Raw genomic sequence first — 56,180 nt, 5'->3', positions numbered from 1 at the left:
GATATAAACAAAACAGTGAAAGACTTTACTAGGAAGTGAACGAGGAACAATTTAATTTCAATTAATACACTTTAAATTAAGTGAGGATTTTATGAAAAAGCCTATTGTAGGTTTGCTCCTTAGTATTGTCTTTTTTTCAGCAAATACTTCTGCTTTCACTCAAACGGAAAATAAAACCGATGTACAAAATGATATTGCCAATATATTAACCCAACAATATAATAATACCGTTAAAGATTGTGGTGATGCTCAATCACCCGCTTTTCTTTGCTCTGGAGTTTTGATGAGAGGGACTCGTCCTGGATTTAAATTTTGGAAGTTAAATCCATCTTCTATAAAAAATAATGGAGTTTCTTTTTCATATTTAAGAAAAGATGCTAAATTTGGCAATACATTTGCTAGCGTTAATGGTTTTATTCTTTTTCCTGAACAGATGGCCCCTGAAGATGAGGTTAAAGTTCCTGTATTATGCTCCTATGTCCTTGATGCAAATACTTGGGCGCGTCAGGGAAATTATTGTGGTGCACCGCCTAAACCTTCAGATGGGAAATCATGCCAAGATTTTGGTGTTTTCACGGCTCATCAATTAAATAAAGCTATTGTAAGAAAATCCGCATGGGGAATCTGTGCATTTGATGTTAGACCGACGGCTAAAAATCCAGCAGATGCTTTTTATCAAACATTACTTGCAATGCCTTATCATGGTAATGGTTTAAATTATAATGAGATAGTCGTTCAACCTTGGGATGAGAATAAGCCACAAACATTACCTATTGAAGCCCTTTTTTATTCAGCAAATTCAGGTTTAGTTAATGCACAAAAAGATCAACGTGATTATAAAGATGCAACAGGTAAATTTTTACCTATTGTTAACATCGAATTACCTAAAGGTATAAATGTAAAACAGGCAACAGATGCTGTATTTACATTTAACCCTAAAGATCAAGTTGTGAGTCAGTAATATAACATTTTAGTTATATACCCTATGGATTTCAAATGCATCGCGACGGCAATTTATTTTACGGCATTAATGAGTGGAAAATAGAAAGAGCGCCATGGATGGCGCAATAATTATTCGAATCTAGCAAGTATTTTTATTTAAATATTTGTATTATGTAATAACATTGATTTTATTTATTGATAGTGACATTTACCTAAGTATTTTTAGTTTATGTCAGAGGCCAATTCAAGAACACCACGCTATCATTGTAATGACTATTGTTACCATTTTCAGCACCGATAATAGCGGTTCCCGGTTTTCCGTCAAATATATTATCGAAATAACGAAGCTTACATGGTTTGCCATCTCCTGCAATCTCAATACAGACTTTTCCTGTACCTGATGTGTAGGCTTTAGTCGCCATGAGATTATTTTGACCTTTACCGGTTAATGTATCTACCAGAAGATCGCCAATATATACTTTTACAGTTTGCGGAATATTTGTATTAGCGTAGGCTGTCAGGGCGAATATAATATTTTGAGGTAACTGGAAACAATGTTTACCCGTGTCATTAGTACCACATGTTCCATTACAGACTTTACTATTGCCTCCATTATTGCCACGGTGACTGCCTAACAAATCGGTATCGACCGATACTGCCGCTTGAACATTTTTGAAGGCTAATCCTCTCCAACCATTATTATCGTTGGAGATGATGATTGGCCCGGCATCAAGTGCATTCAAATTTGGGTCGAACCGAATAAAAGAATCACCTTTGAAAAAATAAATAAAATTTCCATCTATATCTGGCCATGAAATAATAGCACCCAGATTGCTACTAAATGCTGCATATTTCCCGGTCATTCCCCACCGATCTGAAATAGTGTTGGTCTTAATTGTGTGTAAATCGATGGTGTAATCTACACAATGTTCACCTTTAAAGAAACAGACGGTGTTTGTAGTCAATTCTATGGCTGCATCTATTCCATTTTCAAGTTCTGTTCCTTTTAATCCAGGCCACCCATCTATAATGAAGTTCGGTCCATCAACGACCTGTGCTTTCGCGATATCGAATTTAAGATATAGTGAACCTTTAAAAAAATATAAAAAACCATTTAAATTAATAATATCGTCAATATATCTTTGGAACCCGGCAGGCAGATTAGGCCAATCTTTACTGATGGGTTGGGGGTAACCAATGTATGTATTTAAACATTGATTATTGAACTTAATGTTTTCTTCATTCAGGAAGAAGTAACTAGATATATTCATTGTTATATATCCTTTGTAGTTAGAAAGTGATAGATAATTTAAATCTTTTTGGTGCAATGGAATTAAAGTTTCATAATAAAAGCTAATAAATAATAAGGCGGAATTATATCAACACTATGATTATGTGAAGGAGACGATGCTGTTGCTGGGTGATTATGTCCTTGTCCTCCACCTGTGTTTGATGTGTAGGCATAAGCATTACTTCCGGCTGAAGGTTTCATCCATATTGAACTATTATCTATATTATTTATCTGGTAGGCGGTTTGGCTATCATTGATGACACTATATTTCATTCCAGTGCCATTATAATAAGGCATACCCCCAACATGTTTATGACTAGGTATTTGTGACTCTGTTAATATTGTATTTTCCACAGTAACATTTACCGAAACCGCAGTTGATGTTGTATTCTTGGAAAAGTTTTTTCCAGCGCCATTCCCACTAGCTTTACTACTGCTTTGCCCTGTCTCAGAAATAGTTTCACCGCACATGACAAAACGACTTCTTAAATCTGGCGTTCCATTATTACCATCACAAAAAGCCCAGCCTGTAGGAGCATCCATACCGGAGAACATCATAATCATTCCTTTTGGCAGTACATTATTGGGATCAATACTGATGCCGCTACTGTCTACTTTAATACCATTACCCGCTTTTACATTTAGTCCATCTTTATCTGCTTTTAAGCCGCCGTCAGGGTTAATTTTTATTGCTTGTGTATAGTCATCACCTGGTTTTCGTGCTGAATGTGGGTTATCAGTTTGACAGGGCGTTTTACCAACTGTATGGCTATCCATAGTATTGGTATTCTCTGTATTGGATTCTGAAGTGGACCGGTTATATTTTTTTTCCATTTTTATCACCTTGTATATGATATTGATTTGTTTTGTTCAACAATGAAATTGATGATTTTTTCCTTTATTTACTATTTACATTTAAAATATAAAAAACGTTTATTGCTTTGTTTTCATTAGTTTTGATTCAAGGGTATAGCTACCGCAATAACATGATTTATAGATGTTATTGTTTATATTTAAAAATTTATCCAATAGTTATTTAAATAATTCTCTGTGAAACAAAATAATTATGAGAGATGAATTTTTAGACGCAACATCAATTAATAATAGTGACTGTTAAATATTTAGTGGGTTGTTTATATTAATAAATAAAACTGTTATAGTTTGGAGAATAAATCTAGATTATTTTTTTGCAATATTTGAATGGAATATCTATGGAGATAGAAATAGAGGGCAATAGAATTTATTATTTATTTGCTACATTCACCAGCTAATGCTAAATATTTACTTAAATCATTAGAGCAGGTAAGTGACGGAAATTTTCAGGAAAGGTAATTAAATAAATAAGCGTTTTGTGGGTAAATTCTGGCAAGATTACCTTTTCTGACAACAGAATGATAAGAAGCCCGTTAAGCAGATTAACGCGCTCCTTAAAAATATAGAAAGTGAATCATCTATTTAAATTACAGGCTTATACTGGTGATTCTTTTGTCTTATAATTCTCAGATATTGTTGATGAAAAATGACTTCCCGCACTTTCTACCTTACCAGTAACAACATTGACTGGTGCCGATAATATTCCGGAGCAATTATGGCAAGCAGCAAAATCACTTCCAGCTTGTCTTGTTGTCAGTCGTTGAGTAAAAATAGATGATTCCAGCATATCCCGCATATATTCGCCTATTTTTCGACTTCCAATAGCTTTCCCTTCCCGTTCATCATTTAAAGTTAATAAATGGTTAAGGGCTTGTACCTCTGCATGCAAACCAGCAATACCAGCCATCGTGGGTAATACACCTGCATTATTAATCATGTGCTGTTTAATTAAGGATTCAATTATTGGATGTAAAGAATTTCCTGCTTTCTCATACATATCCTTTATCCCTGAAATAAAGGATGTAGAGTCAGTGATTATATATGCTATAGATTCATCTGTTGGTTGAATTTCCGTTTGTCCTTGTCCATTTTTCTTTATTAATTCTTTATGGTGTTTAACTAATTTAATACCAGGAAATAGTTTTCTTTCAGCTAAATTTCTATCATTATCCTTAAGATTGACAAATTCATCATCATAATCATCATTGTGTACATATCCTGCATGGGCAGCGAAATTATCTAAAGATTTTTTTGAATAAATAAAACTTCCACCAGGAGCACCATTCGCTTTTAAACCAGATACAGAAAAATTACGTTGCTTTGTTGCAGATTTTTGCTGACCAAATTGTCTTGAAGAGTCGAGGATTAATTGTGTCTTTGCACTAAAATCAGATAATTTAGGTGTTTTTTTCTTATAAGCAGACATGATTGCTCTAGAATCAGGAATATCCAGATGTAATGCATCTAATAACGTTGCATCTGAAGTTTTTTTTTCGCAAGATTTGCGTATTTCTTTACAAATATCATTTTTGTACATTATAATTCCCCAGCCGTTGTAATAAACTTCAATATTGGCATGTCTGTCTTGGGCGTCTTTGGTTTCACTGCGTTTGCCGAGAAATATCTAGCCCGGAAACGCGGTTAAAGGGGATTCGCTCCCTTGCCGTCGCGATGCATCTTGAAATCTATAGGGTATAAAAGTGGTGATTATATATCTACCCATTTATTTTTCCGCTTTTTAGATGATAGGAAGTGTGGGGGCCTTATCTCGGGTAAATATAATCTGGTGTTTAAAGTTAAATCTTTCCCTCATTTTATTTAAATGTTCCTGCATAGGATTAATACTGAGGTGAGCATCCCCTATGGAGACAACAAATGTATGATTTTCATTTTCAGCGGCATGTTTTGCAATTTTCTCTGCTAACGTTGGATTGATATATTCATCACGCCATCTACCCGAAGTAAAACGCATCATTTCTAGAGCGATTTTATCTAATTCCTTGTTACTTCCAGCTTTCGCCATAATTTCAAGAAATTCATTACTTAATTGCTTAAAATTGGGTAAAAAATGCTGAATAGCAGTCGTATGTAATTCATAAAAGGAGGAAATATCTTTTTCTGTTAATTTCTCTGGTTCACTTATTGATTTTGCCGACAGCTCAAACATCTCTTTCATGGCATTGGATAGCTCTGAATCCTCCCATCCAACAATTCCAGCTCGCCTATTTTTATTCATAAACCAGCTTGGTTTTGCCATAAATTCTTTTGGTGTATACTCCGATCTATTTTTGTTTATCTGTTCATCTGTTGCCTCAATATAAAGTTGAAGTGTGCCAGCATCAAAACTACTATTAACATCAGGTATATTTTTTGCGTATTGAAAGGGGGGTTTATTATGACCATCACCAGCAATAATAATTTTAGGCTGTTTATTTGAGAATATTTCTTTCATTCTTTCTGTAGTCAGTTCCACCTCTTTATCACCTTCATAAGTAAACCATTTTTTATGATGATCGGCAGGTGTGACGGAGTTAGCGTTTTTCCCCAGTTCTAATTCCAATGGATTGCTATCATGATGAGTTGCGTTATTTGACTGTAATTGGCGTCTTTTTTGCTTTTGCTGTGCTTTTTCGCTATATTCGTTTTCCATATTATCACCTGTTAGATTGATATAATAAATATATTGAAGATGGTAGATTTATATAATAATCTTTAGGCAGTTGATTATAAGCTAAAAGTCGCTGTGAATTATCTTTTAGCCAAGATTGATCAGTTTTTTCTTGGTCTTTATATGTAGGCATAATCGCTCCTTAATATATTAATGGAAGTCAAATCCCAAGTTTAGCTTTTAAGTTTTCAATATTTTCAAAGAAATTGTTTTTATCATATTCTCTTAAATAAATATTAACTTCTTGATCTCTTTTAAATCTATCTAACTTTACGTTGGATATGTTTTTATTTATTTCAAGTAATTCTGCAATGAGTTCCTTTTGCTCACTTTCAGATAATATATTGAATTCATTACTTAATAGTTTTTTTAGCTTATGAGCATTAATTGGCTCTTTTCCTCTGGAACTTAACCAGTCTACTATTTTAAGTGCAGGTAATATTCCATTGCCTAAATCTGACTGATAAATATATCCTACAATTCCTTGGCTGGTTGATGTAATATCAATCAGAAACATATGTCCAAATCGGTGATCATTAACTAATGCAACATAGCTCCTCGAATCGTTGAATTGATCAAGTTTTTCGGAAAACTCATTGCCGTTTATTTTTTCTTTTTTAAATTGTTCTACAGGATTAACCGCCTGTTCTGCTTCGGTCATTAATTTAAATATATTTTGTGCAGACAAGCCACAAACCGGTTCAATGGGATCATAAGGGTTTTCTCCAACAATATCTTTATAAGCTTCAAGTCCTCCGAATTGAGAAACATTTTCATCAATTGCTTTAAGTATAGCATCAGAATTTCTATCGATGATTTTATCCTCCCAATTATCATACCAAAGTAATTTGTTTCCCTTGGGATCATTATGGAGTTTTATAATATCATCTATTAATTCTGTAGAATTTTCGTTATCGTCTTGGGGGGATAATCTCCCCCTCAGTTTAGATGGTTTGGTGTGACAACCCACTTCCAGGTGCAAGTCTGTTACTGTATTTTCACTATATTCGTTTTGCATTATTTTACCATTTTATCTATAGAGTGAATTCGAGGAATGGAATGAATAGCATATTTATAACATGGAAAGCTGAAATAAATATATTAAAAATAATTAGTTTTAATAAGTAATTATTTATTAGGTGAGTGATTGTTTGTTATTTTAATATAAAAATAATTTTAAATTCCAGTTAATCTATCAGAGTTTTCTTTAGAAATAACAACACCAACACCATTTATCTTAACAATAGCCGCTTGGCTGTTTTTCCATTTTTCAAGTGTATCTTTTATTTGTGGTAAATATGTTGCACTAGTCATACCGGAAACTTCAACAATAACGCTTTCATCTTCTTGATTTTGATTATTTTCTGTATCAGGCTCGGTTGTCAGATTCACTTTAGTAAGGGCAAGACGTACATCTTGTGTGCCGCCTAATTCCATGCATAATTTATCTATTAAAGCCTGGTTTATTTGTGAATTATCCAGACTGGGTTTTTGGTTCACAGAAGCGGATATTTTACTTATTGGGGTTACACTGTCTTCAATATTTTGCAATTTCATCGGTACAGTAATGGAATATAATAGAGAGAGGCGAGGGCGATTACCGAGAGCCTGCCAAAAGTTACCTAAGCTGTTTAAATTTTCCTGTTGTGGGATTACGCGGGTATATGCGCCGGGAATGCCGGTTAATTGGCGATTATTGATTAATGCATTTAAAATCCGTGTCATCACTTGTGCAGCTTGATTATTGGGTTGGCTGTCCGGGCTGGAGCTGTCACTAGAGGGTTTGCTAGCATCCCAGTAGGTAATTAAATAGTTACAATTGATATTGACCCATCCCGGTAATAATGTGTTAGTTGCCGGGTTATAACGTCTTGATTCGGCGGATCGTAATTGTAGATCTTCATGGATTTCATAAAGAAATATACTGACCGTCGGTTCTGATTGAATGGAATTAATTTCGGGTAGATCAAAACGAATATCAATTTTTTGACCGGGAATGTCTAAATATTGAGATAAAATAGTATTTAATGCTTGATTAATCTCGATAATCGCATTGTCAGATGCAATGATGGTTGTCATGTTTGTTCCTATTCTATTGAATATTTAAAAAGCTAATCGGCCAGTTTTATTTAATTCAAGTATCACGGCTCGATCTATATGTCTATTTTCGATTTGTTCACAGTTATCATCTACTGCTAATATTGATGACAATAAAGCAATATTTCTGATATTAGCACCAGTTAAATCAGCCCGTTTAGCCAGATGGGCAAAATCAATTTCATTAGATAGTGTCAGTTGTTCCGGCCAAATGACTTGCCACATTTTTTTACGTAACTCTTCATCGGGGTAAGTAAAGCGGGTAATAAAGGTAAAACGGCGGTTAAACGCGCTATCTAAATGACTACGATTATTGGTGGCTAAAATCACTAATCCCGGATAATTTTCCAGTCGTTGTAATAAGTAAGATACTTCAATATTCGCATGTCTGTCTTGAGCATCTTTGGTCTCGCTGCGTTTGCCAAATAGGGCATCGGCTTCATCGAAAAACAGTACCCCAGAATCTGCTTCGGCCAGATCGAAAATACGGGAGATATTTTTTTCCGTTTCACCGATGTATTTATTTACCACGGTAGAGAGATCAACTTTAATCAGATCAACACCAAGATAACCGGCAATTACCTCAGCAGCCATTGTTTTGCCGGTACCCGATTCTCCGTAAAATAGGGCGCTAATTCCGGTGCCGTAACTGATTTTTTCCTGAAAGCCGGCACCCAGAATTTGGTCACGGTAATTAATCGCTGAGATAATTTCTTTTAATTGTTGTGCTAATGTGTCTGAAACCACTAAATCGTCAAAACTGCGCTTTGGAGTAATTCGTTGAGCCAGTTTGCCGAAATTCTGTTGGGCGCGAAAACTTAATGCTTGACGCAGATCAGTTTCTTCCAGTTGGCCTTCTGGTTGCCGGATTATTTGATATTGATAAGCTTCTTCAAGAATGAGCGGTAATGTTTCCGCAGTAAAAGAGAAGCGCTGACATAGCCGAGTAATATTAATTTTTTGAGCAATATTCTCCGATAAGCTTGTTTTCAGTAAGGTTTCTTTATCGGTCAATGTTGCACCGGGCATATTAATTTGCACCATTGGTAGATGCTTAATCCAGACGAATGTATCTTCCGGCTCTACTAAGCAAACTACGCGTAATTTTGGCTGATGCAGCAAAATAGATAAATCGTGGTGTAATATTTTCTTTGCCTCTGTAAGTAAAGAAAAATTGCGAATTAATAAACAAGCGTTATGTAGCCGGGTTTCTCGTATTGCGTCTGCCAGCAGGCCGGATATTAGGGTTGTGTTCTCTTCATCGGGCAGGAGGGCTAAATCAAGCGTTAAGGTATTAATGCCATGAGATGCCATAATATTGCTGACCGCTAATTCTCTGGCGCTGTCCTGTTTTCCTCTGAGTATGACTAATGGGCGTATTTCATCGGTGTCATTCAATAATATCTTTTCAAGAGAAGAATAAAGAGTTTTCGGATACCAATTATGTGAGGCTGGAATACGCCAGTTAGCACAAGTTATTAGGGGTGGTAAAAGTGTTCGTTGTCTCGATAAAAAATGCCAGATTGCGTTGTGGGTTAAAAATTGCGTTTGTAACCAGATAGATTCTTCGTGATTATTGAGCCGTAATAATTGGTTACTGATTAACGGTGTTTGCGGAAAAAAGCTGTTTTGCAGTAATTGCCGATCACTTTGACGTTGGCTAAATAATTCAATGGCTAAAGCGAAGCTGGGCCACTGTTTTTTACTGCTACCGTTTAGAGTAGCAAATAATGCATGATAACGGCCATCGAAATGGGGTAATAGACCTAATAATAAAACGTCACGTTCAAATTCAGTCAGTTCAAAACGTTCGACTAATAATGATAATGCATCAAGAGCAGGGCTTGCTTCGATTTCTGGATGGAGAATAGGATTATTCGTTTTAGCCAGCCAGTGAGGTATACCTTGCGGTGATATTAAACACTGTTCTATTTCCTCTTCGGTTAGTAAAAAACTTTCTGGTAATGCATCGTACTGATCTCCCTTTTGATAATAGTATTGCTGTAATAGCAGATCGATACGTTCCAAATGGGGATAAATCCAGCGTAATTCAGCCACGTTACAGGGGTTATTTGTTAGTAGGTAGTCCATATAAACCTTCTAAATATTTTTCCAGTCAATCTTTAAAGGATGAGCTAACCAAGGAAGCTTGGCGATATTTAATGGCCAAGGCCAATCGGCTAATAGCACATCAAACGGCTGATGCTCTGGCGTGATTTTTATTTCCTGTTCATTTATCAACAATTCACCTGGTCGTTGTAAAAACAGTTGGCGAGCGTCATTACGGGTTAATTTTTTCCAGCCGGGAAGTTGGCTGATAACGGCGTCTAGCCATTGATTTATTATCAATTGTTTTTCTGGTTCAACAGGCGCTAATTCAATAGGTTCGTTAACCATTAATCCGCACAGAACGTTATTCAATATATTTAGTTCTGTCTGTATTTCTTCGTTTCCCCAAATCAGATAGTTAAGGAAATTAACCGCGCTAAATTGTGCTTGACGATGAATAAATATTTTATCATCAAGTAGGCCAAATTGATTAAATAATGCAGGCAGCATCGGCCATAAAACTAATATTCCAGCATTATTTATCTGATATAGAAGAGTTTGTTTAGGCAATAAAGCGTATTCAGAATGTGTTTTATTGATATTATGTAATTGGTTAGAATTATTTCCTGTAATATGCGAGTTATTCGATGTTGATAATATTTTCTGGTTTTCTGATATTACCTCCTGACTTGTTGAATATTTGTATCTATGAACATTTTTAATATCAACATGAGTTACGGATAATTTCTTGCTGGATTTATCTTTATCTGCATGGTCTGAAATAAAATGTTCAGGTAAATACTGCTCTTCCTGAATATTGATGCTGTCATGATTAGTAGCAATTAATTTTTTATCGAGTATATCTTTATCCGTATGATCTGAAAAATAATACTCAGGTAAATATTTATTTTCCTGAATGTTAAAGTTGTCATGATTAGTGACAATTAATTTTTCACTGAGTATATCTTTATTCATATGATTTGAAATGAAACGTTCTGATAAATATTGATATTCTTTATCAGATAGATGTTTTTTACTTAATCTTGCAACAGCAATAGTTTGCCAGATCTGTTTTAACCAACTATTTAATGGAATATTGTGAATGATAATTTGGCGAAATAACGTAATAATAGATGCTGCATTAAGTGTACCATTATCTAATTCAGTGGTGAGATGTGATAGCACTTTCACATCCAGTTTAGGTATCTCCTGTGTATGATTTAGCTGTATATATTGCAACGCATTGAGTATCAATTGTCCGGGGGAGACAGGCTCCCTCAAATATTGCGATATGTTTATCTTTTCGGATAGTCTGTAGTTAATCGCGCTTAATAAAGTGGGTTGCTTGGGCGCTAATAACCGTTGTAGACTTGGTTCAGATAAACAGCTTTTTGCTAAAAATAAAGTTAATTTATCTTCTATTCCCGCTAATTGATTAACTAATTGCCGGATATTGATGTCAATATTTTGATGATGAGTTTTAATCTCTATTGAACTCAATGCGGAATTCTTTTGATTTAAATAATGAATGAAATCTTCAACATTAATTGAATTGTTGACATATAATAAAGAAGGTTTGTTGGTTGTTTTTTGCAATTTTGATTCTGTTAAGGATGTTTTTTTCTCCTGATGATTAATTTGATATTGGCTTAATGCTTTATTTAGCGCAGTATTAAGCGTTACAGGGAATAGTGAATTGAAATTATGTAGATTTATTTCACCAAGATCCAGAGTTAATGTTTCTAAATAGATATCCTGATTAATGGGATGTTGAGTAAAGAATGCGTTAAATAACTTATTGATATCAGCTTGATTAAGCAGGGAGCCATGTAATACTTTTTTAGCCACCTGTTGATTATTAGCCTCAATAGTAATGATAATCCGGTTGAACAGATTTGGCTCCCAAGGCATATTAGTATCTCATGTTTAATTGATAAATGTAGTTAATATAAAGGGTTTTATATATGGAGTATATTATACTGATTAACGAGTCTATTTTTTCATTATAAATCTAGCATGAGCTGCATGTATTCTTGGATGATCTCCGGTACTTAAATATGTAAAACTTTCACTTATTTGGTTCCAACCTGAAACTAAGTTGAGATTAGATGATGTATTGTTTAGATCAGGTGTTCCATTATTCCCATCACACCATACCCATCCATTAGGTAAACCACCATCACTATAAAATGGCACAATTGTTCCTGGTGGGATAATTAGGTCTGAGAGTGCTGATACAATTGATTGTATATCAATGCTTACGCCATCACTGTCTACTTTAATCCCACTACCAGCCTTAGCTTTTACAGAGACGCCATTACTATCAACGTTAATACCATTACTGGCCTTAACATCCAATCCTCCCCCAACTTTTACCCCCCAACCAAGATTCACAGATATTCCCGTAGGATCAACGCTAATTGTGTTATCTTTGGATTTTACAGAGACACCATTCCAATCAGCGGTAATACCATTGCCGGCCTTAACATCTAATCCATCACCTATTTTTATTCCCCAACCAAGTCTTACGGATATCCCTGTAGGATCAACGTTAATTGTGTTGTCTTTGGCTTTTACAGAAACCCCATTCCCATCAACATTAATACCATTACTCGCTTTAATTTTTACACCGTTTTTACTTAAACTCAAACCACTGGTGCCACTTGATCCATGTGTATCACCTCCTTCTAGTTTTAAATAAATACCCGTATTGTCAGTGACTTGAATACCACCGTTATCCCAACATTTAACATCTACACCCTCGTTATCAACGGCAATAGCGCCATTAGCCTTAGCTTTTACAGAGACGCCACTACTATCAACATTAATGCCATTATTCGCCTTAATTTTTACACCGTCTGACCCCAGGCTCAATCCACTGACACCATTCCAACCATTACCGGAATTACCTCCTGCTAATTTTAAATAAAGACCAGAACCGTCAGTGACTGTAATACCACCTTTATCCCAACATGCAACAGCTATGCCGTTTGGATTAACGGAAATACCGCCGGTAGGATTAGTTTTTACCAATAGCCCAGAGTTATTATCCAGTTCTAGTCCTGAATTTGGATTATTAGTTTGATCCGGTGCTTTTCCCATTGCCCGGCGACCGATATCAGCAATATCAATTAGATCAGAATAGTCAGTTTGTAGGGGAATACTTCCCGCTTTAAAACGATTCTTTAATTCATCTGATGAAGGCCCTATTGATTCAGGATGGGTATTTTCTGTATTAGATTGCGCAGTAGACAGGTTATGTTCTTTTTCCATTTTAGTGACCTTATATATAATATTGAATTATTCTGTTTTAAATATCCTGTAAATATTGCTTGATCATAGGAGAGTAATCGGAGGATATTTTATTTAGATTGAATATTAGCTTGAATTTTTGGTACATATAATAACTGATTATCTTCTATTGCCTTTTCGTTCCATTCGGTTCCTGATCCCCCAATGACTTCTATTCGTTGCTGTTCGGTGGCGATTCTCATATTACCTGTACCGGTTGCTGCTGAAGGTAAACGCCCTAGCGTTAGCGTTTCTAAAATATTATAGGCTTCATCACCCAGAGGCGCGCCATTATTTTGCCAACGCTTATAAGTATTAGCAAAATTCTTGAATTGTTCCGGTGATAGCCAGTGGAAAATCATGGAAAGATGAGCTGGGAATTCAGCTAAGATCTCCGTTTTTACCCACGCCTCCAGTTTATAAGGATCGACCTTGTCATTCTCAATAAGCTGACGATTAATCACTACACTGACCATAAATGAAAATCGGTCAGCTAGGGCATATTTGTCATTGGAAAAGTACCAGTGGTAGCGCCACGCATCTTCTGGTTTTGGAAAATTATATTGTTGGCCTGATATTTTTTTAAGTAATATTCGGCCTTTAATGCGATCAAATTCCACGACTTGTGCTTTGAGTTCATAATAGGTTGGAGAATCACTATTAGCTAATATTGTTGTCGGTGGTCCATCGGGGGTAATAATATATTTCAGGGTGACTTCATCCTTTACTTCGATCATAGTAGGGAAGGGACTTTGGGGGCTGGAGGTGATCCAACGTTCATCTTCTGTTCCCGTTTGATATGTCTCACTGGCGTAAACCAGTTGATAATCCATATCTTCCATCCATACCGGGCTATTACACCAGCGTAAATTACCTTGTTCAAACGCGGTTTTCACGCGATCTAAATTACGCTCTAGATCAGTGCTATTACGGGTGTCGAGTGAGAAGGCGTCTCCTGTAATATCGGTGATCATTTGGCCCCGTAATGTGAATTTTCTGTCGCCCTCAATAATAATCAGATTAATTACTTGCCCGTGCAATAATTGGTCCGCTGCTCCTTTCTGGGTAATGATTAATTGATGATTTTTAGCATTGGGCTCACTTTTTATTTCTAGATTATCGGGCTTTTGCTCACTATCGAATTTTTTGTCAGGCTTTACCGGTAATAGCTGACGATGTTCAATCAGATAGAAAGGCAAATTAGCCAAGTTGGGGTTGTCTTTGAAACACTCGCCACCTAAGCCAATACGGGCGGCAATCCGTTTTTGCAGCGCTGACACTTTATCAATACGAATATTATTACGCTGGTAGGTCAATTCAGGTTGTTGAGCCAAATAACCGCGCTGAGTAGAGAGAAAATCCAATGAATCCAGAGTGAGTGGTCTGGCCGCGCGATGCGTGCCAAAATATTCCAATAAGTCATTCAGGATTGATAATTCTTTTGCATAATTTTGCGGATGGATACCGTCATCATTATTAATTTGGGAATCATTATTTAATTTTTCCATCAAATCAGATTTTATATTTTGATGGACTTGCTGATTAACTGTATTGGCTTTAAAAGGCCATTGGGTGCCATATACTGCATTTCCCCGTTGTTTAAAGGCTAACAGTTTCGGCAAAATAGCGAGTTCGGCGCAGCCATTAGCCAGCATCTGTTCAAAAGGCAACATAAATTGGTGCAAGTGTATTTGTTGTTGGGTCTCGGCGCAGGTTTGTAATCCATAGCAAGCGGGTAATTTATTGCTGATCGGATAATAGTCCAGGACTTTACGATGTTTGCCCCAGTTTAATAATTCAGGCTGTGTCTGAATTAATGGTGCAATAGTCATTTTGTTCTCTATGTCTTGTTTAGATACGGCAACTTTTACTCCACCTTTGGCGGTAATAATGAGCGGGCTTGCTGGCGAGGAAATTAAGCTTAAGGGATCACTGCCCCATAGCCTGGGATAATATCTTTGAGCGATGGTCCAGGACCAATTATCGTCTGCCAGCGGAGAAATGTTTTCATCGTGTTTGCCTAATGCCAATCGGGTAATACTTTGTACTCCGGGAATAGCCAATAAACGATTAGCCAGATGGCTGAGCTTTAATTCTGTCGCCGTGGTGTAATCTTTGGCCGCAGGTAGTTCAGGTATCCAGCCGTGATGTAAATAAGGTCCCGCGAATATTTCTTCATTGCTGTAGCCTAATTCTTTCATGGCTTGAGTGGTATAACGTAATGGTGTTGTCAGTACCGTCTGTGCGGTTGTTATATAGACTTTGGCGAAGATGTCAGCAATATCTCTCACATCATCATCCAGCTCAATATTAAGCTGTAAGAGGAAATCCGTGGGTTGTAGCCAGATAATTTTACTGACGGATTCCCCCAGATTACGGTTGTTTTTTAAGAAAGTCGCCAGACTTTGCTGCGCCAGTACCTTATCGGCCTCAGTTTCCCGGCTAGGGAGTAGATAAAGCCAGTAATTGCCTCTTAGTGTTAACTGTTGGCTATCTGGAGTTTTAATGAAACTGTATTCACGTTTTTCTTTGTTATACCAGTATTCATAGCGTTCGCTTGCAGGTTCACGAACTAGCTGTACATCGTTAAAGAAAAAATAACCTGTGCTTTTGTCGTTAATGTTATCGCTGCTATGCAAATCCAGTAAGGCGCGGCGATAATCTTCCGCAGTAATTGGGCCACAGGTCAGCATTTGTTGTGGACCGAATTCTTGTGGAAAAATGCCATCGTCCGGTGTCTGTTCTTGTTTTTCGGGGGTAAGCAGATCACGTAGGGGTAGCGAATGGCGATAGGCTAGATCAGATGCGCCGTAACAACCGGCTTCTAATAAAGTGATACCGGGATCATTTTCTGCTGTATTGCTCCAGAGTTGCCCAGACTGTTGTTCAATGACCGTCTTGGCTTGAGTGAGTAGGGCCTCAAAGGCGATGTCGTCTTTAACGATGGGAAACAGGGCATCTTGATTATCCATTGTCTGCTCCTTTATTAGCGGAACTCTTTTCTGACCAAACCAAAATCAGTACTTCATTATCAGCGGCTTCTACACTGTCACCGACGGCTCCTGCGGTTTGGGGCGATTTTTTCAATGTTAAGTTGGTGACCCGTTCCACTAGAGGTGACTGCTGAATGGTGGCTAATAACGGGTAGTAATCAATGCGGTTGCCGGTTGTGACGCCGATAGCGCTATCTTCTGCCCACGGCATATATTTTCGGCTGAGTTCCTGCTGTAACTGATGGCGGCCATAGTCGGGATTAACCCCCGTAGCAAACACCAGTTGATAGCTGATCAGCACGTTAACGTAGGTGGGGTTGTCGATTTTGAGGGTGGTCCAGGGGCTGCTGAGTTGGCTTATCCAGTCGGCCATTTCCGCCAGTCGGGCCGGATTCAGGATTGGGCGTAGCGCATCGTCGTTATCTTTGTAACGGCTGTTGGGGATCACAATCAGTTGTTGCGTTTCCGGAGCCGGGATTTTGGTTAATTCATTGGAGGAAGGGTATTTGACATCAAATATGCTGATAAAATTCTCTTTCAGTAGCGTAACAATATTATCCCAACTTAAAGCACGGTTACGATGGGACAACCGGGGCGGAATTCGCGTAAGAAAAGCGGATTCTGTTTCTTTCGGACGACCGTTCCAGGATGCCCAGGGTTGCTTCACACGGCTAATGGCGACGGACGCGCTGACGGTTTGCTTGATGCTATCGGCGGCTAATCCATCGATAAAGTGATCATTTTCAACAGTTTCTGGGTTGATTAATGTAGCGGTGGTGGCGTTATACAGTATGCCTTGCATTTTGGGGTAATTCTCAGGGGCGGTTTGTTGAGAGATCTCTGTTTTCAACCAGTATCGTCCTGACGGCATTAAGGTTGCCTGATTTGACGCGTCTTGTGGCAATAACGTACTCCATATCCCCCGGTCAAACAGGTTGTGAGTTTGATCGTGAACCAGTTGATTTAATGGCTGCCAGGTGTTTTGTTGATTCAGATAAGACCAAAATAGCGTAAGTTCTTGAACACCGACTAATTGCCAGTATAGGGATAAGGTTTGTCCCGGTGACACGTTAGTGAAGCCCAAATAGAGTGCGTCATTGGCGAATGAAGGCGTTTCAGCGTTCGCGTTTCCCCAACCAAAAGGAGTGAGAGGATAAACGGTATATTGCTCAGTTTTTACTTTAGCGCTGAATGCGATTTGCAACGCACTGATTTGTGGGGTGTAGGGTAAATTCTTACCGGTCGGATCTTGCCAGTATTGGGTGTGCATAAAATCTTGGTCAACCAATTCTATGCGCACTGATGCAGGCCAGTCATTAGGTGATGGACTATCAGACACAGAGTAGTCCATTGTCGGTAAGGTAAAACTCAGGCTTTGTCCTTGTGGTACATCGGTTCCGCCAAATAATGATGGGGTTCCAGTGAGCTTCTTTCTTTCCTGAGGCGTGACTAAATAGCCCTGGACTTTAAACGCGCTATTATCCGGTTCAGGGGTGTACCCTTTATACCACGCTTTAAAACTCTTTGTGGGCAAGCCAACCCATTGCGGAATCAGGGTAAGCGTCGCGTTTTCAGAACCATACCATTCAGGGGCAACCAGATTAAAACCGGAACCCAACAGTGGATATTGACCAAAAGGGAAACTGGTTTTATCTGTTTGTTCAGTTCCGCCATCAGAGGCATAGTGCACACTGCGGTTGCCGTTGATATTGATTTCAATACCGGTAATTTTGGGCAGTATGGGTTGCTGAGCAGTGCCTAATTTTAATACCGGTACGTCGAATGTCATGCCATCAAGGTTATCTGGCGGGTTGATAGGATCAGCCGTAGATGATAATCCAAGTTCAATGTTCTTTTTGTCGATAAGTTTTACCGACAACGATAACCAGTGATCTTCTGCACTTATTTTGGCGGTGAGATGTTCAGCTTGACCTTCCCAATCGTTTTCCAGCGTCAAGGTGATATGGCGTTCTCCGGCGGACATAGCAAATAAAGATGAGGTAATCAGATATCCGGATAGAACCGACACATCATTAGCTGTTGGGCTAAAAAGTCGGATACCATTTTCAGGTAATGCAATGTTATCCGAAAGATTAAAAGGTATTGCCGATTGCCGGCCATTGTTGCCATCTTTCCGATACCAACGCAGGTCGGTCAGCGCCCCTTGATTCGCCAATAAATCCGCGTCTGACGCATACTGTAACGAATTGCCGGCGCTATCTTGCCCGGCATCAAACAGGGTGCCTTGTGCTACCAGAAATTCCGCGTTATCTGTATTCAGGGTAACGCTGATAGCAACGCTATCAGCCTGGGCATTTCTGGGGTTCAGTCCCAGTAATTCTCGATAATAAAGATCACGGTGTCGTGCCGGGAAGGTGTTTAATAAGCGTTTGGTTGTTTCTAATAGTTTTAAAAAAGCCAATATAAAAGCTTGATGTGGCGGTAAAAGGCCATTGGCTTGATTAACTTGTTGGTAAATACTAGCTAATTGCTGAGGACTATTTTTCTGAATAAAGTAAAAACTGTCCCAGAACTGTTTTTTATCTTGATCGAAAGGGATGATTGCGGCGTATTTTTTAAGCCAGTTTAACATATCCAGCGTGCTTCTTTCATCAAGTTTAAAAGCAGTATTTGGCACGATAGCGGAGAGTTTACTATCTAACTCGGCCTGTCCCATATTTACACCACCTATTATTTGAATATATCCCTGATCAATTCTCAGGAGATCATAGTTATTTAGAAATAAGGTTGAAGGGGGGATTTATCCGGCACTGACGATATATTGGCTGGCAATAAAGCGACCTTTTCCCATATTCGGCGTTGTCACATCCGGGCCACTCGATGGATTATTCGCCGGTTGTGTCGGGGTGAAACGGGCGGTAAATTGCTGCCCGACCACGATCACCGTGGCGGTGCTGCGACAAAAGTTTGCCTGCTGGCTGGTATCCAATTGAGCAATGGTGATCATCCCCATGCCGGGTATCGGGTGGCTAGGGGTAATATATTGCGCCTGAAACTGGACCTTTTTTTCGTCACCCACAATGGCGATCTTTTTGCCTTGGATCTGGGCGTGCCCGCTGCCTCTAATGGTTGCCGGTCCCAGCAGGGTGACTTGCCGGTTGCCGAATAGCGGTTCAAATAGCAGATTGTCACCATCCACCACGAGTTGTTTACTCATAGGTTCACCCACACCTGGCCTTCGCTGACTTCAAGGATGCCATCAATTTGTTGGTTGATTTCGCTGCCTCTCAGGGAGTAAGTCACTTGAACATGGAGGGTATTTGGCAAGTCCGTTCTCTGATTGACCTGAATCACCGTGATTTCCGCGCGCGGTTCATAACGCAGTACGCGTTCTTCAATTCGAGTTTGGATTTCTGCTATCAGTGCATCATTGATATTGGCAAACAGATAATCATTCAGGCCACAACCGTAATCTTCACGCATAATTCTTTCGCCGGGTTCAGTGAGAAAGAGAATTTTCATGCTTTGGCGAACATTTTCCGCACCGGCTGCCATTTGGACACCGGTGGGTATTTCTGACTGTATATTCTCTTGGATAAAAAACTGTGGCGGAAAAGCCCAACCCCGGCCATAAATATCGGCTAATATGTTGTCTGTCATTTTGCTGTCCTATTATTGTGTTAAGTTAATTTTCGCACCTTTAATATCGACGCCGGACTTTCCAGTGGCTGACAAGGATTTTTCCGCCTGTAGGTTAATTTCCTGGGCTTTGGTGATCAGATTTTTCGCTGAATCTAGCGTGATATCTTTATCCTGTTGCAGTGATAATGAATGTTTTCCGCTATTAAGGGCGGCAATTTTATCTTGATGATTGAACACTAATGCTTGTTGATTATCCCCTTGTTTAATGACTAGGGTTTTTATTGGATTTTTTTCACTGGGTGCTATTGGTGCTTTATTTTTCGGGTTGTGCATAGCGCCTAATATCACCGGGAAGCGGGGATCGCATTCAAAGAAGCCGATAATCACCTCATCCCCCGGTTCCGGGTAGAAACAGAACCCGCTTTCATGACTGGCATAAGGTTTACCCAGTCGGGCAAAAAGTACGCTGTTGGTTAAGTTTAACGCCGGTATTCTGACCGGAATTCGGTCCAGTGACTGCTTGTCCTGTTGGTATTTTTCCACAATCCCTACATGCAGCTCTTTAACTTGCGGGATCGCCGGTTCTGCCTCCGGCAACAGGCCCAGAGTTAGCCGGGTGCGCCAGCCTTGCCGCTGATTGATGGTCTGACTGACGCCGGTGATAACACCTTTACCATCCATTCCTTGGCCAAAGCCGCTTAACGCCAGAACATCCCCCGGTTGATAGCGGCTATTCCCTGCGACTTCAACATTGCCGGAGACGTTATCACTTCGCAGGTTATTCAGGATGCCTTGCGCAAGGTATTTGGCTTGTTCATTATCTTGCGGATAGCTAAAAACCCATTGCCATGTCTGATCGGATAAGGTTGCCAAACTGTCTGGCGCGAGTTGACCACTGCCAAACCCGCTGTTTTTTGCCTGAGTGGCCTGAGACAGTTTTTGTTGTGCGATATCCCAGGATTGTACGCTCACCGTTTTGGGGCTGTGCCGGTTATCCCATTGCAGATCTGCCTCAAACAGCACAATGTCTTGATCACCGGCACGTTGTTTAATTGTGTGCACGGTCGATTGATTCAGTGATTCTGGCGTCACCAGCGTGACCGTCTCGTTACCGGGTAATAACCAGATATTGGTGGCGATCAGCCGGTTTTTTAAGAATTTCCAGTCATGGCAGCGAAACTGGACCATTTGCTCATGTTCAGTTTTAAGCTGAGGCGCCTGTTTTATCGTGACAGGTATACCTGCTTGACTGAATAGTTTTCTGATAATGGCTTCATCACTTTGTTGACTGAATAACTGTGAATGGAAATTGTCAGTGAGTTTTTGCAGTGGATGTTTCGCCGTTAGGGTAACCAGACTGTCCTGACCTTTGAACTTAAGCGCTTGCCGAACAATGATCCCTTTAAACAACACGGTTTTTTGCAGTCTCACGATCAGTTCTTGATTGGGCCGACAGCTTGTGAGTTCAGCTTGAGCTTTAGCGGCAAAAATCGCGTTGGCGTCACCGGCTACGCTAAGCGTGATATTGGCTGTGGGGATACCGTTGATTGGGTGGTTTACGGTCAGACTCATCACAGAAAACTGGCTGAGGGTTTTCCCCGCTATTTTAACGTCTATCGCCGGTATCTTCATGCATCCCCCTGTGCCTGTAGCGTTTGCCCCGGGGTGAAATCATCAAGATTATCCAGATTGTTTTGCCAAGCGAGGGTGAGGTAATCAATGCCGCCTGCCAGAGAAGCCCCGGCGCCTAAGGCGATTAACGGCAGAGAGAGCATATCGGTCACGCTGACTGCGGTGATCGGCGGTGATTTTAACTGCTGTTCAGTGGCTTGAATAACAAAGCTTTCGTCCGCAATCAGCGATAACGTGGCGCTGGCTCGCAGTGGCGTAGCGTCCCGGTCAAATAGGGTGTAATTGAGGGTGAGATCACTAGCCCGGCAGGCGAAATAACCTTTGTTTTCCCAACGCATTTTGCCCCATTTGATTTTGAGGAAGTGGGGCACGTTGGTGCTGGCATCCACCGTACACAAAGCTTTCAAGGTTGCTAGTTGGGTTTCTACCGGGATGTTGTTGCCCGGCATGGTCGCGTCAAATAGCAGAACTAACGTCAAACCGGCGGGTTGTGATAGCACATATCGGCTGCTTTGGCTGGCATTGTTAACGCTTTCATCCTGTTGGTAGTGGGTTTGATAATCGAGCTGGATCCCATCAGGGTTATACATTGCCTGTAAGCTGCCTACGGAGATTTTCCCTTCCCGGTCTTTAAAGGCGGTCAGGGTGAGTTTGGACAGGCTGCGTTCAATTAAGCTCATAATAGCCTCCTGTTTCACGCAACGCCTCTAACACTTCCCGTTTGATAATCTCGATCAGACGGGCGTTATCTAGCGTCTCTTGGGCTAATGTCTGTGATGTGATGGGATTACTCTCGGAATCAGTCACTTTAGCTCGAATAATCAGCTCCTTAATTTCGACGGTCATACTTTTACTCCTAACCAGCGCATATCTTGATAACGCAACTCCAGTGAATTCACCAAAACGGTATTGCTATTGGCGTCAAAGTCGCCGGTGGACCAGCGTACCGGTAGTGCGTTGCTTAATGTCCAACTTGCCACGGGTAACGAATTTTCATTCAGTAACATAATCACGACATCGGCATAGACCGCTTTTTCGCCACGCAGGACACGATCAAACACCAGCGTGAGGGGTGTCACCGTCATCACGCCACGCTCCAACATCAGACTGCCATGTTGGATTTTTTCGGCCAGCCAGGTATTTCTGGCGTTTTCCCCGCCTTGGCTGTGTTGGCTAGTTTGTAACTCACGGCTCAGGCCCGATATCCGTTGAAAGGCGATATCCAGTGGACTGGGAATGTTGTTAAAAAGAAAACTGGCGATAAAACGGTGTGACACTGCCGGGGTGTAGAGGTTGTTCATATGTTGCCTCTGTTTCACTTAGCGGGTGGTACCGGTACGGGTATCGAATGTCAGGCTTAACTCAATAAATTCGGCTGGAATTAAGACCGCGAGGCTGATTTTTATGATCATTTTTCCGGCCCGTATATCGGCTTCATTCATTGATTCACCAACACCGAGCAACACCTTGAAAGCTTGATCTTCTTGGGTTCCTCGTAGCCCGCCGTTTAACCATAACTGGCGTAACCAGTTATAGGTTTGCCCTTTAAACTTCATCCAGGTGATGGCGTTATTGGGTTCAAAGACGAAGGCCCGGCCTAGTTGAGTCATATGGGCTTCGATATAAGAAATCAGACGACGGATCTGGATATAACGCCAGAGGGAACCGGGGGTATTGTCCAAGGTTCGGCATCCCCAGATCCTAATGCCTTTGCCGGGAAAGCTGCGGACCAGATTCAGCGAGGTGCCATCTGGGTTAAAGAGTGCATTCGCTTCAATATAAGAGTGTACCGGGCTAATGACTTTGGCTAAGGCAATGTTGGCCGGAGCGGTCCATACGCCTTGTTGGTTATCGTTACGCTGGATGACGGCAGCTACTGCGGCGGTCGGTGAAAGTACGATAGGGTTTTGCGTATTATCCTGATAGGCGCTTTTTAGCCGCGGCCAGTATACGGCGCCCCATTGTTGATCAGCGGAAGAAAACCGTTTTAAACACTCAGCAGCTAATGTGGGATTGTCTGGGGCATCCAATAATCCCATGATACCGCGTCGGCTCTTGCAAAGATTGAGCACCGATTGCCAAAATTGTAACCAAAGATCTCTTTGAATATAGGAAATATCTGTCTGATTAAAGCGGATAACATCTGGGGTGATAATCAGGGTAATGTCGTTCTCTGCGGCAATCGTTTGAGTCAGCCACTCTTGTTGTAGTGCAGTGATCAATGACGGAAAATCGCTTAATTGTTTATCAGTACCCAGTGACAGCACATAAGCTTGTTGACCGCCGTTTTCAAAGAAATGGCGCACGGCATAGTACATTAACCCTGTTTTTTTAAACGACAGGGTAAAATCGGCTAAGCTATTTAGTTTGATGGTGGTTTTATCACTGACATGGCTATTTTCAGCAGGTTGGGTATAACCAATAAAAACCGGTATACCGATAAACGAGTCATCCTGTTTTGGGGATATCAGATTTTCTGTGACGGTGACGCTCGGCCGTGTTATCTCCATTATCGTCTCCTTAACGACTGAATAGACGCGGTGTTTAACCGCGTCTCAGTACGATTACTGTGCTACATTTTGTGAAAACTGAAGGATAATAAATTCAGCCGGACGTACCGCAGCCATGCCCACTTTGACAATCATTTTCCCTTGTTTAATGTCGTCGTCAGACATGGTGATGCCTTTACCAATCTGAACAAAATAGGCTTCTTGGGGTTTATTGCCTGCTAATGCCCCTTGTTGCCATAAGGAATAGAGATAGTTGTCAATGGCTGACTTCACTCGTTCCCAGGTGGGTTGGCTGTTGGATTCAAAGACGACGGATTGCATAGCTTGTTTGATATCTCGCTCTGCGCTATTAAAGAGACGCCGTACCGGAATGTAACGCCAGTTGTCATCATTTTGCAGAGTACGTGCGCCCCACACCACAAATCCCCGATGGTTGAAGTAGCGGATGGCATTGATGCCCTGTTGATTCATGGTGCCTTGTTCATCGTCATTGAGTCGTTCAGTGACATCACCAATTCCGCTTAGCACGACATTCGCCGGGGCTTTCCAGACACCACGGCTGGCGTCCGTGGCGCAGTAGACTCCCGCCATCACTGCACTGGCAGGAATAGTGTTGCCGTTGGCGGTTATTTTGTCTTGTATTGCTTTAACAACTTGTTGGTAGACAGCGAGGTTTTTCTGTTTGAGTTGCGCCAGATTTGTGATTGCATCGGGTTTTGTTTCTGCATCTTCATAACCTGAAACTGCGATCAGGCTATCTTCCACTGGAATAAGTTGTGAGACTTTCACCGCCGGATAGTAAGTTGCGGTTTGCGATTGCACATTAACGCCAGGTATGCTGGTTTTAGTTTGACTGTCAGCGATCAGGAAATACCCGGCATTCAATAATGCGGGTGTTAAGCTGCCGTATATTGCACTCTGGTAAGAAGAATCCTGTTCAGGGCAGACGATTAAGGTAATCTCCAGAGCTTGCTCAATTAACTCGGGGATTAATGCCAAAGTGGCAGTCTCTTGGGGATTAGCAACCGGCAGGATATAACAAGGTCCACCGCCATTTTGAAAATAAAGTTTTACCGCATCACTACTTGTTGTGTAAGTACCGACAGTGACAGCGTAAGTGTAACTGGAGCCTGTATCACCCGCGTTAACAGCGATATTGGTAGTGGCAACAACCGCTGTATCGTTTTCAACGTTCCCGGAAGGAGGAGAGGGAGGCGGTGGTGTTGGTTTTGTCGATGTGATGGCGATTGACGTAATACAACCGACATTAAATAGATTCATAAAATCCAGCCAGCTACTCACACGTATCGCTTTTAGGGTTGCACGGGTTTCTTTAGGCTGGAAGCGGCCAATAAAAACAGGTATTGCGGTGTTCCCGTGGCTGATAGAGAGCGATAATGACGCATCTTCTTCAATATAGACGCCGGGATAGGTCGGTGTTGTTGGCATGCTGCCTCCCATTATTGAGCGATATTCTGCGTGAACTGCAAGATAATGAATTCGGCTGGACGGACAGCGGCCATACCGATTTTGACGATCATTTTGCCTTGCTTGATATCGTCATCAGTCATGGTGACGCCTTTACCGATTTGAACAAAATAAGCCTGATCGGCCTTGTCGCCCATCAATCCGCCTTGCTGCCAGAGGGAATGGAGATAGTTATCAATGGCCCGGCGTACAGCTTCCCAGGTGGGTTGGCTGTTAGGCTCAAACATCGCGAAACTCATGGCATTTTTAATGTCCCGTTCCGCGCTGTTAAACAGGCGGCGAACCGGGATATAACGCCAGTTATCGCTGTCCTCAAGGGTTCTGGCTCCCCAGACCAACGTACCGCTCTTAGGAAAGGTACGGATCATATTCAGTGCCTTACCTTGGTTATATTTCCCTTGCAGGTCGTTGGTCATCGGATATTTAGGTTGTAATCCGCCCTGAACAGGGACATTGGCGGGAGCTTGCCAGACGCCCCGGCTGTTATCGACACTGGCATAGATACCGGCCATGACTGCACTAGGTGGGATATCAACCAGGGCTCTCTTTTCTCCCCATTCGGCGGTCAGCCAGGGGTAGTAAACTGCGCCGTATTGAGTTGCTGAATAAGGCTTAAGGACATCATCTGGTGTTTGGGTTGAGCTTATTTGAGTTTTAGGGCCGTCAAAAATGGCGAATACTCCTTTGCCTAATTGACAAAGTGTTCCGACGGCGGTTGTGATCTCTTCTCCGGCGGCAACCAATAGCGTGACATCATCAAGTACCGGTACTTGCTTTTCTAAATCTTGCGTTTTGACGAGATAACCATATCCACCGCCGTTAATAAAATAGGCTCGCAGTGCGATATCCAGTTTATCGGAAGGATTAAATTGTCCACCTTTTAGTGTTAAATACTCCAGCCAGCTACTGACGCGAATATAGGGCTTACCTGATATTAATGAATTATTATTTGCGACGGCAAAAACAGGCACTGCCGTTGCACCGGAACGAACAGAGAGGGACGGTGAAGCGTCCTCTTCAATATAAACGCCGGGATAAGTTGGGGTTATTGGCATATTGCCTCCAAGTTATTGTGCGATATTTTGCGCAAACAGTAGGATGATGAATTCGGTCGTGATGAGCCATGCCAATATTGATCATCATGTGTTAGCGCATGGATAATTGGCTATGTCAGACGATTATCTTCTGCAATATAAACATCGGGATAGATTGTTATTGTGGATCTATTAAGGTGCTTGAATGGTAACCCGATCTGCGACCAGTGCGATTTCTTGAACGGCAATATCATTGCTGGTGGCATCAAAAGAGGGGGAGGTGAATGACGTTGGGAAAGCATTTGCCACATTCCAGGTCATTAAAATTTCGGTGCCGGCTTCATTGGTCAGGCTAATTGCAATATCTTTCTTTTCAACCTGATTAAGTTGAATAGAGTTAATCCAGTCAAAAAGTTTAGTGTCGCCAGGGAATACCCCTTTACGCAGGGTGATATTGATTGATTGACGTTGGCCCGGCATTTTGTAGTAATTACCGGTACCATCTTTATATTCGATAACTTCATGAGAAATATCTAGCCCGGAAACGTTGTTAAAGGGGATTTGTTCGTCACCAACTGAGACAACAAACCGATAAGTAGGAATGGGATAGTCAACAGCGATTTGTGCTGGAGTTGTAGCCATGGTTTCTTCCTTTATTATTTACATTTGAAATATAAGAAAAACGTCTATTATGTTGTTTTTCCTAGTACTTGACTATTGGGTATAGCTACCGCAATAACCTGGTTTATATCGGTTATTGTTCGTATTTAAAAAATTGTTCAATGATTATTTAAATCACCTTTGATAAAACAAAATAATTATAGAGAATGAATTCTCATGAGGAATATCAATTAATAATAATGGTAATTGTTAATTAATATGGTAGGTGTTAATTATTTCATATGTCAACATTTCCCTATTGTTTCTATAAACAGGGTGATAAATTACATGTGTGATATTTAATTTTTAATAATATTGTATGTTTAAGGAATGTTTTATTGTCATGGTGGAATGATTTTGCTGATAAACTAATAATCAGGGGAGAATTAATCACTTTGATGATTATTAATGGAATAGGTTAAAATGCTTATTGGAGTACAAGGGAATGAGATTTATTCTAGGGTAGAGAAAATAAAAGAGAGTGCGCCATAAATGGCGCAAAATTTGTTTGATCTGGCTTGATATTGTATTTTTATTGGCTACCCATTGTTTGGGTGTTATTGATACGAAAAAAATATTATACGAAATACGACATATAAAGACGGGTTAATCTCCTTTATTCCTTTGGACCAGGCATTTTATGCCAGATATTTGTGCCTTTCTTTTTGTATTCAGTAATACAATTCAGGGGAATCGGGGTAATAAATGTCAGCTCTTCTGTACGCGCGGGCATCATTGCGACGAATGCTGATTGTTGAAGAGTCTGATGGCTCATCAAAAATGCGGGATAATTAATTCCTCTTTTATCTTGTTTAATTTCCTGACCAATAGTTTCTCTACTCATCTCCTGCGGTCTTAGTCCAGGAATTTCCATCTTGTACAGGTAGGCAGCGTGTCCCCCATATCCACCACAATCGGTATTTATTCCTGTGGATACATAGTTCTGATTTGGACTCCTGACATGTCCTACCATATGCGCTGATGGTCCATCACTAATAAATGCATCCGTCAATGCATTCTTAATCTCGGTAACGTGTTTTTTTGACCATGGATAAAATCCACCTGCGGCTACGATTTTTTCAGGGTCCCGATTATCTCCTCTAAAAATAATGACATCTTTTTGATCTGTCAGTTCTAATTCATGTTTGCCAACGGGTAAAGTTGAAGATGTTATGTCATTAAAACTTGATGTTAATAATGTCTCAGAATCTACAGTGGAAGACGTTGATCGATTAGCTGCTGATGTTGAACTTTCCGCAGTTGTAATATCTGGAAGTTTTTTTCCCTGTAAAAATGCTGGCTTTGGTTTTGGCTTTGGTTTATTAGTAGTTACAGAAGAACTGCTTGATGAAGAGGGCATCGCAAATTGGGAAGAGGATTTTGGGGTGTCGGAGAATCCTTGTTCATTCAATGCCTTTATACGTTCACTTATTGTCAATGTACGCTCAGTAGGAGCCAAAATATCAGTTTGTGATGAGCTTTCTTTTTGCTTTTCATCTTTGTTAGATTCGTTTTCCATATTATCACCTATTAGTTTTGAGTAAGAAGTATATATAGGATAAATAATCATATTAAGAGTTTATGTTTAATTCAATAGCCTTGCCTCACAGCATAATTCTGTATGTTTTAATTTTTTCATTTAACTGTTTGTATTTTATGATGGAATCACAAGATAGATGATTTAATTAAAATTCATTTTCAGACTTGTCTTATTTTTTAATGAATGTTTTGTTGCAATAAAAACTGACTAATCAGAAAAATAATAAAATAGATGGATTTAAAAACTGAATTGTGATGGGGAATTAATTGGGAGTAGTGGGAGCTATATTTGATAATATATCTCCCGGTTTTTTTATAAAAGTCATGATACTCTGATCATATTTCACAAAATATTTACAGGGTCTTTGACATTTCACTTTATCTTGCTTGAAGAGATCAGGTAGAATTATATCGTCATATTGATTGAATATTTAATACTAAACTTCAACTTAATGTAATAACTTTTTTTACTTCCACTCTTTATATATAAATTATTAACATCTAAAATACTTGTTTCAAGCTTTCCATTTTTTATTATTCCAGATTTAAAATCTTGGGAGTTGCTATTAATGATATTTGCCAGATAAATCCCCATCATATCTAAATTTGGAACCTTGGTAGCCAATAAGCGGGATCCTTCTGAATCATTGATTTCTAAAATAACATTGCCATCTGATCGCTCTCCTCCTTTAAAATATAAATATTGTCCTGTCTCTATTTCACTAAAATCAAGCAAGTTATTACTATATAGATTGAAGCTGGATAGAAAATAATTATCTGGCACAATTTGTTTTTGCATTAATTCAGGGCTATCTTCTTCTTTTCCTGGTAAGAAGATGTCATAGTTTTCTTTTTTTAAATAATCATCGAAAGTAATAATCTTATCATCTGTTGTCACCCCGCCAATCACATATTCGCTATAACTTATCGTGTTATGACTATTTTTAAATAACATCGATGTTAAAAGATATTTTATATCTCGCGGCTTATTAAGATATTCATTGCTATTAATAGTGGAAGTCTCTCGTTGAGTTCTGCTTGAACTTGCAGATTTAGATTGTGGCAGTGTTTTCAACGTTTTATTTTCCCAATACTGTTCATGTTTATTTCTATAGCCACGAGTTACTGCATAAGAGCGAGTTGTACTTCTGGGTTTGCCATTATCCCAAATTTCTCTGCACGCTAATACATGAATATTTTCATAATTTTTCTCCTTAATGAATTCAATAAGATCCTTAATACTGACTTTTTTATCAATAGGAACATTCGGATTAATGCTTATTAAGTCAACAGCCGGCGTTCCATCATTTACTTTTATTATTGTTTTTCTGTTTTCTATTAATGCCAAAACATATTCTTTTTCTTTATCTTTTTCATACCATGAAAATTGATATTCTGCGACTTTGGGTACTGAGTTATTTTTTAATTTTGAAGCGCTAATACCTGTTGCATTTTCTGCTGTTAAATATGTATGTTTTTCTATAATATTGCCAATGTTTTTTAACTGTTCAAATTTCTTTTCAGTAAATAGCGATTTTAATAAGTCATAGTCTTTATATCTGTTAGGGAAGGCCGCCCAGAATTTTTCATAATTTCCACCAACCGCTGAATGAGGATTTAACTTATTAAACTCATTAACAAATCGCTCAATAAGTGGATCATCTAATCGGTATTCATCTGGTGCCCAAAACATAAGATTTTTACTTTTTGGAAATATAATTGGCCTTGCTGAATTTTCACGGCCACCATGAGCGGAGAAAATGGCGGTTTTACTGGTAGCAGGCGTACCATCTTTATTCCATGCCGTATAGACATTAAATTTAGAGTTAGATTCGTCAACCCCCACCGCATAGTTTGAATCACTGTTATCCAATATTTTAAATTTACCAACTTCTCCTTTATCCCTTGGCAGAAAAAAGGCATCCTGGCGAGCATCCCCTGTCGGTGATTTAACGAAAGTTTTAGGTTTATTGGCATTTTCGGTCAAAATCTTTTCCGATGAGCTTGTTAATGCTTTAAATCTTTTATGCTTATTAATATAGGCCAGAGAATAGGCTGCTCTGGCTGTTCTGCCATTCCCATCACCAAAAGGATGAATTTCAATTAAAGTTGAATAGATTAGGAAAGGATCAACGCCATTAACGCTTTTTGTCCTGGTTAGATAATAAGGAAGAATAGTTTTGGATGATTCTATATGTGGAAATATTTGATCACCAAAACCACGATAATGCCTTAAATTAGCATCTGGTTTTAAGCGATATAGTTCATCATGTAATTGTGTTAATACATTAAAGTCACTGATATCTTTGTCAATATATTTTGATAGCAAACTCGTGACATGTTTTGCATTATTAGCATTTGATGTACTTTTACTGACAATCCAATTTGCGGCTTTATTTAAATGACTGCTTCCTGAAATATTCTCAACATTAATAATTTTTCCTGTTTGATCTGAGAATGTTAATTTCTCATCCAGGAAATTTGATATATCATTAATTCGTTTTCTGTCATTTTTTAAAGAATAACTTCTTGCTGTTATTTCATCTTCGAGTTTCCTGAATGACATTTTATTGATTGGATTCCCTTCATAATCTAATGTGATTGAATCCTTTATCATTTTGTTGAGTTTTTCCCACCCAACAACTTCAGCTAATTCTTTAGCTTCTTGAGTTTTCATCAGGTATGATTGTAAAACCTCGGTCTTTTTCTCGGTATTAAATCTTGACCAATACTTTCGATCAAGAAACCATTTATATCTCTTTCGAATATTCTCTAGTTGCCATGGATTAGAGCCTGAGCCAGGAATTTTCTTGACATTCTCTTTTGCTAGCTGATAATTTTCTCTGTAATTAATATTTGTTTTTTTAATATTAAATTTATCAGTAATATATCCACCGTTATTATTAATTACCTTTGCACCTTTAGTCATTCTCCCTCGGGTTGTCTGATTACCGAAAATGGCATGAAAAGCGGATGAAACCGTAAAATTAACCCAAGCTTCTTGTTGTAATGCGTGGCTTTCTTCATTCGTGTTCGCAATCGCTGATTGAATGAGCGGTATGACGGTATTGGCCGTAATGGTGACTAAATAACCTTTAATTGGGCTGACAGGGAGAATCATTGAGACAGCATCAAGAACTTGTCTGAGTATATTAAGATAATAATCAGCCATAATTTCACTTTCTGTATAACTTATCTCATCCATATGTTCTATATATTTATTAAGAAACTCGTCTACGGTTGTCCCTGTAGAGTCAGGCAGTTTATTAATTCCTTCATTGATATAATATTTCACATCTTCATTATTTCTAAATTTATTGATATATCTTTCATAATCACCGTTAACATCCTGCAATTTGATTAAAATATTTTCAACGTTGCTGTTTAATAAATACTGTATGTCTTTCCCACTATATTCAATTTTATTGAACTCCTTGTGATTAATATTTCTAATGAGGTCATAAACCGTGAAATATTTAGTGATGGGTTTGGGGTGATTTTTACATACATCAAAATGTCTATTAATTTTAGGCTTGCATTTATCCAGTCTTCTCTTTGAAATAATAACAGTAACTTGTTGTTCTAAATTAACACGGCTAACAGAGATTTCTTCAACTCTGGATTCAATATACTGATAAGGTGATAATATTTTTGATACCGTATCTTCTGCTTTTGCCAATCTCTTAAGCCTTGTAATAACGTTCTGATTAAACTCACTGACTTTATTAATTAAACTATTATTAAGCAGTTCTTGCTGCATTTCAGATGTGATCCCCTCAGGGAAAATAATTTTTTGTTTAACATAATCTGATATACTCCCCTTTAATAATCCCAGAATCGAAACGCCAATAATACTATCTTCAACTGCAAGTGAGGTTTCTATATCAATTTTAGAAGTAAGATTATGTTCTTGGCGCCATCCTTCAAAATAGTCAATTAGAACCAGGTTATTAAGTTCTTCATTATCAAAATGAGATTCATGATAACGATTTAATTCTTCTGCATATTTAGCCTTTAAATATTGTAACGAAGTGTATCCATAAAAATCATAATTATAAGGAATATGATTGGACATGACAGCGATAGAAGTGGCATCAGGTTCAAATTGCTGATTTTTATTAAAATAGATCATTTCTTCATATTTACTTTCTAATTCAAATATTGAATAAGTGTGTTGATGAATATCTGCATGATGAAATGCTCTGAAATAGCTTGCATAAGGTTCTTGTTCAACCCTTAATCTATTATAAATAAAGTTTTTACCGTTGTATATTTCATAAGCTTTTGTAAAATCTTCTTCAGAGAAAATCGCGATAGGAATATCAGAATGGTAGCCGCTATAAATTGGTTCACTGATTTGATAGTTAAATTTCATGCTATTAATTCCTTTTCTGTTTATTTTATTATTAGATGATGATAAATTCTATTTGGTATTTTTTAGTAATAAAATAGTTATTAGTTTATCTTATCGTATTATTTTCAATTAAATTGGTTGATATGGTTTTTTGTTTTTATTTGGATTTTTATAATATAATTAACCCTTGTTATTCTCTGATGAAAGTTTTAATACTTGTTTGTTAATGCTATTAATTCTAATTTCTATTTTATTTCTTGCCCTTGCTAATGTATCTAAGGTTAATTTTTCCCCCTTTATTTTAGAGGAAAATCCGGAAAGGCTCATTGCATTATCGCCATAGTTTCTACGCATAAATGTGACTGCATCAGCATGGCTTTCATTGAGAACTTCACGGATACTGTTGGTGAAATCTAATATATGTCTGGCTTTATCATCACTCAATCCGGCTAATGCTTTATGGTGCGATACGGCCAGTTCAGCCAGTTTATAGGCCGGAATTTTTGCTGGAGATATTTTGCTTGCAATTTGTGATGTGATTAAACCACCGGCAGTCACTTTTAGATTGTCTTTATTACCAAGTTTTTTCTTTATTGCTTTTAAGATAGGGTTTTTATCGTAATTATTGATATCGAATATCATATTTCTTGTTTTAGGATAAGGGTGTGCGATTTCCAATTTCTCATTTAATTTTTCAATCGCTGTATCATTAAGATAATTTAATCCTGTTCCGGCTAATGCGCCAATACCCATGCCAGCCAGAGTGCCAATACCCGGTGCGATAGCACTTCCTATGGCTCCGCCAATAGCGCCGCCGGCTATACTGCCACCTGTATTTAATAGGGTTTGTAATGCCGTCGTCCCTATATTTTTAGCCATATTATTTCCAGCAGATTCAGGGGAATCCATTGATTTTAAGGTCCAGTCTAATTGTTTTAAGTGACCTTTAACCACAACCATCCATTTGTAATATTCGGAAATGTTTTCTTTCCAAAATGTATATTCATTAGTTTGGTCTAAACTAACCGCACTATTTCCCCTCATGTGATTTAAATCTAATCCCAGACCTAATGATGTGCTGCCTATATGACTCTCATCATGTTCAGTCTGTATTGAAGGTTTTTTAACGCTATTCTCTAAATGTTGAGTATTTTCACTGTATTTTTTGTTTGGCATATTACCCTCTTTTTATTTATCCAAGGCAAGTCCATAAATTAAGTTATGATTGGCGTGTGAAATTTTCTCAGTACTACGATTTCAGGCCGATTATAACAACCGTTTTTTGAGTGAATTGATAACCTTAATGGTATTGCCTTTCTTGCCAGGAGAAACAATAGCATCCTCCGATAATACTTTGACGTTCACCTTGCCTTGATCATCCCTGGCCAGCAGCGCATAGCTGTAACCAGCCCTGATAGCCAGTTTTTCAGGCTTGATTTCGTCATAGTTAAAAACGCTGACATTTTCTGCTGTGTTATCAATCACCGCTCCCGGTTTTCCCATATAAGTAATAACACTCTGATCATATTTGGCAAAAATATTCACTAAATCGTTGTTTTGTTCACCAGCCGTAACCGGCTCGCTATCCGGTAAAAGGGCTTGATGGCTCTGATTGGTTGTGACAACACCTTGCCGTCCCGTTTTCCACTCATCATCACCCGGCTTTTGCCCCGTATGATAGGCAAAGAAATAGTTACCCTTCACGGCATACATCATGGTACAACCGCTCAATGCGCCGGACGTAATAATGACCGGATATTCAGGCTGTATATCCGCTAAATCAATTTTTATCCCTACGGTTCCCGATGCGCCATTGACCACATTTATACCGATAATATTGGGGTCCAACGTATTTTCGCCCCAATGCATGCCTATGGTTGCTGAACCTGATTCGGAAGAGGTGACCTGGTCGCCACTAAATCCGGCAATAACACCATGAAAAGGATTTTTATGATTGGAGTGGCTATCTTTCAGAGGCATCGCCTGTGCAAGCTTATGATTACTGTCATAGCGATGAGCGATGACCGGTATGTTAATGGGTGCATCTTCGCTGCCGACCAATAGCCCTTTATTTTTCAGCGGGGAAATATGTCCTTTGTTAAGCTCTCTATCCGCGAGAAGTTGTTTTAATCCTTTGGTTGGCCTGCTTTCATGGTCTTTCTTCACAGGCTGGAGGGTAAGAGGTTCATTTCCATCAGAAAAGTCTGATAATGGTGATATCCTGGCGGTATTTTTAGAACGTCGTCTGGACGTTGTCTGAGAATTAGCACGTTTGAACATGAATAAGTCCTATTAAGTTAATTAGTTAATCAAATACAGTTTTAACTGGTGATGACAATATTCCAGAATAACTATGGCAAGCTGAGAAATCATCACCGGCTTGTTTCGTTGTTACTCATTAAATAATAGTTTTAAATTACAATTAATTTATAAGATGTTGCTTCGGAAATAATAATGTTAGTACTGTTTATTTTAATAATAGCTTCTTGGCTATTTTGCCATTTTAGAAGGATATTTTTTATTTGTGATAAATAAGTTGATTGGGTAATGCCAGAAACATCAAGTTCAAGGAGCATGTTTTTATTTTCCTGATTTTCCTTGGTAAGTTTGGTTGTCAGATTGACTTTAGTCAGGGCAAGATGGATATCTTCGGTACCACCTAAATCGGCACACAATTTGTCTTTCAGAGCTTGATTTATTTGTGAACTGTCCAGATGGGGTTTTTGAATCACAGAAGCGGAGATTTTGCCGACTGGGATTACACTGTCTTCAATATTTTGCAGTTTCATTGGTACGGTAATGGAATACATTAAAGAGAGACGCGGGCGATTACCAAGAGCTTGCCAAAAATTACCCAGGCTGTTTAAATTTTCCTGTTGTGGAATAATCCGGGTGTAGGCTCCGGGAATGCCGGTTAATTGGCGATGATTAATTAATGCATTTAAAACCCGTGTCATCACTTGTGCGGCTTGATTATCGGGCTGACTATCCGGGCTGGAACTGTCGCTTGAGGGTTTACTGGCATCCCAATAAGTAATTAAATAGTTGCAATTGATATTTATCCACCCCGGTAATAATGTGCTGGTCATCGGGTTATAACGTCTTGGTTCCGCAGAGCGTAATTGTAAATCTTCATTGATATCATAAAGAAATACACTTACCGTCGGCTCCGATTGAATTGAATTAATTTCTGGCAGATCAAAACGGATATCAATTTTATTCCCATTAATATTTAAATACTGGGATAAAACATTATTTAATGCGTTATTAACCTCAATAATCGCATTGTCAGAAGCAATGATACTTGTCATATTGACTCCAATCTTATTCATTTTTTAAAAAACCAGTCGGCCCGTTTTGTTTAATTCAAGTGTCACGGCACGATCGATATGTTTATTTTCGATCAGTTCACTGTGATCATGCTTTGCTAACATGGATGCTAATAAAGCAATATTTCTGATATTAGCGCCGGTTAAATCAGCCCGTTTAGCCAGATGTTCAAGATCAAGTTGATCGGAGAGTTTAAGCTGCTCAGGCCAAATGATTTGCCACATTTTTTTACGTAATGCTTCATCAGGATAAGTGAAACGCGTAATAAAGGTGAAACGGCGGTTAAATGCACTGTCCAAATGACTGCGGTTATTAGTGGCTAAAATCACTAATCCCGGATAATTTTCCAGTCGTTGTAATAAGTAAGAAACTTCAATATTGGCGTGTCTGTCTTGTGCATCTTTAGTTTCACTGCGTTTGCCAAATAGAGCATCGGCTTCATCGAAAAACAACACTCCAGAATCTGCTTCGGCTAAATCGAAAATACGGGAGATATTTTTCTCCGTTTCACCAATATATTTATTCACCACCGTAGAGAGATCGACTTTAATTAGATCAACACCAAGATGCCCGGCAATCACTTCTGCGGCCATGGTTTTTCCGGTCCCGGATTCGCCGTAAAATAGAGCACTAACGCCGGTGCCATAACCGATTTTTTCCCGAAAGCCGGTAGCCAGAATTTGATCACGATAATGAATGGCGGCAATGATTTCTTTTAATTGTTGCGCTAATGCATCGGAAATCACCAAATCAGTAAAGCCGCGTTTGGGGGTTATTCGTTGAGCTAATTTACCGAAATTTTGTTGAGCGCGGAAACTTAATGCTTTACGCAGATCGGTTTCTTCTAATTGGCCTTCTGGTTTTCGTAGTATTTGATATTGGGATGCTTCTTCAATAATCAGTGGTAATGTTTCTGGTGTAAATGAAAAACGCTGACACAATTGAGTGACGTTCATTTTCTGGATTATATTATCCGGCAAGTTTGCTTCCAGCATCGTTTTTTTATCTGCCAGCGTAAGTGCTGGCATATCAATTTGCACCATTGGCAGGTGTTTAATCCAGACTAACTCATCTCCCGGTTCTACCAGACAAATTGTTTTTAATTTGGGTTGATTCAGTAAAGTGGATAATTCGCTATGCAATATTTTCTTTTTATCTGTGAGTAAAGAAAAATGACGGATTAATAAGCAAGCATCGTGTAGCCGGGCTTCCCGTACTGTGTCTGTTAGTAAGTTAGATATTGTGGTTTGGTTCTCTTCGTCAGGCAAGAGGGCCAAATCGAGTGTTAAGGTATTAATATGATGAGACGCCATAATATGACTAACTGCTATTTCTCTGGCGCTGTCCGGTTTTCCTCTGAGTATGACCAGTGGGTGAATATCGTCTGTTTCATTGAGTAATATGTTTTCAAGTGAATGATAAAGGGTTTGTGGATACCAACTCTCTGAGTCTGGCGTACTCCAATAAACACAGGTTGTTAGAGGAGGCAAAATAACCTGTTGTCCTGATAGAAAATGCCAGACAGCGCTGTGAGTTAAAAATTGCGTCTGTAACCAGATAGGTTCTTCGTGGTGATTGATGCGTAATAGTTGGTTACTGATTAACGGTGTTTGCGGCAACAAGCTGTTTTGCAGTAATTGCCGATCACTTTGGCGTTGGCTGAATAGTTCAATCGCTAAAGCAAAACTCGGCCACTGTTTTTTACTGTTACCGTTGAGAGAGGCAAATAGTGCATGATAACGGCTGTCAAAATGCGGCAATAAACCTAATAGCAAGGCATCCCGTTCAAATTCAGTGAGCTCAAAACGTTCGACCAATAATGACAAGGCATCCGGGACAGTAGTTTCCTTTGTTACTGGATGGCTAATAATATCATCGGGTTTAGTTAACCAATGGGGAATGCCCTGTGGTTTTGCCAGATGCTGTTCTAATTCATCTTCGGTAAGTAAAAAACTTTCCGGTAAGGAATCGTATCTGTCACTCTTTTGGTAATAATAATATTGTAGCCGCAGATCGATACGTTCCAAATGGGGATAAATCCAAGGTGATTTTGCCACTATATCGTGGTTATTTGTCAGCGGGTAATCCATATAAACCTTCTAAATATTTTGCCAGTCGATGCGTAAAGGGCGATCCAGCCAGAGAAGTTTGGCGATATTTAATGGCCACGGCCAATCAGCCAACAGCGCATCAAATGGCTGATGCTGGATGGTGATTTTGATTTCTTGCTCGTCTGCCAGTAATTCACCCGGTCGTTGTAAAAACAGTTGGCGGACATCATTACGGCTTAATTTTTTCCAGCCGGGAAGTTGGGCAATAACTGCATCCAGCCATTGATCTGCTATCAATTGTTTTTCCGGCTCGATAGGGAGTGATGTAATATTTTTATCGGCCATTAGCCCACACAGAACGTAATTCAGTGCTTTTCTTTCTGCTGGTCTCTCTTCGGTTCCCCAAATCAGGTAGTCAAGTAAATCAACGGCATTAAACTGAGCCTGACGATGAATAAATTTCTGTGTTTCAAGCAGGCCAAGTTGATTAAACAGCGCGGGTAGCATCGGCCACAGAATTAATATCCCGGCATTATTGATTTTGCTTGGAGATAATAAAATCTGTTCAGAATGTGGTTTGTTGATCGTTTGAAATGGGTTGTGGTTATCTCCTCTTATAACCGATGTATTATCCGATGTTGATAATGTTTGCCGATTTTCGGCGATTATCTTTTTATTTGTCGAATGTTGATATTGCTGAATATTTGAAATATCAACATGAGTCATGGTTGATTCTTTACCGGATGCATTTTCATCTATGTGGTTTGGCATAAAGCATGCCAATAGATATTGGTATTCTTCAACCGACAGGTGCTTTTTGCAAAGCTGTGAAACAGCAGCTGTTTGCCAGAGTTGTTTTAGCCAACTATTTAATGGCGTATTGTGGGTCATAGCTTGGCGAAATAATCTAATAACAGGCGCGGCATTAAGTACACCGTTATTGAGTTCAGTGGTAATACGCGAGATGACTTGCGCATCGGGTTTAAGCATTTCCTGTGCATTATGTCGTTGTATATATTCCAGTGCATTGAGTATCAGTTGTCCGGAGGAGGCAAGCTCCTCCTGATGTTGTGGTTTGTTTACTCTTTTGGATAATCTGCGGTTGATGGCGCTCAATAAAGCGGGTTGTCTGATAGCGGAAAGCCGTTGCAGGCCATGTTCAGATAAACAGCCTTTTGCTAATAATAATGCGGATTTGTTTTCTATCCGTATTAATTGATTTATTAATTGCTTAGTCTTTATGTCACTGTTTTTATTATTAGTTATTGCCTCCATTGTATTTTGTTGGGAATCTTTTTGATATAAAAAATGAATGAAATTTTCTGCATCAATGAAATTATTATCGCCAGATAAAGAAGGATTATGGGTGATTTTATTTTGCATTGGTGCATTTAGGTGAATTTCTTTCTTATGATTTATCTGGTATTGGCTTAGTGCTTTATTTAAAGCAGAATTCATCCGGATTGGAAACAATGAATTAAAATCATGCAAGCTTATTTCTCCAAGATCCAGAGTTAATGTTTCTAAATAGATACCCTGATGAATGGGATGTTGAATGAAAAATGTATTAAATAAGTTGTTTATATTGATTTGATTAAGCAGGGAGCCATGCAATACTTTTTTAGCTACCTGTTGATTATTAGCTTCAATAGTAATGGTAATCCGATTTAACAGATTTGGCTCCGAAGTCATGCTAATATTCTCTTTATGATTAATGGATGATTTGAATTTTTAATAAATATTATGTTTTCATAATGAAAGCAAGAATATAATAAGGGGGAATAATATTAGCGTTAGCATCAACAGCATGGGTGTGTTCTTCTCCATTCCCAGTGTCAGATGTGTGAAAATAATAGGATGTGGTGTCATATCCCGTTTCGACAAAAAGGTTTCTGCCTTTTCCCCAAATACTCTGAAAATCTTGAGTGCCAGGATTGTTATCAAGCTTTCTTTTATTATTCAAAGTAGAATTTCCATATATTGAACCTGAGTCACTAAAGTAACTCATTCCTCCTTTATGATTATGTTTTGGCATTTGACTCGAGGAAAGCTTTGTGCCTTTTATTGTGATGGTGAGTTTTTTATTCGTCGTACTTATTCTGAATTCTTTAGCATTAATACTACCTGAAGCTTTATCATTACTCTTTCCATTAATATCGGAGAGTTTGCCTCCTAGAATAAATCGATCGATTAAATTGGGTGTATTATTATTACCGTCGCACAGTGCCCAACCTGTAGGAACACTACTACCAGAAAACATCACAATCATTCCTTTTGGGAGTACTTTATTGGGATCAATACTGACGCCGCTTGAATTAACCGTGATACCGTTACCGGCTTTGACTGAAACACCATTACTATCAACGTTAATACCATTACTGGCCTTAACATCTAATCCATCACCTATTTTTATCCCCCAACCAAGTCTTACAGATATCCCTGTAGATTCGACGTTAATTGTTTTATCTTTGGATTTTACAGAGACACCATTAGTATCAACATTGATGCCATTATTGGCTTTGACTGCAACACCACTACTATTAACGGTGATACCGTTGGCAGCTTTGACAGCCACATTATCATTATTGACAGCAATGCCATTGCCTTGACCAACACATATTCCATTGGTTTTATTAACCAGACCGCTGCCAAGGTCTACGGATAAAATATCCTTTTCGAGTATTAATGGAGAAAAGTCCTGGCTGGCAAGCGTGCCCATTTTCAAATTGAGCGTACCGTTATCAGCCAGTTTTAATCCTTCTCCTGGTCCATTTTGTTGTGGTGCCAGGCCACAGGCTTTGCGACCGATATCAGCAATATTAATCAAGTCGGCATAATCGGTTTGTAGTGGAATACTGCCCTCTTTAAAACGCTTTTTTAAATCATCTGCTGATGGGGAACTTGATTTGAGATTAATATCTTCCAGATTGAGTTCTGCACTGTATAGATTATATTTTTTTACCATTTTTATCACCTTATATTATGTGTGCTATTATACTAAAATATATTTAAATAATAGAGGGTTTTTAAAGTATTATGATATGGGAATAAATGAGATATTTATTTTTAAAGTTTATTTCCATCATAAATAAAATGAAAGCCAAATTTTGTCCGTGTTTCTCCTTTAAGGTCTTTAGGGTCAGATAGGTAATTCAGTGATAAAACGAGGGGTTTTTCGGTATAGAATGATGCGCCGGAAAGATCCTGATTATCGCCTAATACAAATCCATAATAGAATGACCAGCTATTTCCTGCCGAGAGATCATATAAATTCATTGCTTTCCATGATAAGTTCAGCCCTACTTTTTTTCTTGCTTTAATATGCAATATCTCATCGGTAATAATACCATTTTTGTTTTTCTTAACTTTGACATAATAATCTGTCCATGCATTAGCTGATTCCAGTACTGCATATTCAGGTCCTATTTTATTATCATCGGTTAAGAAAACCAGTTTTCCTTTATTATCTACAGGTTGATACAGAAATTCTGAGACAACCGTGTATTTATCATTCTCTTTATTAAGGTCAATATCTACCCGTACTACCCTTTTAGTATAAGGCACATACAATAGCTGATTGGATTTTATGACTTCTTCGTGCCATTTATCTTCAGATTCACCAACCACCTCAATACGCTGCTGTTCGGTGGCAATTCGCATACTGCCAATACCTGTTGCGGCAGAAGGCAAACGTCCCAGGGTTAAGGTCTCTAATATATGGTATGCCTCATCCCCTAAAGGCGCGTCATTGTTTTGCCAGCGTTTATAGGTGCTGGCAAAATCTTCAAAATGTTCCTCTGAAAGCCAATGAATAATCATCGAAATATGAGCGGGGAATTCAGCTAGAATCTCCGTTTTCACCCAAGATTCCAATTTGTAAGGATCAACACGTTCATTCTCAATGAGTTGGCGGTCAATTACGACACTCACTATAAATGAAAAGCGATCAGCCGAAGCATATTCTTCGCTGGAGAAATACCAGCGATAACGCCAGGCTTCTGCTTCTAATGGGAAGATATTCAGTGAGTCGTTGTTGCGTCTAATTAATATTTTACCCTTAATGCGATCAAATTTAATGACGCGCGCTTTGAGTTCATATTCGGATCGAGGTGCAGTACGAACGGCTCGAGCTGATATTTTCTGGGATGGTCCAGAAGGTGTAATGACATATTTCAGGGTGATTTCGTCATTGACTTTGATCATTGCAGGGAAAGGGCTTTGAGCGCTGGAGGTAATCCAACGTTCATCTTCGTCAGCATTTTGATACGTCTCATTGGCATAAACCAGTTGATAATCCATATCTTCCAGCCACACCGGACTATTTTGCCAACGCAGCTTATCCTCATCAAATGCCTGTTGTATTCTGTGCAGATTGTGCTCCAGATCCGTGCTGTTTCGAATGCCAAGAGAGAATGTATCTCCTGTCACCTCGGTGATCATTTGGCCCCGTAACGGAAATTCTCGGTCATCTTCAATGATAATCAGGTTAATTACTTGGCCTTGCAATAACCGACCCGCTGAATTTTTCTGTGTGATCTTTAATTGATCATCTTCAATTTCCAGAGAATCGGGCTTTTGCTCTTTATCGAATGTTGTGTCGGGTTTTACCGGCAATAACTGGCGATGTTCAATCAAATAGAAAGGCAATTCAGCCAGATCGGGCGTTTCACTGAAACATTCTCCGCCCAGCCCTAGTCGGGCAGCAATCCGTTTTTGCAGTGCCGATACTTTATCAATACGAATATTATTACGTTGATAGGTGAGTTCAGGCTGTTGAGCCAGATAGCCGCGTTGGGTAGATAAAAAATCCTGTGGATCGAGTGTCAGGGGTCTGGCTGCCCGTTGAGTACCAAAATAGCCCAACAGATAATTTAGAATTGTCAGCTCTTTTGCATAGTTTGTATAATCTTGTTGTTGAATATCATCAATATAGATTTGTGAATCATGAGTTAGCCTGGTCATTAAATCAGGCATGATATTTTGATGAACGTTATGGCTGACGGTATTATCTTTAAAAGGCCATTGCACACCGTATACTACTTCTCCCCGTTGTTTAAAGGCCAATAGTTTCGGCAACAGAGCGAGTTCGGCGCAGCCGTTAGCCAGCATTTGTTCAAAAGGCAGCATAAATTGGTGCAACTGTATTTGCTGTTGGGTACTGGCGTAAGCTTGCAATCCATAGCAGGTGGGTAATTTATTGCTCACCGGGTAGTAATCCCGGATTTTACGATATTTACCCCAACCTAATAATTCAGGTTGTGTATCAATCAGGGGATTTGCAATTATTTTTTCTTCTATCTGTTGTTTAGAAACAATAACTTTAACCCCACCTTTGGCAGTAATGGTGAGCGGACTGGTTGGTGAGGTGATCAATTTTAGTGGATCGCTGCCCCAGAGTTTGGGGTAATATCCCTGAGCGATTTCCCAGGACCAATTATCGCCCGGTATTTGAGTAATGGTTTTATTGTGATTAGCTAATGCCAGCTGGGTAATACTTTGTATCCCTGGGATAGCTAATAATCGGTTAACCAGATGGCTTAAATTTAATACGGTAGCGCCGGTGTAATCTTTAGCCTGAGGTAATTCCGGTATCCAGCCGTGATGTAAATAAGGGCCGGAAAATATCTCTTCATTACTGTAACCCTGATCTTTCATGACCTGAGTGGTATAACGTACAGGCCTGGCGAGTACCATTTGTTCCGCTGTCATATAAACTTTGGCGAAGATGTCGGCAATATCTTTGACATCATCATTCAGTTCAATATCAATCTGTAAAGAGAGATCGGTGGGTTGCAACCAGATAATATGACTGATGGATTCTCCCAGATTACGGTTGTCTTTCAGAAAAGCCTCTAGCTTTTCCTGAGCTAACTTATTATTAGCTTGAGTTTCCCTGCTGGGAAGTAAATAAAGCCAGTAGTTTCCTCTCAGGGTTAATTCGCCATCTGAGCCTAAATCGTTAAAGGTATATTCACGTTTCTTTTTGTTATACCAATACTTATAGCGTTGATTGTCAGGTTCACGAACGAGTTGTACATCGTTAAAGAAAAAATAATCTTCACTGGTTTCACTCACGGTGTCGCTGCTATGTAAATCCAGCAAAGCCCGACGATAATCTGCCGCAGTGATGGGGCCACAAGTCAATATTTGTTGTGGACCGAACTCTTTAGGGAAAATACCGTCACCGGGCGTCTGTTCTTCTTTTTTAGGCGTAAGCAGATCTTTGAGTGGTAATGAGTGGCGGTAAGCCAGATCGGAGGCGCCATAACAATAAGCTTCTAATAAGGTGATACCGGGATCATTTTCACTGGTATTGCTCCAGTGTTGGCCGGATTGCTGCTCAATAACCGTTTTGGCCTGAGTGAGTAAAGCATCAAAGGTAATATCGTCTTTGACGATGGGAAACAGGGCATCCTGATTATTCATTGTTAACTCCTTGGCTTGAGGAACTCTTCTCTGACCAGACTAAAATTAGCACTTCATCATCGGCGGCCTCGATACTGTTACCTACGGTAGGTGTGGATGGGGCATCTTTACTTGCACTGATATTGTTCACCGGCGGGATAACTTTTTCCAAAGTTAAATCCACGACCCGTTCAACCAGAGGGGATTGTTGGATGGTGGCTAATAACGAGTAATAATCAATGTGATTACCTGTCGTTACGCCGATAGCGCTATTTTCTCCCCACGGCATATATTTTCGGCTAAGTTCTTGCTGTAGCTGATGATGACCATAGGCGGGGTTAATACCTGAGATAAATGCCACTTGGTAATTGACATTGACGTTAATGTATTTTGGATTATTGATCTTAATCGTTGTCCAGGGGCTGCTTAATTGGCTTACCCACTTGACCATTTCTGCCAGCCGGGCCGGGTTCAATTCTGGACGCAGTACATCATCGTTATCTTTGTAGCGACTGTCGGGGATCACAATCAGTTGCTGTTCTTCCGGTGCCGGGATTTTAGTTAACTCACTGGCAGAAGGGTATTTGACATCAAATAGGCTGACAAACTGCTCTTTTAGTAAGGTGACAATGTTTCCCCAGCTCAATACCCGGTTACGGTGAGATAACCGGGCCGGGATCCGCGTCAGGAAAGTTTGTGCTGTTTCTTTTGGGTGACCATCCCAAGATACCCAGGGTTGAGTCACACCACTGATGGCAACGGATGTGTTGACCGGCTGTTTAATGCTTTCTGCGGCTAATCCGTTGATAAAGTGATCCTGCTCAATGGTTTCTGCGTTGACTAACTTGGCGGTGGTAGCGTTATACAGTATGCCTTTAATCCGTGGGTAATCTTGGGCTTCAACCTTATTGGTTATCTCTGCTTTCAGCCAATACCGTCCTGTCGGCATTTGGGCGGCTTGATTTGATGCATCCTTTGGCAATAAGGTACGCCAGATCCCCCGGTCAAGCAGGTTACCGGTTTGGTCGTGGACCAGTTGATTGATTGGCTGCCAGATATTTTTCTGATTTAGATAAGACCAAGATAAATTGAGGGCTTTAACGCCTTCTGACTGCCAGTATAAAGATAAAGTTTGTCCCGGTAATACATGGGTAAAGCCTAAGTAGAATGTGTCATGGGTTAATGACGATATATCTGCTTCGCCCCAATTCAGGTGGTCAGATTGAACTTCGAGATCATGGGATGTTTCGCTAAAAAGTTGAATACCGTTTTTGGGGAATTCAATGTTATCTGAGTCGCTTAATAGTATTGCTGATTTCCAGACATTGCCAACTTTCCGATGCCAACGCAGATCGGTTAACTTTCCCTGATTCGCCAGTAAATCCGTATCAGATGCATATTGTAACGGATGACCTGCGTTGTCTTGCCCCGCATCAAACAGCGTTCCCTGGGTTATCAGAAATTCTGGGTTTTCCGTGTTCAGCGTAATTTCGATAGCAACTTTATCTGCTTGAGCTTTTTTGGGTTCCAATCCCAATAATTCCCGGTAATAAAGATCACGGTGCCGTGCCGGGAAGGTATTTAATAGTCGGTTGGTTGTTTCTAATAGCGTTAAAAAAGCCAAGACAAAAGCTTGATGTGCCGGTAAATATCCATCTGCTTGATTCATGTTTTGGTAAATATCCGCTAATTGTTGAGGATGATTTTCCTGAATAAAATAGAAATTGTCCCAGAACTGATTTTTATCTTGATCGAAAGGAATGTTTTCAGCGTAAGCTTTAAGCCAGTTTAAAATATCCAGTGTACTTCTTTCATCAAGTTTAAACGCAGTATCCGGCACAATAGCAGAGAGTTTATGATCTAACTCGGCTTGTCCCATATTTATACCACCTGTTATTCGAATATTCCTGATAGATTTTCAGGAGAGCGTTGTTATTTAACAATAAGATTAAAGGGAATTATTTATCCGGCATTGACAACATATTGACTGGCAATAAAACGGCCTTTGCCCATACTTGGCGTTGTGACATCCGGTCCGCTTGATGGATTATTCGCCGGTTGTGATGGGGTAAAACGGGCGATAAATTGCTGGCCGACCACAATGACTGTGGCAGGGCTGCGGCAAAAGTTTGCCTGCTGGCTGGCATCCAATTGAGCAATGGTGACCATTCCCATGCCGGGTACCGGGTGGCTGGGAGTAATATATTGCGCCTGGAGTTGGACCTTTTTTTCATCGCCGACAATCGCGATTTTTTTGCCCTGAATGTGGGCGTGTCCGCTGCCTCGGATGGTTGCCGGCCCCAGAATGGTGACCTGCCGGTTGCCGAATAACGGTTCGAACAGCAAATTGTCGCCATCAACCACCAGTTGTTTGCTCATAGGTTCACCCGTAACTGGCCCTCGCTAACTTCAAGGACACCTTCAAGTTGCTGGCTGATTTCGCTGCCTCTCAGGGCGTAAGTGACCTGAATATGCAGGGTATTGGGTAAGTCCGTTCTCTGGTTCACGTGAATCTCGGTAATATTTGCGCGCGGTTCATAGCGCAGTACCCGCTCTTCAATCCGGGTTTGAATCTCTGCCATCAATTCGTCACTGATATTGGCAAACAGATAATCATTCAGGCCGCAGCCGTAATTTTCACGCATAATTCGTTCGCCGGGTTCAGTCAGAAAAAGGATTTTCATATTCTGGCGAACATTCTCTGCGCCTTCCGCTATGGTGACGCCGGTGGGTATTTCAGGGTGAGAATCATCTTTTATCGAAAACTGTGGCGGAAATGCCCAGCCCCGGCCATAAATATCGGCTAATATTTTGTCTGTCATGGTACTGCCTTATTATTGTGTTAAGTTGATTTTCGCACCTTTAATATCGACCCCGGATTTTCCAGTGGCTGACAGGGATTTTTCGGCCTGTAGGTTAATTTCCTGGGCATTAATGATGAGATTCTTGCTGGAATTAAGCGTGATATCTTTATCCTGTTGCAGCGATAACGTATTTTTTCCACTATTGAGTGCGAGCGTTTTATCTTTATTGTCGAAGATTAATTCCTGCTGGTTATCTCCTTGTTTGATGACTAAGGCTTTCGTTTGATTTTTTTCACTGGGTTCTATTGGGGCTTTATTTTTCGGGTTGTGCATGGAGCCTAATATCACCGGGAAACGGGGGTCGCATTCAAAGAAGCCGATAATCACCTCATCCCCCGGTTCAGGATAAAAGCAGAATCCGCTGTCATGGCTGGCATAAGGTTTACCTAAGCGGGCAAAAAGCACACCGTTGGTTAAGCTTAAGGCGGGGATCCTAACGGGAATACGCCCCAGTGACGGGTTATCTTTTTGGTATTTTTCCACGATACCGACATGCAGCTCTTTAACCTGCGGTACAACCTGCTCGGTTTCCGGCAGCAAGCCCAGTGTTAGCCGGGTGCGCCAGCCTTGCCGCTGATCGATTGTCTGACTCACACCGCTGATAATCGCCTGACCATCCATCCCCTGACCAAAGCCGTTTAACGCCAGGATATGGCCCGGTTGATAACGATCATTGCCTTCGACTTCGAAACTGCCGGAGACGTTATGATTTCGCCGGTTATCCAGGATGCCCTGAGCAAGGTGTTTGGCTTGCTCGTTATCCAGCGGATAGCTGAGAACCCATTGCCATTCTTGACCTGTCAGTGGTTGCAAATTGTCTGTGGCAAGCTGATTGCGGCCAAGCCCGCTGCTTTTTGCCTGATTTACCTGAGATAATTTTTGTTGGGTGATATCCCAGGACTGCACACTCACCGTTTTCGGGCTGCGCTGGTTATCCCATTGCAGATTTGCCTCAAATAGCACCACATCCTGAACGTTGGCTCGCAGGTGGATCGTATGGACGGTTGACTGATTCAGCGATGCAGGTGTGACCAGCGTCACGGTATCATTGCCGGGCAGCAGCCAGGTATGGGTGGTGATAAGCCGGCTTTTGAGAAACGTCCAGTCACTACAGCGGAACTGCACCATTTGCTCATGCACCGTTTTAAGCTGAGGCGCTGATTTTATCGTGACAGGTATACCGGCTTGGCTGAATAGCTTTCTAATAATCGCTTCATCACTTTGTTTACTGAATAGTTGCGAGTGGAAGCTGTGAGTCAATTTTTGCAACGGATGTCTGGCGGTCAGGGTAATAATGCTGTCCTGACCTTTAAGCCCAAGCGTTTGCCGAACGATGATCCCCTGAAACAGCACCGTTTTTTGCATCTGTACGATCAGTTCATGATTTGGCCGACAGCTTGTGAGTTCAGCTTGAGTTTTGGCGTCAAAAATATGGCTGGCATCGCCGGCGATACCTAGCGTGATGCTAGCAGAAGGAATGCTATTGATAGCGTGGTTGATTGTCAGATTGATAACGGTAAATTGATTGAGCGTTTTGCCACCTATTTTGAGGGTTATCGCAGGTATCTTCATGCATCCCCCTTGGCTTGCAGCGTTTGTCCGGGGGTGAAATCGTCAAGATTATCCAGTCCGTTTTGCCAGGCCAGAGAGAGATAATCAATACCGCCCGCCAGAGAAGCGCCGGCACCCAGGGCAATCAACGGCAGAGAGAGCATATCGGTTACGCTGACCGCGGTAACCGGTGGTGATTTTAATTGCTGCTCGGTGGCCTGAATAACAAAGCTTTCGTCCGCCACCAGCGATAAGGTGGCGCTGGCCCGCAGTGGGGTGGCATCCCGGTCAAATAGAGTGTAATCAATGCTGAGGCCGCTGGCCCGGCCGGCGAAATAGCCTTTATTTTCCCAGCGCATTTTGCCCCATTTGATTTTCAGAAAGTGGGGCACTTTAGTACTGGCATCCACCGCACACAGGGCTTTCAACGTCGCCAGTTGTTTTTCTACCGGGGTGTTGTTGCCGGGCATCGTGGCATCAAACAGCAGGATTAACGACAGGCCTGCGGGTTGGGATAACACATAACGGCTGCTCTGGCTGGCACTGTTAACGCTTTCATCCTGGTGATAGCGAGTTTGATAATCAAGCTGGATGGCATCGGGGTTGTACATCGCCTGTAAACTGCCCACAGCGGTTTTCCCTTCCCGGTCTTTGAAGGCGGTAAGGGTAAGTCGGGATAGGCTGCGTTCAATTAAACTCATGATGGCCTCCTGTTTCACGCAATGCGTCCAGCACTTCCCGTTTCACCATTTCAATCAGACGGGCGTTATCCAGCGTTTCCTGCGCTAGTGTCCGTGGCGAGACCGGATTATTCGTTGAATCGGTGACTTTGGCCTGAATAATTAGTTCCTTAATTTCGACAGTCATACTTTCACTCCTAACCAGCGCATATCCTGATAACGTAATTCTAGCGAGTTCACCAAAACGGTATTGCTATTGGCATCAAAGTCGCCGGTGGACCAGCGCACCGGCAGGGCGTTGCTTAACGTCCAGCTTGCCACGGGGATTGAATTTTCATTCAGCAGCATAATGACGACATCGGCATAAACTGCTTTTTCACCGCGCAGGACGCGATCAAACACCAAAGTGAGCGGTGTGACTGTCATGACGCCGCGCTCCAGCACCAGACTGCCGTGCTGGATCTTCTCAGCCAGCCAGGTATTTCTGGCGTTTTCCCCGCCTTGACTGTGTTGGGTGGTTTGCAGTTCACGGCTAAGGCCCGATATGCGCTGGAAGGCGATATCAAGTGGACTGGGGATATTATTAAAGAGAAAACTGGCGATAAAACGGTGTGACACCGACGGGGTGTATAAATTGTTCATATTTTGCCCCTGCTTAATTTAACGGGTGATCCCGGAGCGGGTATCAAATGTCAGGCTCAACTCAATAAATTCCGCTGGAATTAACACGGATAGCCTGATTTTCATGATCATTTTCCCGGCTCGCAGATCGGCTTCGCTCATTGATTCATCAATGCCCAGTAGTACTTCAAATGCTTGATCTTCCTGGGTGCCTCTCAGTCCACCTTTTAACCATAACTGACGCAGCCAGTTATAAGCTTGACCTTTAAACTTCATCCAGGTGATGGCGTTATTCGGTTCAAAAACAAAGGCGCGGCCCAGTTGGGTCATATGGGCTTCGATATAGGAAACCAGACGGCGGGTTTGAATATAGCGCCAGGGCGAGCCGGGTGTGTTGTCCAGGGTGCGGCATCCCCAGATTTTAATCCCTTTGCCGGGGAAGCTTCGGATCAGATTCAGTGAAGTGCCGTCTCGATTAAAGAGGGCATCGGCTTCAATATAAGCGCGTACCGGGCTGATCACTTTAGCTAATGCCACGTTAGCGGGTGCATTCCAGACGGCCATTTGGTTATCGTTATGCTGGATGACGGCGGCAACTGCCACAGTAGGCGAAAGCACGATATTTTTTTGATCGCTTCCTTGATAGGCACTGTTTAGCCTTGGCCAGTATACGGCACCCCACTGTCGATCACTTGAGGAAAATTGTGCTAAGCATTTATCAGCCAGTGCCGGCTCATCCGGGGCATCCAGCAAACCCATCATGCCGCGCCGGCTCTTACAAAGATCGAGTACCGATTGCCAGGATTGTAGCCAGAATTGAATTTTGTCGTGTTGAACGATGTCTGAATCGGGATCATCCATTTGGTTAAGGTAGACAAGATCAGGGACGACGATCAGCGTGATGGCACTCTCTGCGGTAATCGCTTGTTTAACCCAATCCTGTTGCAATGTGGTGGTCAACGATTGAAAATCGTTCAGTGGTTTATCTGTTCCCAGTGACAATACATAGGCTTGCTGGCCGCCGTTTTCAAAGAAGTGACGCACTGAATAGTATATTAATCCTGACTCATCAAATGACAGGGTAAAATCGGCCAGACTGGTGAGCTTGACGGTTGTTTTATCGCTGATACGGCTATTTTTGGCGGGTTGGGTATAACCAATAAAAACCGGGACACCGATAAATGCATTATCCTGTTTCTGGGATATCAGGCTCTCCGTTATTGTGACGCCAGGCTGTTTTATGTCCATTATCGTCTCCTCAACGACTGAATAGACGCGGTATTCAACCGCGTCTCAGTACGGTTACTGTGCTACATTTTGCGAAAACTGAAGGATAATAAATTCAGCCGGGCGTACCGCCGCCATACCCACTTTGACGATCATTTTCCCTTGTTTAATGTCGTTGCCGGACATGGTGATATTCTCACCAATCTGGACAAAATAGGCTTCTTGCGGGTTATTACCGGCCAACGCGCCTTGTTGCCAGAGTTGATGGAGATAGTTGTCAATCGCTGACCGAACTCGTTCCCAAGTAGGCTGGCTATTGGGTTCAAAGACAGCAAATCGCATTGCCTGCTTGATATCCCGTTCTGCGCTATTAAATAAACGCCGAACCGGAATGTAGCGCCAGTTGTCATCGTCTTGCAGGGTACGTGTCCCCCAGACGACAAAACCTTTGTTGGTGAAATAGCGGATAGCATTGATACCTTTTTGGTTCATGGTACCTTGTTCATCTTCAGTGAGCCGTTCGGCTACATCACTAATTCCGCTGAGAACAACATTAGCCGGTGCTTTCCAGACGCCACGGCTGGCATCAGTGGTGCAATACACGCCCGCCATGACAGCACTGGCAGGAATGATGTTGCTTATGTTCTGTATTGCATCAACAGCCTGTTGATAGACACTTAGATTTTTATCTTTGAGTTGCGCCAGATTTTTAACTTCGTTTGATGCTGCATCCTCGTAACCTGAAACTGCGATCAAACTATCTGCCGCTTGAATAAGTTGTGAGACTTTAACTGCTGGATAATAAGTTGCGGTTTGTGATTGCACGTTAACGCTGATGGCGGTTGCTTTATCCTGATTGTCAGCGATAAGAAAATATCCGGCATTTAATAAAGAGGTCAGGTTGCCATATATCGTACTCTGATAAGAAGGATCCTGTTCAGGGCAGACGATTAAGGTAATGTCTAAAGCCTGCTTAATTAACTCAGGGATTAATGCCAACGTGTTGGTATCGCTGGTATCAGCAATTGGCAGGATATAACAAGGACCGCCGCCATTTTGGAAATAAAGTTTTAACGCATTACTACTTGTTGTGTAGGTACCGATAGTCACCTCGTAGGTGTAACCGGGTTCTTTATCTTCCGTATGGGGAGCGGCCTTTGCCGCGGCAACAACTTCTGTTTCTGTACCTGTATCGTTTTCGGCCCCTTTATTGTCTTCGACTGAGACATCGCCGTCGATGGTTTTCGGTTTTTCAGGAGGAATCGGTGCGGTTGATTTAATCGCTATTGACGTAACACAACCCACATTAAACAGGTGAGTGAAATCCAGCCAGCTATTAACGCGTGTCACTTGTGGGGGGGTGCTGGTTTTTTTAGGCGAGAAACGGCCAATAAATACGGGTATTGCCGTGTTCCCATGACTGACAGAAAGCGCCAGTGAGGCATCTTCTTCAATATAGACGCCAGGATAAGTTGGTGTTGTTGGCATATTGCCTCCCATTATTGAGCGATGTTCTGAGTGAACTGCAAGATAATAAACTCGGCTGGGCGAACAGCGGCCAGACCCACTTTGATGATCATTTTGCCCTGCTTGATATCGTCATCGGTCATGGTGACGCTTTTACCGATTTGAACAAAGTAAGCCTGTTCGGCTTTGTTGCCCATCAAGCCGCCTTGCTGCCAGAGGCCATAGAGATAGTTATCGATAGCCCGTTGCACGGCTTTCCAGGTGGGTTGGCTGTTTGGCTCAAACACCGCGAAGTTCATGGCGTTTTTAATATCCCGCTCTGCGCTGTTAAACAGACGGCGAACCGGGATATAACGCCAGTTATCTGTGTCTTCAAGGGTTTTGGCTCCCCAAACCAGCGTGCCGCTTTTAGGAAAGGTACGGATCATATTCAGCGCCTTGCCTTGGTTATATTGTGCTTGCAGGTCATCGGTTACCGGGTATTTAGGTTGCAATCCGCCTTGAATCGCCACATTAGCCGGTGCTTGCCAGACTCCCCGGCTGTTATCGACACGGGCATAAATACCGGCCATCACGGCGCTGGGTGGAATATCAACGAGGGCTTTCTTTTCTCCCCATTCAGCGGTCAGGTAAGGGTAATAAACTGCGCCATAAGGAGTAGGAGAATAAGATTTGAGGAGATCGTCTGGTTTTTGATCCGAAGTTATTTGAACTTTTGGACCATCAAAAATGGCGAATAAGCCTTTGCCTGGTTTACACAGTTTTCCCGTCACCTCATTGATATCTTCTCCGGCGGCAACCAGCAATGTGACATCATCGAGTTTTGGCACTTGTTTTTCTAAATCTGTGGTTTTAACGAGATAGCAATACCCACCGCCGTTAATAAAATAGGCGCGTAGAGCAATATCAAGCGTATTAGCCGGATCAAATTGTCTGCCTGCGAGTGTCAGATATTCTAACCAGCTATTAATACGGGTAGGTGCATCATCTGATACAAATGAATTTTTGTTTTTATCATCATCGACGGCAACAGCAAAAACAGGCACTGCTGTTGCACCGGAGCGGACAGAGAATGATGGTGAGGCATCTTCTTCAATATAAACGCCGGGATATGAATATGTTGGCATGTTGCCTCCAATTATTGTGCAATATTCTGAGTAAACAGCTTTATAAAGTCAGTCTTAAGACGCTTGAATGGTTACTCGATCGGCTGTCAGGCTAATTTCCTGAACGGCAACTTCATTGCTGGTGGCATCAAAAGCAGGGGAGATTAAAGAGGTTGGGAAAGCATTTGCTACATTCCAGGTCATTAAAATTTCAGTACCGGCTTCGTTAGTCAGGCTGATTGAAATATCTTTTTTCTCAACCTGATTAAGCTGGATGGAATTAAGCCAGTCAAACAGTTTCGTATCACCGGAGAAGACACCTTTACGCAGGGTAATATTGATCGCCTGACGTTGACCCGGCATCTTATAGTAATTACCGGTGCCGTCCTTATATTCGATGACATCATAATTAATATCGAGCCCTGAAACGCTGTTAAAAGGGATTTTTTCATCACCGATTGAAACAACAAACCGGTAAACAGGGATCGGATAGTCAACAGCGATTTGTTCTGGAGTTGTAGCCATAATTTTTTCCTTGATTAGTTATTTACGTTTGAAAGATAAACAGAGCGCTATCGCCTTGTTTTTACTGGTACTGAGCTATGGGTATAGCTACCGCAGCAACCTTACTTATGGAGGTTATTATTTATTCTGAAAAAATTTATTTCGCGATTATTTAGTTCGCATTTAATAAAGAGGCATGATTATAAGTAATGAATCTTTTGAGGGAATATTAATTAATAGTGAGTGATAATCATTAATTGGTATGGATGAGGTTACTCATTTTAGATATTGGCGCGGTTTTATTTGGTTTTAGGGGTAGGAAAATTATGAATGGAGAATTATTTTCTGTTTCATCGATTAATTTATGATCAAAAAATCGATAGGTAAGTATGATTATACAAATCGCTATAGGAGAAAATAATCTTGGTGGTATAAGAGGAAAAGATAGTCTTATTGCAGTGCTAATAAAATGGATTTTTTACGGTAGTAATAAATAGATAAAATGAAATCATGTTTGAAGTTAGATTGTTTATTTAGGGAGACAGATAATACGTCTATTATAGTTTGAAATTTGAAATCAAGGATTATAACTTTTTTTTATAAACCGTGATTTTGTTTCTGCAAACAACTCACCTAATCGCGTTCTCCATGCTCTTAAGGTGTCATTTTGCTCCCTATAAATAAGAACAAAAATGCCGATCTTGAATATCGGCATTTTGCTGTATAAAGAGAAGATTAATTTAATGCTTTAACGCTTCAATTTTATCCCGGCTCAGTCCGGTACTGGTGACAATAATATCCAGGCTGACGCCATGCCGTAATAAGGCTTGAGCCGTTTCCACTTTACCTTTCTCTCGGCCTTGCTCAATACCTCGCTCAAGCCCTTGCTCAATACCTTCCTCTCTACCTTCTGTTCGGCCTTGCTCAATACCTCGCTCAAGCCCTTTTTGTTCAAGTTGTTCTGCAATAGTCATCAACATCGTTTCATGCTCCGGAGATTGTTCAATCAGTTGATGGACAAATTGGGAGAGATCCAGCGTATGTCCATTCAGTAAAATATAGCGTAATACCACATTGCGCTGCTCGGCTGTATTATACCCTGCATTCAAGAGTTCCACCAATTGGGGGACCCACTCCAGCATATCCCGACAGCGGATGTGTTTTTGCACCAACTCCATCAGGGCAACGCCTTTATGTGTCAGGATTTCTTCATCGCTGAGCACACTGACGTCCACCAACGGAAACGCCTGGCGGTATAAGTGAGCAGCCTGTTCAGGAAGCGTAAAACAATCCAGCCACCGGTTTGAGTAAGGATAAGGACGAACCTCGCCATGATAAAACAGCAGAGGC

General features: G+C 40.7%; 44 protein-coding genes. 1 reads left to right on the top strand and 43 read right to left on the bottom strand.

What is annotated here, in order from left to right:
• The first annotated feature begins 91 nt into the window (after positions 1-91).
• Positions 92-961 (top strand): hypothetical protein, encoded by an 870-nt coding sequence (locus ACGF63_RS17500; protein WP_387632357.1) that lies wholly within the window; start codon positions 92-94, stop codon positions 959-961.
• Positions 962-1,169: 208 nt separating this feature from the next.
• Here the strand turns inward: ACGF63_RS17500 and ACGF63_RS17495 are convergent, their stop codons facing one another.
• From ACGF63_RS17495 to ACGF63_RS17285, 43 genes are all read right to left on the bottom strand, one after another.
• Positions 1,170-2,213, bottom strand: coding sequence for a fucose-binding lectin II (locus ACGF63_RS17495; RefSeq protein ID WP_387632354.1), 1,044 nt, complete (start codon positions 2,211-2,213; stop codon positions 1,170-1,172).
• 62 nt (positions 2,214-2,275) lie between these two features.
• The gene (locus ACGF63_RS17490; RefSeq protein WP_387632352.1) at positions 2,276-3,067 is read right to left on the bottom strand and encodes a hypothetical protein; all 792 of its coding nucleotides are present in this window, start codon (positions 3,065-3,067) and stop codon (positions 2,276-2,278) included.
• Between the two features lie 634 nt (positions 3,068-3,701).
• Positions 3,702-4,643 (bottom strand): YwqJ-related putative deaminase, encoded by a 942-nt coding sequence (locus ACGF63_RS17485; protein ID WP_036848596.1) that lies wholly within the window; start codon positions 4,641-4,643, stop codon positions 3,702-3,704.
• A 201-nt stretch (positions 4,644-4,844) separates the two neighbouring features.
• A complete protein-coding gene (locus ACGF63_RS17480; RefSeq protein ID WP_387632349.1) occupies positions 4,845-5,756 on the bottom strand; it encodes a hypothetical protein in 912 nt (303 codons plus the stop codon).
• A 4-nt stretch (positions 5,757-5,760) separates the two neighbouring features.
• The gene (locus ACGF63_RS17475; protein WP_387632347.1) at positions 5,761-5,907 is read right to left on the bottom strand and encodes a hypothetical protein; all 147 of its coding nucleotides are present in this window, start codon (positions 5,905-5,907) and stop codon (positions 5,761-5,763) included.
• Between the two features lie 27 nt (positions 5,908-5,934).
• Positions 5,935-6,792 carry a cycle-inhibiting factor gene (locus ACGF63_RS17470; RefSeq protein ID WP_051477431.1) on the bottom strand — a complete coding sequence of 286 codons (858 nt, stop codon included), beginning with the start codon at positions 6,790-6,792 and terminating at the stop codon, positions 5,935-5,937.
• A 158-nt stretch (positions 6,793-6,950) separates the two neighbouring features.
• Complete coding sequence (locus tag ACGF63_RS17465; RefSeq protein ID WP_387632344.1) at positions 6,951-7,853, bottom strand: DUF4255 domain-containing protein; 903 nt, start codon at positions 7,851-7,853, stop codon at positions 6,951-6,953.
• A gap of 24 nt (positions 7,854-7,877) precedes the next feature.
• Entirely contained in the window at positions 7,878-9,962 is a 2,085-nt protein-coding gene (locus ACGF63_RS17460) for an ATP-binding protein (RefSeq protein ID WP_387632342.1), read from the bottom strand.
• Positions 9,963-9,971: 9 nt separating this feature from the next.
• Positions 9,972-11,831, bottom strand: a complete 1,860-nt coding sequence (locus ACGF63_RS17455) for a contractile injection system tape measure protein (protein WP_387632339.1) — start codon at positions 11,829-11,831, stop codon at positions 9,972-9,974.
• A gap of 81 nt (positions 11,832-11,912) precedes the next feature.
• A complete protein-coding gene (locus tag ACGF63_RS17450; protein ID WP_387632336.1) occupies positions 11,913-13,193 on the bottom strand; it encodes a tail fiber protein in 1,281 nt (426 codons plus the stop codon).
• An 89-nt stretch (positions 13,194-13,282) separates the two neighbouring features.
• Positions 13,283-16,183: a hypothetical protein gene (locus ACGF63_RS17445; protein ID WP_387632334.1), complete on the bottom strand. Its 2,901-nt coding sequence runs from the start codon at positions 16,181-16,183 to the stop codon at positions 13,283-13,285.
• Positions 16,176-18,881: a hypothetical protein gene (locus tag ACGF63_RS17440; protein ID WP_152962867.1), complete on the bottom strand. Its 2,706-nt coding sequence runs from the start codon at positions 18,879-18,881 to the stop codon at positions 16,176-16,178. Before ACGF63_RS17440 ends, ACGF63_RS17445 begins: the two co-directional genes overlap by 8 nt.
• An 84-nt stretch (positions 18,882-18,965) precedes the next feature.
• Positions 18,966-19,382: a hypothetical protein gene (locus tag ACGF63_RS17435; protein WP_152962868.1), complete on the bottom strand. Its 417-nt coding sequence runs from the start codon at positions 19,380-19,382 to the stop codon at positions 18,966-18,968.
• Complete coding sequence (locus tag ACGF63_RS17430) at positions 19,379-19,825, bottom strand: GPW/gp25 family protein (RefSeq protein WP_036848622.1); 447 nt, start codon at positions 19,823-19,825, stop codon at positions 19,379-19,381. Before ACGF63_RS17430 ends, ACGF63_RS17435 begins: the two co-directional genes overlap by 4 nt.
• 12 nt (positions 19,826-19,837) lie before the next feature.
• A complete protein-coding gene (locus ACGF63_RS17425; RefSeq protein ID WP_387632331.1) occupies positions 19,838-21,439 on the bottom strand; it encodes a phage baseplate assembly protein V in 1,602 nt (533 codons plus the stop codon).
• Positions 21,436-22,119 carry a hypothetical protein gene (locus ACGF63_RS17420; protein WP_036848627.1) on the bottom strand — a complete coding sequence of 228 codons (684 nt, stop codon included), beginning with the start codon at positions 22,117-22,119 and terminating at the stop codon, positions 21,436-21,438. The genes ACGF63_RS17425 and ACGF63_RS17420 overlap by 4 nt, the downstream gene beginning before the upstream one ends.
• Complete coding sequence (locus ACGF63_RS17415; protein ID WP_036848631.1) at positions 22,106-22,285, bottom strand: DUF5908 family protein; 180 nt, start codon at positions 22,283-22,285, stop codon at positions 22,106-22,108. Before ACGF63_RS17415 ends, ACGF63_RS17420 begins: the two co-directional genes overlap by 14 nt.
• Positions 22,282-22,740: a phage tail protein gene (locus tag ACGF63_RS17410; protein ID WP_023046315.1), complete on the bottom strand. Its 459-nt coding sequence runs from the start codon at positions 22,738-22,740 to the stop codon at positions 22,282-22,284. The genes ACGF63_RS17415 and ACGF63_RS17410 overlap by 4 nt, the downstream gene beginning before the upstream one ends.
• An 18-nt stretch (positions 22,741-22,758) precedes the next feature.
• A complete protein-coding gene (locus ACGF63_RS17405; RefSeq protein WP_152962871.1) occupies positions 22,759-23,949 on the bottom strand; it encodes a phage tail sheath C-terminal domain-containing protein in 1,191 nt (396 codons plus the stop codon).
• 54 nt (positions 23,950-24,003) lie between these two features.
• Positions 24,004-25,398, bottom strand: coding sequence for a phage tail sheath C-terminal domain-containing protein (locus ACGF63_RS17400; protein WP_152962872.1), 1,395 nt, complete (start codon positions 25,396-25,398; stop codon positions 24,004-24,006).
• A gap of 11 nt (positions 25,399-25,409) precedes the next feature.
• Positions 25,410-26,492, bottom strand: a complete 1,083-nt coding sequence (locus ACGF63_RS17395; RefSeq protein WP_152962873.1) for a phage tail sheath C-terminal domain-containing protein — start codon at positions 26,490-26,492, stop codon at positions 25,410-25,412.
• A 171-nt stretch (positions 26,493-26,663) separates the two neighbouring features.
• A complete protein-coding gene (locus ACGF63_RS17390; RefSeq protein WP_036848642.1) occupies positions 26,664-27,113 on the bottom strand; it encodes a phage tail protein in 450 nt (149 codons plus the stop codon).
• Between the two features lie 634 nt (positions 27,114-27,747).
• The gene (locus ACGF63_RS17385) at positions 27,748-28,650 is read right to left on the bottom strand and encodes a hypothetical protein (RefSeq protein WP_152962874.1); all 903 of its coding nucleotides are present in this window, start codon (positions 28,648-28,650) and stop codon (positions 27,748-27,750) included.
• Between the two features lie 426 nt (positions 28,651-29,076).
• Positions 29,077-33,045 carry a putative adhesin gene (locus ACGF63_RS17380; protein ID WP_152962875.1) on the bottom strand — a complete coding sequence of 1,323 codons (3,969 nt, stop codon included), beginning with the start codon at positions 33,043-33,045 and terminating at the stop codon, positions 29,077-29,079.
• A gap of 159 nt (positions 33,046-33,204) precedes the next feature.
• Complete coding sequence (locus ACGF63_RS17375) at positions 33,205-34,200, bottom strand: hypothetical protein (protein WP_152962876.1); 996 nt, start codon at positions 34,198-34,200, stop codon at positions 33,205-33,207.
• Between the two features lie 90 nt (positions 34,201-34,290).
• The gene (locus ACGF63_RS17370) at positions 34,291-35,304 is read right to left on the bottom strand and encodes a cytotoxic necrotizing factor Rho-activating domain-containing protein (protein ID WP_152962877.1); all 1,014 of its coding nucleotides are present in this window, start codon (positions 35,302-35,304) and stop codon (positions 34,291-34,293) included.
• Between the two features lie 131 nt (positions 35,305-35,435).
• A complete protein-coding gene (locus tag ACGF63_RS17365; protein WP_387632323.1) occupies positions 35,436-36,335 on the bottom strand; it encodes a DUF4255 domain-containing protein in 900 nt (299 codons plus the stop codon).
• 24 nt (positions 36,336-36,359) lie between these two features.
• Positions 36,360-38,444 (bottom strand): ATP-binding protein, encoded by a 2,085-nt coding sequence (locus tag ACGF63_RS17360; RefSeq protein ID WP_387632321.1) that lies wholly within the window; start codon positions 38,442-38,444, stop codon positions 36,360-36,362.
• Between the two features lie 9 nt (positions 38,445-38,453).
• A complete protein-coding gene (locus ACGF63_RS17355) occupies positions 38,454-40,097 on the bottom strand; it encodes a contractile injection system tape measure protein (RefSeq protein WP_387632318.1) in 1,644 nt (547 codons plus the stop codon).
• A 49-nt stretch (positions 40,098-40,146) separates the two neighbouring features.
• Positions 40,147-41,370 (bottom strand): tail fiber protein, encoded by a 1,224-nt coding sequence (locus ACGF63_RS17350; RefSeq protein ID WP_387632315.1) that lies wholly within the window; start codon positions 41,368-41,370, stop codon positions 40,147-40,149.
• Between the two features lie 101 nt (positions 41,371-41,471).
• Complete coding sequence (locus ACGF63_RS17345) at positions 41,472-44,831, bottom strand: hypothetical protein (RefSeq protein ID WP_387632313.1); 3,360 nt, start codon at positions 44,829-44,831, stop codon at positions 41,472-41,474.
• Positions 44,824-46,689, bottom strand: coding sequence for a hypothetical protein (locus tag ACGF63_RS17340; protein WP_387632311.1), 1,866 nt, complete (start codon positions 46,687-46,689; stop codon positions 44,824-44,826). Before ACGF63_RS17340 ends, ACGF63_RS17345 begins: the two co-directional genes overlap by 8 nt.
• An 83-nt stretch (positions 46,690-46,772) precedes the next feature.
• Positions 46,773-47,189, bottom strand: a complete 417-nt coding sequence (locus tag ACGF63_RS17335; protein WP_036848661.1) for a hypothetical protein — start codon at positions 47,187-47,189, stop codon at positions 46,773-46,775.
• A complete protein-coding gene (locus tag ACGF63_RS17330) occupies positions 47,186-47,632 on the bottom strand; it encodes a GPW/gp25 family protein (RefSeq protein ID WP_036848665.1) in 447 nt (148 codons plus the stop codon). The genes ACGF63_RS17335 and ACGF63_RS17330 overlap by 4 nt, the downstream gene beginning before the upstream one ends.
• A gap of 12 nt (positions 47,633-47,644) precedes the next feature.
• Entirely contained in the window at positions 47,645-49,246 is a 1,602-nt protein-coding gene (locus ACGF63_RS17325) for a phage baseplate assembly protein V (protein WP_152962884.1), read from the bottom strand.
• Positions 49,243-49,926: a hypothetical protein gene (locus ACGF63_RS17320; RefSeq protein ID WP_036848671.1), complete on the bottom strand. Its 684-nt coding sequence runs from the start codon at positions 49,924-49,926 to the stop codon at positions 49,243-49,245. Before ACGF63_RS17320 ends, ACGF63_RS17325 begins: the two co-directional genes overlap by 4 nt.
• Positions 49,913-50,092, bottom strand: coding sequence for a DUF5908 family protein (locus ACGF63_RS17315; protein WP_152962885.1), 180 nt, complete (start codon positions 50,090-50,092; stop codon positions 49,913-49,915). The genes ACGF63_RS17320 and ACGF63_RS17315 overlap by 14 nt, the downstream gene beginning before the upstream one ends.
• Positions 50,089-50,547 (bottom strand): phage tail protein, encoded by a 459-nt coding sequence (locus tag ACGF63_RS17310; RefSeq protein WP_036848676.1) that lies wholly within the window; start codon positions 50,545-50,547, stop codon positions 50,089-50,091. The genes ACGF63_RS17315 and ACGF63_RS17310 overlap by 4 nt, the downstream gene beginning before the upstream one ends.
• 18 nt (positions 50,548-50,565) lie before the next feature.
• On the bottom strand, positions 50,566-51,774 hold the full coding sequence (locus tag ACGF63_RS17305; RefSeq protein WP_387632304.1) for a phage tail sheath C-terminal domain-containing protein: 1,209 nt from the start codon (positions 51,772-51,774) through the stop codon (positions 50,566-50,568).
• A gap of 54 nt (positions 51,775-51,828) precedes the next feature.
• On the bottom strand, positions 51,829-53,241 hold the full coding sequence (locus tag ACGF63_RS17300) for a phage tail sheath family protein (protein WP_387632301.1): 1,413 nt from the start codon (positions 53,239-53,241) through the stop codon (positions 51,829-51,831).
• 11 nt (positions 53,242-53,252) lie between these two features.
• The gene (locus tag ACGF63_RS17295; protein ID WP_152962888.1) at positions 53,253-54,347 is read right to left on the bottom strand and encodes a phage tail sheath C-terminal domain-containing protein; all 1,095 of its coding nucleotides are present in this window, start codon (positions 54,345-54,347) and stop codon (positions 53,253-53,255) included.
• A gap of 54 nt (positions 54,348-54,401) precedes the next feature.
• Positions 54,402-54,851, bottom strand: a complete 450-nt coding sequence (locus ACGF63_RS17290; RefSeq protein ID WP_387632297.1) for a phage tail protein — start codon at positions 54,849-54,851, stop codon at positions 54,402-54,404.
• Positions 54,852-55,570: 719 nt separating this feature from the next.
• On the bottom strand, positions 55,571-56,180 hold a 610-nt coding region (locus ACGF63_RS17285), incomplete at its 5' end, for an Rpn family recombination-promoting nuclease/putative transposase (protein ID WP_387632294.1).

Origin of the sequence: Photorhabdus sp. RM322S, assembly GCF_042879395.1 — a bacterium.
GTDB lineage: Bacteria > Pseudomonadota > Gammaproteobacteria > Enterobacterales > Enterobacteriaceae > Photorhabdus > Photorhabdus khanii.
This window is presented reverse-complemented; position numbering and strand designations above follow the sequence as displayed.

Coding starts and splice junctions, on each gene's coding strand:
- ACGF63_RS17500 (WP_387632357.1), top strand. CDS start 92: ATGAAAAAGCCTATTGTAGGTTTGCTCCTTAGTATTGTCTTTTTTTCA.
- ACGF63_RS17495 (WP_387632354.1), bottom strand. CDS start 2,213: ATGAATATATCTAGTTACTTCTTCCTGAATGAAGAAAACATTAAGTTC.
- ACGF63_RS17490 (WP_387632352.1), bottom strand. CDS start 3,067: ATGGAAAAAAAATATAACCGGTCCACTTCAGAATCCAATACAGAGAAT.
- ACGF63_RS17485 (WP_036848596.1), bottom strand. CDS start 4,643: ATGTACAAAAATGATATTTGTAAAGAAATACGCAAATCTTGCGAAAAA.
- ACGF63_RS17480 (WP_387632349.1), bottom strand. CDS start 5,756: ATGGAAAACGAATATAGCGAAAAAGCACAGCAAAAGCAAAAAAGACGC.
- ACGF63_RS17475 (WP_387632347.1), bottom strand. CDS start 5,907: ATGCCTACATATAAAGACCAAGAAAAAACTGATCAATCTTGGCTAAAA.
- ACGF63_RS17470 (WP_051477431.1), bottom strand. CDS start 6,792: ATGCAAAACGAATATAGTGAAAATACAGTAACAGACTTGCACCTGGAA.
- ACGF63_RS17465 (WP_387632344.1), bottom strand. CDS start 7,853: ATGACAACCATCATTGCATCTGACAATGCGATTATCGAGATTAATCAA.
- ACGF63_RS17460 (WP_387632342.1), bottom strand. CDS start 9,962: ATGGACTACCTACTAACAAATAACCCCTGTAACGTGGCTGAATTACGC.
- ACGF63_RS17455 (WP_387632339.1), bottom strand. CDS start 11,831: ATGCCTTGGGAGCCAAATCTGTTCAACCGGATTATCATTACTATTGAG.
- ACGF63_RS17450 (WP_387632336.1), bottom strand. CDS start 13,193: ATGGAAAAAGAACATAACCTGTCTACTGCGCAATCTAATACAGAAAAT.
- ACGF63_RS17445 (WP_387632334.1), bottom strand. CDS start 16,183: ATGGATAATCAAGATGCCCTGTTTCCCATCGTTAAAGACGACATCGCC.
- ACGF63_RS17440 (WP_152962867.1), bottom strand. CDS start 18,881: ATGGGACAGGCCGAGTTAGATAGTAAACTCTCCGCTATCGTGCCAAAT.
- ACGF63_RS17435 (WP_152962868.1), bottom strand. CDS start 19,382: ATGAGTAAACAACTCGTGGTGGATGGTGACAATCTGCTATTTGAACCG.
- ACGF63_RS17430 (WP_036848622.1), bottom strand. CDS start 19,825: ATGACAGACAACATATTAGCCGATATTTATGGCCGGGGTTGGGCTTTT.
- ACGF63_RS17425 (WP_387632331.1), bottom strand. CDS start 21,439: ATGAAGATACCGGCGATAGACGTTAAAATAGCGGGGAAAACCCTCAGC.
- ACGF63_RS17420 (WP_036848627.1), bottom strand. CDS start 22,119: ATGAGCTTAATTGAACGCAGCCTGTCCAAACTCACCCTGACCGCCTTT.
- ACGF63_RS17415 (WP_036848631.1), bottom strand. CDS start 22,285: ATGACCGTCGAAATTAAGGAGCTGATTATTCGAGCTAAAGTGACTGAT.
- ACGF63_RS17410 (WP_023046315.1), bottom strand. CDS start 22,740: ATGAACAACCTCTACACCCCGGCAGTGTCACACCGTTTTATCGCCAGT.
- ACGF63_RS17405 (WP_152962871.1), bottom strand. CDS start 23,949: ATGGAGATAACACGGCCGAGCGTCACCGTCACAGAAAATCTGATATCC.
- ACGF63_RS17400 (WP_152962872.1), bottom strand. CDS start 25,398: ATGCCAACAACACCGACCTATCCCGGCGTCTATATTGAAGAAGATGCG.
- ACGF63_RS17395 (WP_152962873.1), bottom strand. CDS start 26,492: ATGCCAATAACCCCAACTTATCCCGGCGTTTATATTGAAGAGGACGCT.
- ACGF63_RS17390 (WP_036848642.1), bottom strand. CDS start 27,113: ATGGCTACAACTCCAGCACAAATCGCTGTTGACTATCCCATTCCTACT.
- ACGF63_RS17385 (WP_152962874.1), bottom strand. CDS start 28,650: ATGGAAAACGAATCTAACAAAGATGAAAAGCAAAAAGAAAGCTCATCA.
- ACGF63_RS17380 (WP_152962875.1), bottom strand. CDS start 33,045: ATGAAATTTAACTATCAAATCAGTGAACCAATTTATAGCGGCTACCAT.
- ACGF63_RS17375 (WP_152962876.1), bottom strand. CDS start 34,200: ATGCCAAACAAAAAATACAGTGAAAATACTCAACATTTAGAGAATAGC.
- ACGF63_RS17370 (WP_152962877.1), bottom strand. CDS start 35,304: ATGTTCAAACGTGCTAATTCTCAGACAACGTCCAGACGACGTTCTAAA.
- ACGF63_RS17365 (WP_387632323.1), bottom strand. CDS start 36,335: ATGACAAGTATCATTGCTTCTGACAATGCGATTATTGAGGTTAATAAC.
- ACGF63_RS17360 (WP_387632321.1), bottom strand. CDS start 38,444: ATGGATTACCCGCTGACAAATAACCACGATATAGTGGCAAAATCACCT.
- ACGF63_RS17355 (WP_387632318.1), bottom strand. CDS start 40,097: ATGACTTCGGAGCCAAATCTGTTAAATCGGATTACCATTACTATTGAA.
- ACGF63_RS17350 (WP_387632315.1), bottom strand. CDS start 41,370: ATGGTAAAAAAATATAATCTATACAGTGCAGAACTCAATCTGGAAGAT.
- ACGF63_RS17345 (WP_387632313.1), bottom strand. CDS start 44,831: ATGAATAATCAGGATGCCCTGTTTCCCATCGTCAAAGACGATATTACC.
- ACGF63_RS17340 (WP_387632311.1), bottom strand. CDS start 46,689: ATGGGACAAGCCGAGTTAGATCATAAACTCTCTGCTATTGTGCCGGAT.
- ACGF63_RS17335 (WP_036848661.1), bottom strand. CDS start 47,189: ATGAGCAAACAACTGGTGGTTGATGGCGACAATTTGCTGTTCGAACCG.
- ACGF63_RS17330 (WP_036848665.1), bottom strand. CDS start 47,632: ATGACAGACAAAATATTAGCCGATATTTATGGCCGGGGCTGGGCATTT.
- ACGF63_RS17325 (WP_152962884.1), bottom strand. CDS start 49,246: ATGAAGATACCTGCGATAACCCTCAAAATAGGTGGCAAAACGCTCAAT.
- ACGF63_RS17320 (WP_036848671.1), bottom strand. CDS start 49,926: ATGAGTTTAATTGAACGCAGCCTATCCCGACTTACCCTTACCGCCTTC.
- ACGF63_RS17315 (WP_152962885.1), bottom strand. CDS start 50,092: ATGACTGTCGAAATTAAGGAACTAATTATTCAGGCCAAAGTCACCGAT.
- ACGF63_RS17310 (WP_036848676.1), bottom strand. CDS start 50,547: ATGAACAATTTATACACCCCGTCGGTGTCACACCGTTTTATCGCCAGT.
- ACGF63_RS17305 (WP_387632304.1), bottom strand. CDS start 51,774: ATGGACATAAAACAGCCTGGCGTCACAATAACGGAGAGCCTGATATCC.
- ACGF63_RS17300 (WP_387632301.1), bottom strand. CDS start 53,241: ATGCCAACAACACCAACTTATCCTGGCGTCTATATTGAAGAAGATGCC.
- ACGF63_RS17295 (WP_152962888.1), bottom strand. CDS start 54,347: ATGCCAACATATTCATATCCCGGCGTTTATATTGAAGAAGATGCCTCA.
- ACGF63_RS17290 (WP_387632297.1), bottom strand. CDS start 54,851: ATGGCTACAACTCCAGAACAAATCGCTGTTGACTATCCGATCCCTGTT.